Genomic DNA, 57,671 nt, shown 5'->3' with positions numbered 1-57,671 from the left:
TTTAAACGAACCGGAAATTCGGTCTTCTCTTATTTCCGGACATTGTAAGTCTATATTTACATCGTACCACCGTTCCATTTTTTCAATCACATCGCACAGTCGCTCCGAATTAAAGATCAATTTTCCTTCGAGCCAGGCAGTTTCATCTTCATTCGTTGTAGGAATAATCTGTATTTCCCGGGTAGATTTAGAATAAACAGCCTTTTGAGATGGTTTCAAATAATAGCTCTTTTCCAATACGTTATCAGTCAACTTCACACTCCCTTCAATGAGGGAAGATGTTATCTCATTTTCATTATCATATGCACGCACATTAAAAGTCGTACCTAATACCTCTATATCAATATCATTTGCTTTTACAATGAAAGGACGTCTCTCGTCTTTATGTATCTCAAAAAAAGCTTCCCCTTTTAACGTTAAGTTCCTATATCTTTTATTTGTAAAATCATAGGTGATAACACTTTCGGAATTCAATCTTACTTTCGAACCATCAGGCAATATAACCTGGGCCTTATCTCCTCTCGGCGCTTCTACCAAAACTTGTTCCTGTTTCAATTCTTTTCTATCTGTTAAAAACCAAACCGAACTGCCTACAACTAAAAGAAGTATAACCGCAACAGCAATACGGCTCCACATAGAAACAAGCTTTTTTTTCAAATTCCGGTTATCGCTTTCTATACAAAATGAGAGCCTCGTTTTTATCTGGTCTTTTGTTTTTGAATTCATTTTAAGCATGAATACATTGCTATTCCAGGCTTCTTGCATTAAATCGGATAAATCCTCCTCTGATGCTTTGTTTATATAATCTTTCATTTTAATGAACTCCTCGGCAGAAATTCGACTAAATAAAAAACGATTATATAATTCTTGAAATATATTACTCATTACTTTCTGATTTTTCCTTTTGTTAATAAAAAAAGACATTGAACTTTATTAATACACGTAACCATAGAAGTAAAGTACCGGTATATATATGTGTTTTATAACACGAAATATATTATAAGCAAAATTAGGTCTTTGCTATAATGAAAAATACAAACATGTATGTAGGTTTAATCTGCTTATATTCAATATTTTTTCAACTTCAATAAGAGAAGGAGGAACTAAAGGATTATAATAAGAAGATGAACAACGGATGGTATTTTATCAATTCAGATCTCAAGATCTTTAAAGCAGCCGATAATTGATTTTTAACTGTCTGTTCGGATATATTCAATTTTTCTGCTATTTCTTTATTTTTCAGGCCTTCTATTTTGCTTAACTCAAAAACCTCCCGTTGGCGATCACTTAATAAATGCTTTATTTTATTTAATTTTTCCTGAAAGTCGTCATAAAAGATCTTCTCTTCAGCCGAATTATCTGCAAATTTTTCACTATCGCAATATTTTATATACTCTTCAAAATCAGGTTGATTTATTTGTTTCCGTAGAGTATTGATCATTTGCTGTTTAGCTATCAAGAAGAGTAAAGCTTTGAAAGAGCCTTCTATCTTCAATTGTTCTCGATAATTCCATAATTTCAAGAAAGTTTCCTGAACAATATCTTCTGAAAGAGACGGAGATTTAGTATTTGCTAAAACAAAACCATATAATGAGTCTGCATACATATCATACAGTATATTAAATGCTCCGTGGGAACCTTTCCGAAGATCTTGTATGATTTTTTCAATAAGCATATACCAATTTTTCCCAAAAATAGCGATAATTTCTAATTCTTATTATAATATATGTTCTTATTACCGGTATATTTTATATAGGCTAAATGATATTGAAAAGGCATATAATAGTTGTATAAAAAAACACGCGCGAACTTTTCAGTCCGCGCGTGTCGTCAGTTTAGCTGTTTTATGGATTGTGATTAATCTTCCACTTTTAATACGCCTGTGACTTCTTCCAACTCAGCTCCCCAAGCTTGTTTGGCCAAGCGAGTATAGCTGGTGTAGCGCCAACGCGCATTGTCTTCGGCTGCCTGGAACAATTCTTCCGCTTCTTTCGGATATTGTTTCAGGACGGAAGCGTATCGAACTTCGCTCTTCAGGAATGGCTTGAAATCTTCCCATTTGGGCTCTTTGCTATCCAATACGAATGGATTCTTTCCTTGTCTTTCCAGTTCCGGATTGTAACGCCACAGATGCCAGTACCCGCAAGCGACAGCTGCTGCCTCTTCAGCTTGGGATTTGCCCATGCCGGCTTTCAATCCGTGACTGATACAGGGAGAGTAAGCGATGATGATGGAAGGTCCGTCATAAGCTTCCGCTTCACGGATTGCTTTCAGTGTTTGTGCAGGATCTGCACCCATCGCAATCTGTGCACAATAGACATAGCCATAAGTCGAAGCCATCAAACCGAGGTCTTTCTTACGAACGCGTTTACCGGAAGCGGCAAACTTGGCGATTGCACCGATCGGTGTCGACTTGGATGACTGGCCGCCCGTATTGGAATAGATTTCCGTATCCAACACCATAATATTTACATTTTCACCGGATGCCAGGACATGATCCAAACCACCAAAGCCAATATCATAAGAAGCGCCGTCACCGCCGATAATCCATTGGGAGCGTTTCACCAGATATTGTGACAATCCTAGGATATCTTTGCTATATTTATCCGTTTTGTCACGAAGGGCTGCTTTGATTTTAACCGAGAGTTCCTTCGTCTTATCCGCATCATGTCTGTTTTCAATCCATTCGTTGAATAACGCTTTTGTTTCAGCCGGGATTTCCTCTACCTCCAAAGCTTCCGTCATATAACGGTGCAGACGTTCGCGCATCTTCTTATTGGCTATCTCCATACCCAATCCGAATTCGCAGAAGTCCTCGAATAAGGAGTTCGCCCATGCCGGTCCGTGTCCGTCTTCGTTTGTCGTATATGGAGTGGATGGAACAGAACCTGAATAGATGGAAGAACAACCGGTTGCATTCGCAATCATTTCGCGATCTCCGAACAATTGGGAAAGTAACTTCACATAAGGTGTTTCACCGCAACCGGAGCAGGCACCCGAGAATTCAAATAACGGAGTGGCAAACTGCGAATTCTTCACATTGGCTTTTATATCGACCAAGTGCTGTTTGCTCTTTACGGTGCTTGCACAGAAATCCCAATTCGGCTGGTTGTTCAATTGGCTCTCGAGGTGTTTCATTACCAATGCCTTGTTGCCTTTCTTACCCGGGCAAACATCCGCACAGTTGCCACAACCCAAGCAATCTAATACATCGACCTGAATACGGAAAGTCATGCCGTCAAATTGCTTTCCGGTAGCTTTGAGCGTATCGTCTTTGAATGGAGCAGTTTCCTGTTCTACCGTATCCAAAACAAACGGACGGATACATGCGTGAGGACAAACATAAGCGCACCGGTTACATTGGATACAGTTTTCCTTATCCCATTCCGGCACAAACGCTGCCACTCCCCGTTTTTCATATTGTGACGTACCTTGTTGCCAAGTCCCGTCTTCAATTCCCTTGAACGCGGAAACCGGCAGGCGGTCGCCGTCTTGTGCATTGATCGGACGAACCACTTCATTGATGAAGTCCGGATCATTGTTCGGGATTACTTCATCATCCGGCAGGTTAGCCCAAGCTGGATCGACGGTCAATTGTTTGTATTCACCTCCACGGTCAACGGCCGCATAGTTTTTATTTACTACGTCTTCCCCTTTCTTTCCGTAGGATTTGACAATGAATTTCTTCATTTGTTCGATAGCCAGATCGACGGGGATTACTTTTGTGATACGGAAGAATGCAGACTGGAGGATGGTGTTGGTACGGTTACCCAAACCGATTTCCTGCGCAATCTGAGTTGCATTGATATAGTAAACCGTGATATTCTTTTGTGCGAAATAACGTTTTATCTTATTCGGCAAATGCTTTGCCAGTTCTTCATCCGTCCAGATGGTATTCAGCAAGAATGTACCGTTTTTGCGAAGCCCTCGGGTTACGTCATACATCCGGAGATAAGCCTGCACGTGGCAAGCTACGAAGTTCGGGGTATTCACCAGATAAGTGGAGCGAATCGGCGTATCTCCGAAACGCAAGTGGGAACTGGTAAAACCTCCTGACTTTTTGGAGTCGTATGCGAAATACGCCTGGCAATATTTATCCGTGTTGTCACCGATAATCTTTACCGAGTTCTTGTTGGCGCCTACCGTACCGTCGGCTCCCAGACCGTAGAATTTGGCTTCGAATGTACCTGTGCCGCTCAATTCGATTTCTTCTTTCGGAGGAAGTGAAGTGAATGTGATATCATCCACGATTCCAATTGTAAACTGATTTTTCGGCATAGGCAGTTCCAGGTTCTCATAGACTGAAAGTATCTGGGCCGGTGTGGTGTCTTTCGATGCCAAGCCGTAACGTCCGCCTACGATCAATGGAGCATTTTCCTTACCGTAAAATATGTCTTTTATGTCCAGGTATAAAGGTTCGCCGGTTGCTCCCGGTTCTTTTGTCCGGTCTAATACTGCAATCCGTTTTACCGTCTTCGGGACAGCAGCCAGGAAGTGTTTTGCAGAGAATGGGCGATACAGGTGGACGGAAAGGACTCCGACCTTTTTGCCTTGTTCCGCCAGATAGTCCACCGTCTCACGGATAGCTTCCGTTACGGAACCCATTGCGATGATGATGTTTTCGGCATCTTCCGCACCGTAATAATCGAACAGGCCGTAGTTACGCCCGGTCAGTTTGTTGATCTCATTGATGTATTCTTCCACGATCGCGGGGACAGCTTCGTAAAAAGGATTGGAAGCTTCCTTATGCTGGAAGAAATGATCCGGGTTTTCAGCCATACCGCGGGATACGGGAGATTCCGGATTCAAAGCGCGTTTGCGGAAATCGGCCAACGCTTCCTGGTCGACCAGCGGAGCCAGTTCCTCGGCGCTCAACGCTTCTACTTTCTGTATCTCATGGGAGGTACGGAAACCGTCGAAGAAGTTGAGGAAAGGAACGCGGGATTTCAGCGTTGCCAGGTGAGCCACTGCGGACAGATCCATTACTTCCTGTACGGAGCCTTCCGCAAACATGGCAAAGCCGGTCTGGCGGCAAGCCATTACGTCCTGGTGGTCGCCGAAGATACACAAGGCGTGGGAAGCAATGGTACGTGCAGAAACATGGAATACCGTAGGAAGCAATTCTCCTGCGATTTTATACATATTGGGGATCATCAATAACAAACCTTGAGAAGCCGTATAGGTCGTGCTTAATGCGCCGGCCTGCAGGGATCCATGCAAAGCACCGGCTGCACCCGCTTCCGATTGCATTTCTTGTACCAAGACTGTTTCGCCGAAGATGTTTTTACGTCCGGCGGCCGCCCACTCATCAACGTATTCGGCCATTGTGGAAGATGGGGTGATCGGATAAATCGCGGCTACTTCGCTGAACATATAGGATATGTGCGCCGCAGCCTGATTGCCATCACAAGTTAAAAAAGATTTCTTCTTTGTCATAGATTCAAACTATTAGTATTTATTAGATATATTAAACCATTTAGTATAAAAAACCAAAGAGCCATAAAGGTATGCAATTTTCTTCTCCTTTTTCAATCTGATCGACTGCATAACAAAAATCGGGATTATTTTTGAACTTCATGTTCCCTTCGATCCGGAAAGGATACTCTTCGTTTACCATAAAATGGGAATTTTTTATTCCTTCATTGACGGCATTGTCTTTCAATACCTGGTTGTAGAAAAAAGTTTCCCGTACCGATTGGCTATCCGTTTCCATCGGACTGATCGCGTACATCAGATTAGAATTGTACATGTACAGTTTAGACGGTTTTTTCGGATATTCTTCTCCCGACGGATAAAGTAAATTGACTAAGCGTGCATCTTTCAGATATTTCATGTAATTCATCACTGTTGCCCGGGAGGCCTGTATTTCTTTACTCAGTTGGCTGACGTTCGGAGTACAAGGTGCACTTAGGGACAAAAGATAGAGCAATTTACGCAACTTCGGTAGATAGGTTTGTTCAATTTGCTTGATATACAAAACATCTACTTCGAGTATCATATTCATTGTCTTCAACAGATTCTCTGAAAAATTGCGGTTCTCCAAATAAAAAGGGAAGAAACCATGATGAAGATAGTCCTGAAAGTATGCCTTCGGTTTAGTAACGGCGCATATACTTTTCGCTATTTCCTGATGGTTCTTTATGATGTCTTCAAACGAAAAGGCCGGGAAGTTGTTCCCGGATTCCAGATTCAAATATTCCCGGAAAGAAAACCCTCTTAGGTTATAGGACATTACTTTTCCCCATAGGTCCGGATTTTCCTCCTTCAACCGCATGACGGAAGATCCGGTAAATACAATTTTCAAATCGGTAAAGTGATCATAGCAGTATCGTAACTCTCTCGACCATCCGGGATACTTGAATACCTGGTCTATCAAAAGCACTTTGCCTCCCTTGGTGCGGAATTCGTCGGCAAAATCGACGAGCGTACGCTCCGTAAAGAAGAATTGGTTCAGATTGATAAACAAACACTCCCTGTTGTCCGCCCCGAAATATTCCCGGGCATAGTCCAACAGGAATGTCGTTTTTCCCACTCCCCGGGAACCTTTGATGCCTATCAGTCGGTCGTCCCAGTTGACTTCATCCATTAGACCCCGGCGTACGGGAGTGTTAACATGACCTACAAGATACTTATGCGTTCTAAAAAATGATTCCACCTGTCTTGATTGCTAATTCACCTACAAAGATATAAAAAGAGATGATATTGCAATATCGACATAGCAAAATTTAATGTATTTTGTATATTATGACTGTCAATCAATCGATAATCGTTACCCATCCGAACGGATCCGGCTCGTCACCGTATTGGATTGCCCGCAATTTCGTGTACAATTGATTGCATATCGGGCCTACCTGACCATCTTTTGAATAGACAAAGGATTTATTTTCATCCAAATCGTCGATTTGCGAAATCGGGGCGATTACGGCGGCCGTCCCGCATTCGGCGGCCTCGTCCAGGGTTGCCAGTTCTTCGTAAGGTACCGGACGGCGTTCAACAGTCAAACCGATTGTTTCCGCTAATTGGATCAGGCTCTTGTTCGTGATCGAAGGCAGGATGGAGGTGGAAGCCGGCGTAATATACGTCTTTCCGCGTATTCCGAAAAAGTTGGCCGGACCGCATTCATCCACGTATTTTTTCTCTTTCGGGTCCAGATAGAGGACGGCTGCATATCCGTGTTCTTTGGCTTTTTCTCCGGCCACCAGGCTGGCGGCATAGTTGCCTCCGACTTTATATGTCCCCGTTCCGTGAGGTGCGGCGCGGTCGTATGCCCGCATAATGCAGACTTTGGAAGGTTTGAAGCCTGTTTTGAAATAAGGTCCTACCGGAGTAACAAATATCAGAAAGAGGTATTCGTCTGCCGGCTTTACGCCAACCTGCGCGCCTAAACCCAGGACAAGGGGACGGATATATAAAGCAGAACCGCTTTCATAGGGAGGTACGAACCGTTCGTTCAGGCGAATGACTTTGCGAACCGCTTCTTCAAACCGATCGACCGGAAGTTCCGCCATTTTGATTCCTCCACAGGACGATTGCAGCCGTTTGGCATTTTCGTCCATCCTGAATACGCGGATCTTGCCGTCTTTACCTTTGAATGCTTTCAAACCCTCGAACGATTCCTGCCCATAGTGCAAGCATGTTGCAGCCATGTGAATGTTCAGTATCTCGGAAGAACTTACTTCCAATTCTCCCCATTGCCCGTTTCGGTAATAACATCTAACATTGTAATCTGTCTTGATATATCCGAAAGGAAGCGCAGACCAATTCAAATTTTCCATGATGTACTCATAAATTTTATTGAGTTACAAAAGTAACGATTTCAAAAGAATAAAGGGAGAATAATGCAAAATTTTCCACATAGGATTGTTTATTAGAAAAAGAAACGGATGAAATGCTACAATATATCATTTTTGGGGGCTTATTTTACACACTTTTTCTCCGTTAATTTAATTTGGGGATTCAGCTAACCGGATTTCCCGGGATATTTAGGTGGATGAGGCTGCAAAATATCGATTCGTTCCCGTAAAAAGAGCATATCTCTTTTTCAATAAGAAATAAACCGCTACTTTTGTATGTTTTTAAATTTTGGAAGCGTTTTTTGAGAGCATAAAGGACTTGGAGAAATTATGGAAGCCGGGTATTTGTGGATAAAATGGAACGGTGGCTCGGCTAATTGATAAATGAATGAGGACAATTTTAGAAAAGAGCGGTGGATACATCCGTCAATGCCTTGATTTTTTTTATCCGCCTTTCAGTAAATTTTTACCGATACAAATGTTTCGCTACGGCATTACCGGCGTAGCGAACGTTCTTTTTGACTGGGTGCTTTATTTCGCCTTTTATAATTTTATTTTGTCGCGTGAAGATCTTCATCTTGGAATCCTCACCTTCAGTGCGCCTATTGCGGCGCTTGCCTGTTCGTTTCCCATCTCTTTCCTATCCGGTTTTTTATTGCAGAAATATGTGACCTTCAGCGCTTCCTCCCTGAGGGGGCGTGTCCAATTGATCCGTTACCTGATGGTCGTATTGTTGAATTTGGGATTGAATTACGGGGGGCTGAAATTATTTGTGGAGGTCTGGCATTTCTACCCGACCCCCTCAAAAATGATTATTACTGTGATTGCTACCCTGATCAGTTACATAGGGCAGAAAAAATTCACTTTTCAGATTTAGTAATCTGTTTAAATTATTTGTTATAGCTATGTTCATGTACGCCTTTGATCGCACGGCCGCTAGGCTCGTTCTGATCTTTGAAGGAGGCATCCCATGCCAATGCTTCGGGTGTCGAACAGGCGACGCTCGGAACGGAAGGTACCGATAAGGCTGCGCTTTTGCTGGGAAAATGTTCTTCGAAGATCGAACGGTAATGGTATTCTTCCTTATTCTGCGGCGTATGGATCGGGAAACGCTCGGTGGCATGAGCCATCTGTTCGTCGCTGACTTGGGAAGCGGCAACTTCCTTCAACGTATCGATCCAATTATAGCCCACTCCATCGGAGAATTGTTCCTTTTGTCTCCATGCCACGCTTTCGGGCAACAGGTCTTCAAAGGCTTCGCGGAGAATCTTCTTTTCAATGACTTTTCCCGGCGCCATCTTCGCTTCCGGATTCAGGCGCATGGCTACATCCATAAACTCTTTGTCGAGGAAGGGAACGCGTCCTTCTACTCCCCAGGCTGCCAGGCTTTTGTTGGCGCGCAAGCAGTCGTATAAATACAATTTACTGATTTTCCGGAGTGTCTCATCATGAAACGCTCTGGCATTCGGAGCTTTGTGGAAATAGAGGTATCCACCGAATACTTCGTCGGCTCCTTCGCCGCTCAACACCATTTTGATTCCCATGCTCCGGATAACGCGGGCAAGCAAATACATTGGGGTGGAGGCGCGTACAGTTGTTACGTCATAGGTTTCTATATGGTAAATCACGTCCCTGATTGCATCCAAGCCTTCCTGGATGGTGTAATGGATTTCATGATGCACGGTTCCGATATGATCGGCCACTTTCTTGGCCGCTACCAGGTCGGGCGCGCCTTTCAAACCGATAGCAAAAGAATGGAGTTGGGGCCACCAGGCATCCTGCTTGTTCCCGGATTCGATCCGTTTGGCGGCATAGAGTTTGGCGACTGCCGAGATAATCGACGAATCCAATCCTCCGGAAAGCAATACGCCGTAGGGTACGTCGCTCATCAACTGCCGGTGTACGGCCGCTTCCAGAGCCTTACGCAGTTCTTCCTTGTCGGCTTCGTTATCTTTTACGTTTTCGTAATCCATCCAGTCGCGTTCATACCATTTGGTATAGTCTTTGTCTTCACTATAAAAATAATGCCCCGGTTTAAACTGGTCGTATTCCGTTGCAAAGCCTTCCAACGCTTTCAACTCGGAAGAAACGAGCAGGTGGCCGTTGTCATCATGACCTATATATAAAGGTATAACACCAATGGGATCCCTGGCTATCATGAACACATTCTTTTCTTCGTCATAAAGGGCGAATGCGAAGATTCCGTTCAGGTCTTCCAGAAAGTGAATGCCTTTCTTCTGGTAAAGAGCCAGAATCACTTCACAGTCCGAGCCGGTCTGAAATTTATATTCCCCCTTCAGCTCTTCCCTGATGGCCTGATGGTTATATATTTCTCCATTTACGCAGAGAATCAACTTTCCATCCGGGCTGACAAGAGGTTGCCCTCCGGATGCCGGATCGACGATCGACAGGCGTTCATGCGCCAAGATTGCTGTCTTCCCGGTGTATATACCACTCCAATCCGGGCCGCGGTGACGTACCCGTTTGCTCATAGTTAAAGCTTGTTTTCGAAGTTGTTCATGCTGACCTTCGTGTATATTGAATATTGCCGTTATACCACACATAATTGATTTAAATTAAGATTGTAAATAATGATCGATCGCTTTTGCCGTTTTCTTTCCGGAAGCCATGGCACGTACCACAAGGCTGGCGCCTGTTGTCGCGTCTCCGCAGGCAAATACTTTTTCAGAAGAAGTCTGCTGGCTGGAATTGACGGAAATATTCTTCCGGTCGTTGGTTGCCAGTTTTAACTCCTGAAGGAGTCCTTCCTGCTCCGGATGGACAAATCCCATGGAGAGAAAGACCAGATCCGCTTCTATTATCTCCGTTTTGCCTGTAGGCTTCATTATCGGACGGCCTCCGTTTTCTCCCGGTATCCATTCCACTTCTTCTATTTCGACGGCTTTCAACGTATTCTTTTCTCCGATAAAGCGATTGGTTGTCAGGCACCAGCGGCGAACGCAACCTNAGAATTGTTCCTTTTGTCTCCATGCCACGCTTTCGGGCAACAGGTCTTCAAAGGCTTCGCGGAGAATCTTCTTTTCAATGACTTTTCCCGGCGCCATCTTCGCTTCCGGATTCAGGCGCATGGCTACATCCATAAACTCTTTGTCGAGGAAGGGAACGCGTCCTTCTACTCCCCAGGCTGCCAGGCTTTTGTTGGCGCGCAAGCAGTCGTATAAATACAATTTACTGATTTTCCGGAGTGTCTCATCATGAAACGCTCTGGCATTCGGAGCTTTGTGGAAATAGAGGTATCCACCGAATACTTCGTCGGCTCCTTCGCCGCTCAACACCATTTTGATTCCCATGCTCCGGATAACGCGGGCAAGCAAATACATTGGGGTGGAGGCGCGTACAGTTGTTACGTCATAGGTTTCTATATGGTAAATCACGTCCCTGATTGCATCCAAGCCTTCCTGGATGGTGTAATGGATTTCATGATGCACGGTTCCGATATGATCGGCCACTTTCTTGGCCGCTACCAGGTCGGGCGCGCCTTTCAAACCGATAGCAAAAGAATGGAGTTGGGGCCACCAGGCATCCTGCTTGTTCCCGGATTCGATCCGTTTGGCGGCATAGAGTTTGGCGACTGCCGAGATAATCGACGAATCCAATCCTCCGGAAAGCAATACGCCGTAGGGTACGTCGCTCATCAACTGCCGGTGTACGGCCGCTTCCAGAGCCTTACGCAGTTCTTCCTTGTCGGCTTCGTTATCTTTTACGTTTTCGTAATCCATCCAGTCGCGTTCATACCATTTGGTATAGTCTTTGTCTTCACTATAAAAATAATGCCCCGGTTTAAACTGGTCGTATTCCGTTGCAAAGCCTTCCAACGCTTTCAACTCGGAAGAAACGAGCAGGTGGCCGTTGTCATCATGACCTATATATAAAGGTATAACACCAATGGGATCCCTGGCTATCATGAACACATTCTTTTCTTCGTCATAAAGGGCGAATGCGAAGATTCCGTTCAGGTCTTCCAGAAAGTGAATGCCTTTCTTCTGGTAAAGAGCCAGAATCACTTCACAGTCCGAGCCGGTCTGAAATTTATATTCCCCCTTCAGCTCTTCCCTGATGGCCTGATGGTTATATATTTCTCCATTTACGCAGAGAATCAACTTTCCATCCGGGCTGACAAGAGGTTGCCCTCCGGATGCCGGATCGACGATCGACAGGCGTTCATGCGCCAAGATTGCTGTCTTCCCGGTGTATATACCACTCCAATCCGGGCCGCGGTGACGTACCCGTTTGCTCATAGTTAAAGCTTGTTTTCGAAGTTGTTCATGCTGACCTTCGTGTATATTGAATATTGCCGTTATACCACACATAATTGATTTAAATTAAGATTGTAAATAATGATCGATCGCTTTTGCCGTTTTCTTTCCGGAAGCCATGGCACGTACCACAAGGCTGGCGCCTGTTGTCGCGTCTCCGCAGGCAAATACTTTTTCAGAAGAAGTCTGCTGGCTGGAATTGACGGAAATATTCTTCCGGTCGTTGGTTGCCAGTTTTAACTCCTGAAGGAGTCCTTCCTGCTCCGGATGGACAAATCCCATGGAGAGAAAGACCAGATCCGCTTCTATTATCTCCGTTTTGCCTGTAGGCTTCATTATCGGACGGCCTCCGTTTTCTCCCGGTATCCATTCCACTTCTTCTATTTCGACGGCTTTCAACGTATTCTTTTCTCCGATAAAGCGATTGGTTGTCAGGCACCAGCGGCGAACGCAACCTTCCTCATGGCTGCTGCTTGTCCTCAATACCTGAGGCCATGCCGGCCAAGGGGTACCCGGATTGAATCCGACGGGAGGCTTGGGCATGATTTCGATCTGAGTGACACTGGCCGCTCCATGGCGGTTGGCAGTTCCTACGCAGTCGCTTCCGGTATCTCCACCCCCGATTACCAATACCTTTTTTCCCTTGGCATTGATTATATTTTTAGGAGGTACGGAAATACCCTCGAGGATACGGTTTTGCTGTGATAGTAACTCCAACGCGAAATAGACTCCTTTCAGATTACGACCTTCGACTTTCAGGTCACGGGGGATTTCGCTTCCGATCGCTACACAAACGGCATCGAATGAATCGACGATCTCTTTGGTCGAAATGTCGTTGCCTACCATTGCATTTAACCGGAATTCAATTCCTTCTTTTTTCATCAGGTCAATACGGCGGTCGATAATGGTTTTGCTCAGTTTAAAATTGGGAATGCCGTAACGCAATAACCCGCCGGGCAGTTCTTCCTTTTCAAAAACGACGACCGTATACCCTTTGCGGTTTAATCGGTTGGCGACCGTAAGCCCGGCTGGGCCACTGCCGATAACAGCTACGGTTTTCCCGTTACGAACCGGCTGCACCGGCTTTACATAACCTTCGCGGAAAGCAGCTTCAATGATCGAAACTTCGTTCTCGCGAATGGTTACCGGCTCATTGGCGCTTAGCATCAGAACACAGCTCTTTTCACATGGAGCCGGGCAGATGCGTCCGGTAAATTCAGGAAAGTCACAAGTCTCTTCCAATACGTAAAAGGCTTCTTTCCAACGCCCCTTGTAGAGCAAGTCTTGCCATTCGGGTTGTTTGTTCCCTATCGGGCAAGCCCAATGGCAGAAGGGGATGCCGCAGTCCATGCAGCGGGAGGCTTGTAAGCGGCGGTCACCGCTATTCAATGTCTGTTCGACTTCACTGAAGTCATTGATTCTATCGTGTACGGGACGATACCCGGCTTCTTTCCGGGGGACCGTCAAAAATGCTTTTGGATTTCCCATTGTCGGATGTTTTTTTAAAATTAATAATCACGTTGCATTTCTGCAATCTTACGCTGCAACTTCTTCATCTGTTCTTCTTGCAGGACTTTCTTGTATTCGATCGGAACAATCTGGATAAATTCATCCATATATTTATCCCAATTATCCAATATTATTCCGGCTAAATGGCTGCCGGTATAGTGATAATGCTTACGAATCAATTCGTGCAGCTCTTTACGTGTTGTGCTATCTTCTATCAGCGAGAGTTCAACCATTTCCATGTTGCAGTAATAATCGAAATCTCCCTTCCGGTTCCAGACGTAAGCTACTCCACCGCTCATACCGGCGGCAAAATTGCGTCCGGTACTCCCCAGGACTACGACCCGCCCGCCGGTCATATATTCGCAGCAGTGGTCTCCTACGCCTTCGACAACGGCTATCGCACCACTGTTGCGCACGGCAAAACGTTCGCCTACGCGGCCATTGATATAGACTTCACCGCTGGTCGCTCCGTATAATAAGGTATTGCCGGCAATTGTATTTTCTTCCGCAATGAATGTGGAACGTACCGGAGGCATCAGGCTGATTCGTCCGCCGCTTAATCCTTTGCCGAGATAATCGTTGGCTTCGCCTTCCAGGCGGAAATGAATTCCATGGGCTAGGAATGCACCGAAACTTTGTCCGGCGGCTCCCTTAAATTTGATATTCAAAGTATGATCCGGTAATCCTGTATTCCCGTAGCGTTTCGCTATTTCGCCGGACAGCATGGCGCCGACAGAACGGTCGGTATTCGAAATCGTATAGTCCAAAGACACTTCCTGCTGTTTCTCGATGGCTGCTTGGGCGTTCTTGATGATATCCAGATCCTTGATATCCTGAATCTGAAGGATTTGCTTCGTTGTCTGGTGGATGGGGGTATGATGCCCCTGTTCCGGGAAATAAAGCAGCTTGCTTAAATTCAGCAAATCGTGCTTTGGTTGCCCATCGGCCGGCTTTTGTTCGAGCAGTTCCGTGTGACCGATGATATCATCCAGTTTGGTATAGCCTAATTCGGCTAAATGTTCCCTTACTTCCTGTGCAAGGAAGTTGAAGAAATTTACCAGGTGTTCATAACGTCCGTGGAAACGTTCCCGGAGTGCTTCGTCTTGAGTTGCGACGCCGACGGGACATGTGTTGAGGTGGCATTTGCGCATCATTACGCATCCCAATACGATTAGGGCGGAGGTTGCGAATCCGAACTCTTCCGCTCCGAGTATGGCCATGATGACAATGTCACGCCCGGTCTTCAACTGACCGTCGGTTTGAAGTTTTACTTGTCCGCGCAAACTATTTAATACCAATGTTTGCTGGGTTTCTGATAAGCCCAATTCGGGAGAAACACCCGCGTAACGGATGGAACTCATAGGAGAGGCCCCCGTGCCGCCTTCCGCTCCGGAAATAATGATCCGGTCGGCTTTTGCCTTCGCGACTCCTGCAGCAATGGTACCTACACCGCCTTCCGAAACGAGCTTGACGCTAATTTCCGCAGTGGGGTTGACGTTCTTCAGGTCGAAAATCAATTGGGCCAAGTCTTCGATTGAATAGATGTCATGATGCGGAGGAGGGGAAATCAGCGAGATTCCGGGTATCGAATGTCTTGTTTTTGCAATGACTTCGTTTACTTTGAATCCCGGCAACTGTCCGCCTTCCCCGGGTTTTGCCCCTTGGGCTATCTTTATTTGTATTTCATCTGCGTTGACCAGATATTCGGTTGTTACGCCGAAACGTCCTGAAGCGACCTGCTTGATGGCAGAACGCATGGACAATCCGTCCGCCCTTATTTTGAATCGTTCCGGATCTTCGCCTCCTTCGCCGGTATTACTGCGGCCGTGAATCAGATTCATCGCCATTGCCATGGTTTCGTGCGCTTCCCGACTGATGGAACCGAAGCTCATCGCACCCGTGACGAAACGTTTCATGATTGCTTCAGCGGGTTCGACTTTTTCGATTGGGATGGGTGTCCTATTTTTGAAGGTGAGAAAATCCCGAAGGAAAATCGGCGTCTCCCTTTCATCTATCAAATGAGTGTATTCTTTGAATTTCTTATAGCTTCCTAAACGGGTTGCCAGTTGAAGGGTTGAAATCGTTTCCGGATTCCAGGCATGTTTTTCTCCTTCTAGACGGTAACTGTAGATGCCTTTATTCAGAAGCAAATGCCCTAACGGTTGCTCAAAAGCTTCGGAATGTAGCCTTTGGACATCGTAGACGATTTCTTCCAGGCGGATGCCGCCGATATTACTGGCCGTTCCGCCGAAATAACGATCCGAGAGTTCCTTGCTCAATCCTATCGCTTCAAACAGTTTGGCTCCCCGGTAGCTGCGAATCGTACTGATTCCCATTTTACTAATGACTTTAAGCAATCCTTTGCAAAGCGCCTTTATATAATTCTTTTCTGCCGTTTCATAATTGGACTGTATCTCTTTTTTCTTTGTCAGATCATCCAGTATGGCAAATGCCATATAAGGATTCAGTGCGCTGGCCCCGTAGCCCAATAAGAGGGCGGCATGCATCACTTCGCGCATTTCACCGGTTTCTACGATGAGTGCGGTCTGTACCCGTTTCTGTACGGAGATCAAATGATGATGAACGGCACTGACTGCCAGCAGCGATGGGATGGGCGCCAGTTTCTCATTGACATTTTTATCGCTCAGGATGATATAATTTACTCCTTCTTTTACCGATTGCTCGGCTTGTTTGCAGAGTTGATCCAACGCTTTTTCCAAGCCGGTACGCCCTTTCTCGGGTTCGAATAACATGGAAAGTTTGACGGATTTGAACCCTTTATAACGGATGTTGCAGAGGATATCCAGTTGTGTGTTACTTAAAATCGGATGGTTTAAGCGAACCATTTTGCAATGGGATTCATTCGGCACCAGGATGTTGTTGCCGACCGCACCGATGTATTCGGTCAGGCTCATCACCAATTCTTCCCGGATCGGATCAATCGGCGGATTAGTTACTTGCGCGAATTGCTGTCGGAAATAATTGAAAAGCAATTGCGGTTCGGAGGACAGGACGGCCAACGGCGTGTCGTTTCCCATAGAACCGACAGGCTCTGCTCCGGTTGTACACATCGGAATGATGATGCGTTCGATATCTTCCTTCCCATAGTTGAAAAGGCGTAACAGGTTTTCGAACTTTTCCGCGGAGGAAGGTACCTTGCGTCCGGATTTCAACTCGTCTAATTCCACTTTGTTTTTTGTCAGCCAGTTTCGATAAGGCTTGGCGTCCGCCAGTTGTTTCTTAAGCTCCTCATCGTAAAAAATATGGCCGGTTTCCGTATCGATCAAAATGATTTTCCCTGGCTGAAGGCGGCCTTTTTCCTTGATTTCATTGGCTTCAAAATCGATAACGCCGACTTCGGATGCCACGACCATGATATCTCCGGTCGTAATCAGATAACGCGCCGGACGTAACCCGTTCCGATCCAGCATACCTCCGGCATATCTCCCGTCGCTGAACAGAAGTGCAGCCGGCCCGTCCCACGGTTCCATTAAGATGGAATGGTATTCGTAGAAGGCTTTCAAATCTTCCGATATAGGGTTCTTGTCATTGAAACTTTCCGGGATCAGCATGGCCATGGCATGAGGTAGGCTCAAGCCGGAAGCTACGAGAAATTCCAAGACATTGTCCAAGGATGCGCTATCGCTCATGCCCGGTTGCACGATCGGGCAAACCGCCTCTATGTTGGGTATGGCCGGAGAGGAGAGTACGCTTTCACGCGCTTCCATCCATCCGCGGTTCCCCCGGATCGTATTGATTTCCCCGTTGTGCGCCAGCAAACGGAAAGGCTGGGCAAGGCTCCAACGCGGAAAAGTATTCGTACTGAACCGTGAATGCACCAATGCGAGTCCGGATGTAAAGTAATGATTTGTCAAATCCGGAAAATAATAGCGAAGTTGCATTGTCTCCAGCATACCTTTATATACAATGTTGCGGGTAGATAGGGAGCAGACGTAAAACTCGTTTTTGGATTCGAGATTGGATGCTGCTACTTTCCGTTCGATCGCTCTCCGGATTAAATATAATTTGAGTTCCAGTGCTTTTTGGTCATTGCAACCGGTAATGAATATCTGCCTGATATCCGGCTCGCAGGCTCGCGCCTCTTCTCCAAGGATATCCGAGTTTACCGGAACCTTCCTCAGATGCATCAGGCTTAATCCTTCCTTTTCGATCTCTTCGATCAGAATGCTTAGGATCGCTGCCTGTTGTTTTTCTTCTTTCGGTAAAAAGAGAAGGCCTGTACCGTATTTTCCTTTTTCAGGAACCGGAATCCCTTGCAAAAGGATGAATTCATGAGGAATTTGTAATAGAATACCTGCGCCATCACCGGTTTTGTTGTCTGCACCTTCCGCTCCGCGGTGTCGCATGTTTTCCAAAACTTTTAATGCTGACTCAACTATTTCATGTGATTTTTCCCCATGTATGTTTACTAACATACCTACACCGCATGCATCGTGTTCGTAGGATTGATCATACAACCCCCCTGTGTTGTGAATTTGGCTATTTGGTTTCATTGTTTATTGACTTTATGTTTGCTTCTTATTGGTTGTGACGTCAATTTGTTTACAAATGTACGAAAAATAATCCTAATTGATATTGATCTCTTTCTTTGGATAGGATATTCATTAGTGTCAATATGCTTATTTGTTTCGATCTGTAATATATATTGCCAAAAATGTATCTATTTATTATATTTTTACCTTGTATTGTTTTATATTGTTTGATTGGTATATTTTTAATTACTGTTAATGTTTTTTGTTGCTTTTGTCTGTGGATAAAGTCTGCCAATCAAAGCGGTCTTCTTTTTTGAGTAAAAAAAATAATCCGTTCTACTGACATTTTTAATGTTTGAATATGTTTTTTTCTTCCATTTTGTATAAAACTCTATTTCCCGATAAAAAATCTTCAAAAAATGCATCCAAGACGCTGTTTATATGCGTAAAAGAACCTATCTTTGACAGGAATTTTAAAAAATGAAATTATGAAAAATTTATTGGACAACTTAAATCAGCTGATTGCTGAATTTTCAAAAGATGCTGCTGCACAAGCAGAAAATGGAAACAAAGCGGCAGGTACTCGCGCCAGAAAAGCTTCTTTAGGCATTGAAAAACTACTGAAGGAATTCCGTAAGGTATCTATCGAAGAATCAAAAAAGTAAGGAAATGCTTTATTTGATCAGGAGAGATTAATTGATCGGGTCAATTAATCTCTTTTTTTGCGGAAATGTTATTTCTCCTTTTTTCAATTATAGTTATTTTTGTTATTCAGATATTCCAGGATTAGTTGATCCGACGGAATCTTTTTACTGAAAGCATATTCGGACAGCTTGATCCGGTTGAAGGTCACATCATATTTCTGCTGGTTCAGGAAAGAAATGATCTCTTCTTCACTAGTGGATTTATAGTGTTTGTGAAACTGTTCCATATCACCTAAAAACAGGTAGGCCAATGCAATGTTCAGGTGCAGGTATGGCATATTCGGCTCTGCCTTCAATATCTGAAGATAGTATTTCAGCGCCTTTTCGGCTTCTCCGTTCAGGTAGAGGGTTTGCGCCGTATCATACAGCGTCTGGCTGCTTTCCTTATCCAGCCCGATCCGGTCGTTCAGTAAATCCAGTACTTTCCCGGTTGTATTTACCGCCAATTCGTCTTCTCCGTTTTTCATATATTGGAAGGCTTGTAAAGACAAAATCTGCGTATTGTCGGGGAAAAGCTTGTTTGCCTTTTTAAGTAGGATCTCTGCTTCATTTTTCCGGTCCGTTTCAAGACAGCAACGAATCATATTGATGAATACTGAGGGATCATCGTCGTAACTCTTTTTTCCGATGATTTTTTTCAACATGACATAGGCATCCTCGTATTTTTCTATTTTGATGTAGCAATCCCCTAAAAACGGAAAGATACGTTCATTGACTTCTCCCTCCTTCAGTAATTCGGAATAGACTTCGATCGCTTTCTCGTAGTTTTCGTTCATATAAAGGCAATACCCCTTCAGAAGGCGGACCTCCGGGGAAGAAGATGGATTGCAGGCCAGAGCGAAGTCGAACGCTTCGATCGCCTTCTCGTATTGCAGGGAGACGGAATATAGCCTTCCCAACATGAACCAGTAGTCATACTCGTATGGATCCAGGTCGATCAGCTTGTTGCAGATTTTTATCGCCCGTTCCGTATCCTGCCCTTTATTTTCCAGGTTGTAGCAAAAATCCTCGTTTATGAACTGGTTATCGGGGAAAAGTTCCAGTCCTATCTCCATATAAGAAAAGGCTCTTTTATCCCAATTGCCCAACATGGGTGATATGCTCTCAAAAATACGTTCCAGATAGTCGACCTTCTTTTCAATCAGTAAGTCGAGATAGCCGAACAGGTCATCGTACCGTTTCAAGTAAGCATAACATTCCATCCGTAGCATGTCCAGCTCTTCATGGTCGGTTTCGGACAGGCTGTCAATCAATTCCAACGCTTGGTCGTAAGTCTGATTCCATACCAGGATATGGCATTTCCTTACCTGTAAATCCAGATTGTCGGGATGTAGTTTCAGTCCGAGTTCCAGAATATCTTCATAGTAGGTAAAGTTGCTGGCCTCTTCCAGTTCGCTCATCAGTTCATCTACTTCATCGGCGTCAAAATAGGCTTCCTTCCCATCTGCCAAAGCATCCAGGAAACGTTGATACAATACTGAATTGATTTCTTTCTTCATGAAACGCACAGCATTCCTGCTGTTTTTATTTATACTTTGTCTTTTATCTTATTCCATGTATCCTTCAGCGACACGGTACGGTTAAATATCAACCGGCCGTCTTTACTGTCCGGATCCAGATTGAAATAGCCGATGCGTTGAAATTGGAAATGATCGTAAGGCTTTGCCTCGGCCAGTTCCGCTTCCACCCGGCAGTTCGCCAAAACCTTGAGCGAATCGGGATTCAGTAAATCCTTTAGCTCCTTGTCCTTTTCTTCCGCCGGATTCTCCGCGAGGAACAGGCGGTCGTAAAGACGGATTTCTGCCGGCAGGCTATGCGCAACCGATACCCAGTGGATTGTGCTTTTCACCTTCCGGCTGCTGTCCGGCAGGCCGCTTTTGGTTTCCGGCAGGTATTCGGCGTATACCTCTTCGATCGTCCCGTCTGCCGCTTTCTTGCAGCCGGTACATTTTATAATATAGGCGCTTTTCAGGCGGACCTCCTGGCCGGGCGTCAGCCGGTAATATTTTTTCGGAGCGTCTTCCATGAAATCTTCCTGTTCGATATACAATTCCCGGGAAAAAGTAATTTCATGCACGCCGTCTTCCGGTCTTTCGGGGTTGTTGACGGCTTCCAGTTGCTCGGTCTTTCCTTCGGGATAATTAGTGATGAGGAGCTTCACCGGATTCAGCACAGCCGACACCCGTTTGGCGGTTTCGTTCAGATCCTCGCGCACGCTGTGTTCCAGGAGGGCGACATCGATGATTCCATCGTATTTGGTATAGCCGATCCTATCGATGAAGTTCCGGATCGATTGGGGAGTGAAACCGCGGCGGCGGTAACCGCAAAGGGTCGGCATTCGCGGATCGTCCCAGCCGGCAACCAGCCGTTCTTTTACCAGTTGAAGTAATTTCCGCTTGCTCATCATCGTATAGGTCAGATTCAGGCGGTTGAACTCCGTTTGTCGCGGGCGGTAGCCGTCATCCGTCATCAGCAGGTCGATGAAATAATCGTATAGCGGGCGGTGCACTTCAAATTCCAAGGTGCAGAGGGAATGGGTGACTCCTTCGAAATAATCGCTTTGTCCGTGGGCGAAGTCATACATGGGATATACCTTCCAAGTCGTACCCGTCCGATGGTGCGGATGTTTGATGATCCGGTAGATAATCGGATCGCGGAAATGCATGTTGGAAGATGCCATGTCTATCTTGGCGCGAAGCGTCATGCTTCCTTCTTCAAACTCTCCCTGGTTCATCCGCAGAAATAAATCCAGGCTTTCTTCCGCCGGGCGGTTCCGGTAAGGGCTTTCTACTCCCGGTTGTGTCGGCGTGCCTTTCTGCTGGGCAATGACTTCCGAGCTCTGTTCGTCTACATACGCATGGCCTTGCTTGATGAGACGAATGGCAAAGTCGAAAAGTTGCTGGAAATAGTCGGAGGCGTAGTAGATGTCTTTCCATTGGAAGCCCAACCATTGTATATCCTCCTTGATGGAGTCTACATATTCCACATCCTCCTTCACCGGGTTCGTGTCGTCGAAACGCAAATTACAGATGCCATTATAGCGTTTGGCAATTCCGAAGTCCAGGCAAATGGCCTTTGCATGCCCGATATGCAGGTAGCCGTTTGGTTCCGGGGGGAAGCGGGTTTGTATCCGTCCTCCGTTTTTTCCTTCGGCTAAATCATTCTCGACTATTTGCTCTATGAAATTCAGACTTTTCTTTGCCTCTTCCGCATTTGTTTGTTCGGCCATAGCTGTATCGTTTATTGTATCGTATTCAACGTGCAAAGTTACTTTATTTCTTTCTGATTGCCTATATCCTGTTTATAAATTTAAGAGGCAATCATTTGCCAGCTGTCTTTTGTTCAAAACGAGTTAACGTGATTTATAACTAAGTAATAAACAAATCAACCTAACTTACAAGTTAGAGAAGATGTAGTCAACTAAAATCATTAAACTACACGCAATTGAGTGTTTGACGGTTGTCAAACAGGTGTTTTACAGCCGTCAAACAGGTGTTTCATAGCTGTCAAACAGGTGTTTCATAGCCGTCAAACACCTGTTTTATTGCCGTCAAACACCTGATTGGATTTACCCGGGACAGGCCGGCTCAGGCATCATCCGGCAATTTCCTGCGTGTCTTGACAGGTAGAGAATTAATAATTAATAATTAACAATTAATAATTAATTGGACTTTTGTGCTTACTATTTCTTTTATCTTTGCGGCGGATAAAAAAATAATGGAATGGAATTTATTAATTTTCTGATTGATTTCGTACTGCATATCGATGTACATCTGGCTGAATTGATTTCCCTTTATGGAGTCTGGGTTTATGCAATCCTTTTTATTATCATCTTTTGTGAAACGGGGCTGGTTGTCACGCCTTTCCTGCCGGGAGACTCACTACTGTTTGTCGCCGGCGCACTGGCTTCCTTGCCGGGCAATGACATTAATGTGCACCTGATCGTTCTCTTCCTGATGATCGCCGCTATTCTTGGGGATGCATCCAACTATATGATAGGGAGGTTCTTCGGGGAGAAGCTGTTCAGTAACCCCAATTCAAAAATATTCAAGCAAAGTTATCTGGAGAAAACGCATCACTTTTATGAAAAGCATGGAGGAAAGACAATTATACTGGCCCGCTTTATTCCGGTCATCCGTACATTTGCGCCCTTTGTCGCAGGAATGGGGCACATGACTTACCATCATTTCGCTGCGTTCAATATTGTCGGCGGAATGGTTTGGGTGCTGTTATTTACCTATGCCGGTTATTTCTTCGGTGGGATGGAATTTGTGCAAAAGCACCTTGAAATACTTATATTCGCCATCATTTTTATCTCTATTTTACCGGGAATATTCGAAATCATGCGGAATAAATACAAATCTTCACATTCGAAAGACAGGATTAAATAACTGTAATTAATCTTATTCGTTGAAAAAAATATAACTTTGCATGTGGCAGAGAGAAAAAAGAAAAAAACTTTTTTTCGAACCAATGCAGCGTTTTGAAAAATAAAAACATCTTAAGAATAAAGGGCAATAGGGCAGAGGTCCTTATCGCCCGATTGATCTGGACTGAATGAATGAACAGCAACTGATAGCAGGTTGTCGGAAGGGGAATCGGTTGGCTCAGAAAGAGCTCTATGAAACATACTCCCGTAAGATGCTCGGTGTTTGCCTGCGTTACGTGAACGACAGGGAAACAGCAAAGGATATTTTACAAGAGGGTTTCATAAAGATCTTTATCCATCTGGACTCCTATTCGGGAGAAGGTTCATTTGAAGGTTGGATGCGTAAGATTATGGTAAATACGGCGCTGGAATATCTACGTAAGTCGGATGTCCTGCGCGAAGCGGATGATCTGGATCATTCCTGGGAACTGGTCGAACCGGATGCTTCTACCATTTCGAAGCTTTCGGCTGCCGACCTGATAAAGTTGATAGAAGCGCTTCCCCCCGGTTTCCGGGTCGTGTTTAATTTATATGCGATCGAAGGTTATTCGCATAAGGAGATCAGTGAAATATTGCATATTACGGAAAGTACCTCGCGGTCGCAGTATGCGAGAGCGAGACAACTATTACAGATGAAGGTAAATGCCTTACAATAGAAGATGAAAAAAGAGAGAGACGAATTTGATGATATATTTCGTTCGAAATTACACAATTTCGAAGCTGAAACGGATCCTGGGGATTGGGAGGCTATTGCCGAGCGGTTGCCGCAAGGTGGAAGAACCGTTCCGATACATCGCTTCCGTCGCTATTGGGTTGCAGCCGCTGTTATTCTCTTGCTGATTGCTTCGGGAGAGATTTATTATTATATGATGAAGACTTCCGAGCCTGTCACCGTTGCCGAAATGGAGCTGTTAAAGCAACCGCCTGCAACGCCGCAGCCGGAAACGGCTACAGGAGCTGTTTCTTCCGGCGCTAAAGAATTGTTGGCCGAGTCCGGACAGCCGGACAAAGTGGAGAAACAACTTTCGAACGTTCAAACCTATTCTGTAGTAAAGCGGTCGTTGGCGCCGGCGGACCGAAAGGCGGAACCGGCTGTGAAGGCAATCGATGCGGTTGAAAGAGTTGCGGAATCGTCCGGAAGGATGAAGGAGAAAGAGGAGGAGGTTACCAAAGAAAAGGAAGATAAGCCTGCAACTCCTGTTATTTCTTCTACGGAAAGCCGGCCGTTGATTGCGGACGCCTTGGACGCCGGGCAGAAAGCCGGTAAACGTAAAAGATGGGGCTTTGGCATGGGAGCCGGAAGCTATTCAACCGGAACGGATCAGTTGGTGAGTGGTTTCGTATTGAAAAGCAGCAATATACCGCAGATGGATAAACAACTGGAGTTTCTGAATTCCCCGAATTTTTATACGGATCAGGAAGCTCCGAAGACGAATATAGAACATAAGAGATCTCTTTCGTTCGGTTTAGGGGTCAGTTATTCCTTAACGGACCGTTGGGCTTTGCAAAGCGGATTGACTTATACTATGTTGTCTTCCGAATGGGAAACCAATAAGGAGTATCATGCCGAATTGAAACAGAAGATACACTATCTGGGCATTCCGTTGGGCATCACTTATAAGATAGCGGAATGGCAACGTTTCCAACTTTATGGGACGGCCGGTTTCCTTTCGGAATATAAACTGACCGGAACATTGAAGACTAAAATCTATTCGGGGGAAGAGATAATCGGGATGGACAGTGAAAAAATACATATGAAGCCATGGCAGTTTTCCATCAATACAAGGGTTGGAATCAGCTATCCCATCCTGCGTTTTGTCAGTGCATATGTCGAAGGCGGAGCGATCTATTATTTCGATAACGGAAGTTCCATCGAAACGATTCGTACCGAGAAACCTTTTGATGTAAACATGCAGGTCGGCTTACGGCTGGGCTTTTAAATAATAACAATAATAACAGAATAGAAATCACAAATTAAAAATCAGACAATGAAAAAGAAAGTATTGTATGGAGCAACCTTCCTTGTTGCTATTATGATGATGTTTACCTCGTGCCTGGGAGATGGGGACAATCAAATTTCATTAAACAACCAGCCCGGGGTAATCCGATTCGATATGAAGACATTTAAAAATGTTATGGATACAGGATACGGACCGATCTATAATCCGATTTTCGATAACTCCTCGAATTTTCAAGAAGGCGGTTGCTATCTGGTTAGTTTTACGCTAAATCAAGACCGGGTGGAAAACAGTAACGGACAGGCAGCGGCAAACGGTTATTATACGGTTGATTTATTGGCTAGTCCTACTCTTATAGAAAAGGGCATGACTTTTTCTTCCATAAGAGATACAACGGAAGTCTATCCGGACGAACAAGCCTTGACAAGTGCCATCGTCAGCTCCGGAGAGGGTCAGTACATGTTTTTCTATGTAAACGGTTATGCCTTTATTCAATCCTACTTCACGGGTTTGAATAAACAGGAAACGGCTTGGGAGTTATCTTATAACGGATCAGTATCATCATCGATGGTCGAAGTGGATGGAAAGCACGTCTATGATCTTTATCTTCGGGCAACGATTACAAAAGAGGGCTCTACTCCTTCGGAAGATTTTGCTCCTATCAATGCTTATTACATAAAAGGTTATGTTGATCAGATCAATCAAGCTGAGCAAAACAATTCGGCTGGAGCCTTTTATTTTCGCATAAATTATATTAAAAGTATAAAGGATGGCGTCGCCACCTGGGGGCAATCCGGCTTGATGGGCTTTGGCGTAACCAAAGAGGAATAAGAGCTTATTCGGAGATTAGTAGAATTTGGAAAGGGACGGCTGTTGGGTTGTCCCTTTTTTTGTTTTACCTTTGTTCCTGGTTAAAGGGTCCGGAATGAAAAGAAAAAAATATAGTTTGGTCCTATTTGCATGCCTTGGTTTGCTCTTGATTAATTCTTGCGGGAATGGGGAATACGAAGGTAAGATGGTCGCAAATCAAATCGGCGTGGTGGTTGATGACCTTGCATCTGGAAAGCAGTTGATGGAGCTCTACGGCTACGGAACGATTTATGACCCCCGCTTTGATACGGAGTTGCGAAAGGATAGTTGTTACCTGATCAATTTCAATATCGACACCTTAAGTTCGGAGAATTCCCCGGCTTCGGTGGATGCGAACGGGTATAAGACTGTCAGAATGCTGGATGTCATTCCGATAGACCGGGGAGTGATCCGGGAGCTGCCGGCTTCCGATACGGCATTGGTTTATGAGAACGAGCAGCTTATCGCGAATCCGATAGGGGCCTCTTATGCTTATCATGACAGAGGGCGTTTGATACTCTTTACCTCTTACCGAAAATACCCCGAACAGGCTTCCAACTGGATTCTTTCCTACGATCCGGAGAACCGGATGAGCGACACGAACGGGAAAAGCCTTTATACGCTTTATCTTCGTTCGACGATCGAATGGTTACAGAAAGATCCTAATGATTCCACGCGTACCCTGACGGCTGTTTCCCCCAATGCATTTGATATAAAGTCGTTTATGGATCAGATTGAGACGGATGAGGCGGCAAAGGGACGCTCCGAATTTTATTTCAATATCCGCTATTTGTCTGCAGCAAAAGTGGAAAATGATACCCTGCGCCTGACATGGAGCACGACCGATTCTCTTTTATTTCGGGTGAAATAAAGATTATAGCTGCTTATTTTATACTTTTGTAGCCTATAGTCAAGATAAATATGTATAAAGAGATATTAAAGTGGGTTATTGAACTGACTTCCCGTCCGGCAAAAGCTTGGGAGGCGTTAAGTCTGCGGAAGGATAAGGACGGTGATTTTCTGCGCCGTTTTATTTATCCGATCATAGCTCTTATTACGATAGCCGCTTTTCTCGGCGTATTATTTACGCGGAAGGAGTTTGATTTTCAATTGGCGTTGAAATCTGCCATCAAGGCGTTTGTGACGACTGCCGGAGGATTTTATCTGGGCGCCTATTTCCTGAATGAAGCCTGGCGTAGCTTTTTCAACCAAGAAAAAGACATGAAACTTTGCCAGCGTTTTGTCGGATATTCTTCTTCCCTGATGTTTGCATTAAATATTGTGCTGACGTTGCTTCCCGAATTCTTTTTTCTTCAGATATTTGTGTTGTATACCGTCATGATTGTCTGGGAGGGAGCAGAGCCGTATATGGGAGTGAGCGAAAAGGATCGGATGAAATTTGTGGCTATCGCAACCGCCATTATCTTGTTGACGCCGTTATTGATCGGCTCGCTTTTATTCCTGCTGATGCCGGGCTTGCGTTTTTGATAACTAATAATCATGAAAGAGAAAATCAGTAATAATATACAAATCAAGAATAAGAAAGCGACTTTTGATTACGAGTTGCTGGATACCTTCGTTGCGGGGATTGTCCTGACCGGTACGGAGATCAAATCCGTCCGCCTCGGGAAGGCGAGCCTTGTGGATACTTTCTGCATCGTGGAGCGGGGCGAAGTATGGGTAAAGAATATGTATATTGCGGAATATTTTTATGGGACGTATAATAACCATTCTGCCCGCCGCGACCGGAAATTGTTATTGAATAAGAAGGAGATAAAGAAAATAGAGGGCGAATCGAAAAACGCCGGCTTTACCATTGTGCCGACGAAATTGTTTATTAATGAAAAAGGATTGGCTAAGGTTATCGTTGCCATTGCCAAAGGTAAAAAAGAATATGACAAGCGGGAGTCCATCAGGGAACGTGATGACAAACGGGAGATGGACCGCGCTTTTAAACATTAAAAGGGAAGAGTGATTTTTATACTCATTGGTGAGTAGTTATCAACATCCATCGCTATGACAAAAAGAGAAGCATTTATTAAGCTCCTTCAGGAGCGTATATTGATACTGGATGGTGGGATGGGAACCATGATCCAAGGATTTAAACTAAGCGAAGCGGACTATCGCGGGGAGCGGTTTGCCGACTTTCCCGGTTCCCTCAAGGGAAACAATGACCTGCTTTGCATCACCCAACCGGAGATCATTGCCTCCATTCACCGGCAATACCTGGACGCCGGGGCGGATATCTTTTCCACCAATACGTTCAATGCGAACGCCATTTCCATGGAAGATTACGGGATGCAGAGCTATGTCCGTGAGATGAATCTGGCAGCCGGAAAATTATCCCGCGCCCTCGTCGATGATTATACGAAGGAACATCCGGAGCGGACAGTCTTCATCGCCGGCTCGATCGGGCCGACTAACAAGACGGCTTCGATGAGCCCGGACGTGAGCGATCCGGCTTACCGGGCGGTAACCTATATGGATCTATACCGCGCCTATAAAGAGCAGGTCGAAGGCCTGGTGGACGGAGGCGTGGATATCATCCTTTTCGAGACAACATTTGATACCCTGAATGTCAAGGCAGGGCTGGAAGCGGCCGATACGGTAATGAAAGAGAAGAACCTGGACCTTCCGATCATGCTTTCCCTCACGCTGACCGGCTTGGGAGGGCGCACCTTTTCCGGCCAGACACTGGCGGCATTCCTTGCTTCCGTACAGAATACGAATATCGTATCCGTCGGTTTGAACTGTTCCTTCGGAGCGGCTGAGATACGGCCGTACCTGGAAGAGTTGGCCGCGATTGCGCCTTATTATATCAGTACCCACCCGAATGCGGGACTGCCGAATAGCTTCGGAGCCTATGACGAGACGCCGGAAAAGATGGCCGGGCATGTCCGGCCCTTTATTGAAGAACAGTTAGTCAACATTATCGGAGGGTGCTGCGGTACGACCCCGGCGCATATCGCTTATTATCCCGGCTTGCTGAAAGGTTCCAAGCCTCATGTCCCCGTCGCCCGCCCGAAATCCTTATGGCTGTCCGGGCTCGAGTTACTGGAAATCAAAGAGGGAACTCCTTTCGTTAAAATCGGCGAACGGTGCAATGTGGCCGGTTCCCGTAAGTTTCTCCGGCTGATCAAAGAAGGTAATTACGAAGAAGCGCTGACCATTGCCCGCAAGCAGATTGACGACGGTGCAGACATCATTGATATCAATATGGACGACGGCCTGCTGGACGCACAAAAGGAAATGACGACCTTCCTGAACCTGATAGCCGCCGAGCCCGATATCTCCCGCGTACCTGTGATGATCGATTCCTCCAAATGGGAGGTGATCGAAAACGCATTGATGTGCGTACAAGGGAAAAGCATCGTGAATTCCATCAGCCTGAAGGAAGGGGAGGAAGTCTTCCTGCAACATGCGGCGCGCGTTCGCCAGTTGGGAGCTGCCGCGGTTGTCATGGCCTTCGACGAAACCGGTCAGGCCGATGTCTTCGAACGGAAGATCGCTGTCTGCGAGCGAGCGTACCGTTTGTTGGTCGACAAAGTGGGCTTCAATCCGGAAGATATTATCTTCGATCCTAACGTACTGGCCATTTCGACCGGTATGGAAGAACATAACGGCTACGGACTGGATTTTATCCGCGCCGTCGAATGGATCAAGAAGAACCTTCCGGGAGCGAAGGTGAGCGGAGGAGTCAGCAACCTGTCTTTTTCCTTCCGAGGCAACAACTTCCTGCGTGAAGCAATGCACACGGTTTTCCTGCATTATGCGATTGAACAGGGAATGGATATGGGGATCGTCAATCCGGCAACTTCGGTCCGGTTTGGGGATATCGAACCGGGTTTCCGTACGTTGCTGGAAGATTTGATACTCGCCCGTCGTCCGGAAGCCGCTGAAGAACTGACCGCTTATGCGCAGGAACTGCAGGAAAAGGAAGGCTCCGCCGGCAACGGGATCTCTCCGGAAAGAGATGCCTGGCGCAAGCTTCCGGTAGATGAACGCCTGGAACATGCCCTGATAAAAGGAATCGGGGATTTTCTGGAAACCGACCTCCAGGAGGCTTTACAAAAATATAGCCGCGCGATTGAAATCATAGACGGCCCATTGATGAAGGGAATGAACAAGGTGGGCGACCTGTTCGGCGATGGAAAAATGTTCCTTCCCCAGGTTGTCAAGACAGCTCGTACGATGAAAAAGGCAGTCGCCATCCTGCAGCCAGCCATCGAGGCGGAAAAGTCGGCCGCCGCTTCGGCCAAAGCCGGTAAGATGGTTTTCGCCACGGTGAAAGGAGACGTGCATGATATCGGGAAAAATATCGTATCGATCGTTTTGGCGTGCAACAACTATGAGGTGATAGACCTCGGCGTGATGGTTCCGGCCGAGAAAATCGTTCAGACGGCGATCAAGGAAAAACCGGACTTTGTCTGCCTTTCCGGCCTGATTACTCCTTCGCTTGACGAGATGGTACATGTCACTGACCTGATGCAGGAGGCCGGCTTGAAAATACCGATTATGGTCGGCGGGGCAACGACTTCCCGCCTTCATACGGCCTTGAAGATCGCCCCACATTATAAATCCCCGGTCTTTCACGCCCTGGATGCTTCCCAGAATCCGCTCATTGCGGCGAAAATGCTGAATCCGGCGACAAAAGAGCGTTATATTGCCGAAACTAATGCGGAATACGAAAGGTTGCGGCTTTCTTTTGAGAAGAAAGAGGTAAAACTGGTCTCCCTGGCCGAAGCGCGGCAGCATCCGCAGCCGGTTGACTGGCAGTCTTATGCACCGCTTATCCCTTCGCAATCGGGAGTGCAGTTGATTCCTTCCATTCCCTTGGAAGTGATCATTCCCTATATCCATTGGCCTTTCTTTTTTACTACCTGGAAAATGAACGGCAAGTACAGTGACCTGACAAACGTGGAACCCAGCGAAAGCGGACGCCAAGCCTGGCTGGACGAATTCCCGAAGAAGGATCGCGAAAAAGCGGAGCAGGCAATGAGCCTGTATTTCGATGCGCAGGACTTGCTGAAGCAGTTGGTGGAGGAGAAGGTCGACTTCTGCAAGGCGGTCTATGGATTCTTTCCGTCCGTAAGCGACGGCGATACGATCCTGATCGGCGACGAAACCTTACCGGTCCTGAGACAACAGTCACGGACGAAGGATAACTTCTATAAATCACTGGCGGATTTCATCCTTCCGAAATCTGACGGACGTACGGACTATCTCGGAGCTTTCTGTGTGACGGCAGGCTATGGCGCCGACCAGTGGGAGGAGAAATTCGAGGGGGAAGGCGACCCGTACCGTTCGATGCTGCTTCAGACCGTAACCGACCGTTTGGCCGAGGCTGCGGCGGAATACCTGCACATGAAGGTGCGCCGTGAGTATTGGGGATATTCCAGGGACGAAAACCTTTCTATTCCCGACCTTTTCCGTTGCAAATACCAGGGCATCCGTCCGGCGATCGGATATCCTTCTCTGCCGGACCAGTTGGAGATCTTCACCTTGGACAAGCTGCTGAATCTTTCGCAGATCGGAGTTCAGTTGACGGAGAACGGGGCGATGGTTCCTACCGCTACCGTGAGCGGCCTCTATTTCGCTCACCCGGATGCCAATTATTTCATGATCGGCCCGATCGACGAGGAGCAGTTGAAGGATTATTGTGCGCGGCGGAACCTGCCTGAAGAAGATGCACGGCGAATGCTCAATAAAAATATTTAACGGCGTGATAAATCTGTCGGGAAAGCGGCGCATCCGCCTTATCCTCTTGGCCTCCCTACTTATCCTCCTATGGGTGGTGATGGGGATTTCCGGGGGAGGGGAAGTATATGCGCGCCGCATCTATCCGCTATTTTACGCCCTTCTCACCCCTTTTTCCTCTTTTTTCCCCTTTTCAATCGGCGATTGTTTTATCTACGGTAGTATAACCGGGCTGCTCATTTATCTGGTTTGCTCGTTATTCCGGCGAAAACCTTTTGGGAAGGTATTGCTGAATATGGTTGAATATCTGGCATGGGTTTACGTCTGGTTCTATTTGGCCTGGGGATTAAATTATTTCCGACAGGATTTTTACCGGCGTACACAGACACCCTATGCTTCTTATACAGTCGACTCGTTCCGGAGTTTCCTAACGGATTATACTGAGAAACTGAACCGCTCCTATGTCTCGGTTCCTACGTTAGACCGGGAACAGGTGCGAGAGGAGATCGGCGCGCTTTATCCGACATTGGCGAAATCTTTCCATCTCTTAGAACCGGACGCTTACCTCCGTTCCAAACCGATGCTGTTTACCTCCCTGATGAGTGGAGTGGGAGTCCTGGGCTATATAGGCCCTTTCTTTCTCGAATATCACATAAACAGTGAACTGCTTCCCGAGCAATATCCTTTTACCTGCGCCCATGAAATGGCGCACGTGTTGGGAGTCAGCAGCGAGGCGGAAGCCAACCTCTGCGCCTACCTGATTTGTACGGGCGCCGACGATCCGGCGATCCGTTTCAGCGGATATTTTTCGCTGTTGCCTTACGTCCTCGACAACGCTTGCCGATTGCTGGGGGAAAAGGAGTTCGGCGAATGGACGGATTGCATCCGCTCCGAAGTCAAAGTCGCCTACCGGGATAAGGCCGCCTATTGGCAGGCGCGTTATAATCCGGTGATCGGAAAGATGCAGGACGTCGCCTATAATCTGTTTCTGAAAGGGAATAACATCCCCTCCGGTCAGAAAAACTATTCGGAAGTCATCGGCTTGTTGATATCCTTTTCCCGCTATCGACCGAATGGTTTGATGCAAGGGGTGAGCCGGTAAACCGGGGATACGGATATGAATTCCGCCGATGAAAATCCGGAGCGCCGATTTTGCGGTTGGAATACTTATTTGTCATATTCGGTTAAAAGCGTTAACTTTGCGGCGTCTTTAAGAAGCGATAATAAATAATCCTATGAATAACAAGTTTGCCGAGTATTCGAAGTTCGACTTGTCTGACGTGAATAAGCAGGTGTTGGAACGATGGGAGAAAGAAGATATCTTCCATAAAAGTCTGGAAATCCGTGAGGGACATCCCTCTTTTGTGTTTTATGAAGGCCCTCCTTCAGCGAACGGTATGCCGGGTATCCATCATGTGATTGCACGTTCGATCAAAGATATTTTCTGCCGTTACAAGACCATGAAGGGGTTTCATGTCAAACGGAAAGCCGGTTGGGATACCCACGGCCTGCCGGTTGAACTGGGCGTGGAAAAGTCTTTGGGGATCACGAAAGAAGATATAGGCAAGAAGATATCGGTAGCCGACTACAACGCTGCCTGCCGGAAAGATGTCATGAAGTACACCCGCGAATGGGAAGACCTGACCAAGAAAATGGGTTATTGGGTGGATATGGATGATCCGTACATCACCTATGACAACCGCTATATCGAAACTCTCTGGTGGCTCTTGAAAGAACTGTATAAGAAAGGATTGCTCTATAAAGGTTATACCATCCAGCCCTACTCTCCGGCGGCGGGAACCGGTTTGAGCACGCACGAGCTGAACCAACCGGGGTGCTATCGGGATGTAAAAGATACGACGTGTACGGCACAGTTCCATATTCTCGATCCTAAGCCGGAGATGGCACAGTTCGGGGAGGCTTTCTTTCTGGCCTGGACGACAACGCCTTGGACACTTCCTTCGAACACTGCTCTTTGCGTAGGACCGAATATTACATATGTGGCTGTTCAGTCCTATAATCCCTATACCGGCTTGCCGATAACCGCCGTGTTGGCGAAAGATCTGCTGGCTTCCTATTTTAATCCGAAGGCCGTAGCATTGCAGTTGTCCGACTATAAACACGGGGATAAACTGATCCCTTATCGGGTTGTCGGCGAATGGAAAGGCTCCGAATTGAAGGGGATGAAATACGAGCAATTAATCCCTTGGGTAAATCCGGGAGAAGGCGCCTTCCGTGTCATTACCGGTGATTTTGTAACGACGGAAGACGGTACCGGCATCGTGCATATCGCTCCGACGTTCGGTGCGGATGATGACCGTGTGGCGAAAGCGAACGGCGTTCCGCCTTTGATGTTGAAAGACAAGGACGGCGTAATGCGTCCGATGGTGGACCTGAAGGGAAAGTTCTTCTTGCTGGCTGATCTGGATCCTGTGTTCGTAAATAAAAGAATGGATAAGGAGCTTTACGATATCTACGCCGGGCGGTATGTGAAAAATGCATACGACGATACGCTGACCGATCAGGATGAGACACTGGATATCAGTATCTGTATGATGCTGAAAACCCAGAACCGCACTTTCCGTATCGAGAAGCATGTGCACAGTTATCCGCACTGCTGGAGGACGGACAAGCCGGTCTTGTATTATCCCTTGGACAGTTGGTTTATCCGTACGACTGCTTGCCGCGAGCGGATGATCGAACTGAATAATACGATCAACTGGAAGCCGCAGAGCACCGGTACGGGGCGTTTCGGCAAATGGCTGGAAAACCTGCAGGATTGGAACCTGAGCCGGAGCCGTTACTGGGGGACGCCGCTGCCGATTTGGCGTACGGAGGACGGAAAGGAAGAAAAATGCATCGGTTCGGTAGCTGAACTTTATGATGAGATCGAGAAGTCGGTGGAAGCTGGTTTCATGGAATCGAATCCCTATAAGGGAAAAGGCTTTCAACCGGGCGAGTATACAAAGGAAAATTACAATACGATCGATTTGCATCGTCCTTATGTGGACGATGTGATCCTGGTTTCGGCCAGCGGAGCTCCGATGAAACGGGAAAGCGACTTGGTCGATGTATGGTTCGATTCCGGTTCGATGCCGTATGCACAGATCCATTATCCGTTTGAGAACAAGGAAATCTTCGACCGGAGAGAGGTCTATCCGGCTGATTTTATTGCGGAGGGAGTCGACCAGACGCGCGGCTGGTTCTTTACCTTGCATGCCATCGCGGCTATGATCTTTGATAGTGTCGCCTTCAAGGCGGTTGTGTCCAACGGGTTAGTGCTGGATAAGAACGGAAATAAAATGTCCAAGCGGTTGGGTAATGCCGTCGATCCGTTCGAAACGATCGAACATTACGGTTCCGATCCATTGCGTTGGTACATGATAACCAACGCTTCGCCGTGGGATAACATAAAATTCGATGTGGAGGGTATCGAGGAGGTACGCCGCAAGTTCTTCGGGACACTGTACAATACCTATTCCTTCTTTGCCCTCTACGCCAATGTGGACGGTTTCGACTATCAAGACGGGGAGGTTGCTTGGGAAGAACGGCCGGAGATTGACCGTTGGATCCTTTCTTTACTCAATACATTGGTGAAAGAAGTGGACGGCTTTTACGATACATACGAACCGACCCGTGCCGGACGGGCCATCTCCGACTTTGTCAATGACAACCTGAGCAATTGGTATGTGCGTCTGAACCGCCGCCGTTTTTGGGGAGGCGGCATGACGACCGACAAGCGTTCCGCTTACCAGACTTTATATACTTGCCTGGAAACCGTGGCGAAGCTCATGGCGCCGATCGCACCGTTCTATGCCGACCGGTTATTCCTGGATTTGATCTCAGCCACCGGACGGGAAAAGATCGCTTCCGTCCACTTGTCGGATTTCCCGATATGCCGGGAAACTTACATCGACAAGAAACTGGAGGAACGGATGCAACTTGCACAGGATATTTCGTCCATGATCCTGGCGTTGCGCCGGAAAGTGAACATCAAAGTGCGCCAGCCGCTGCAAACGATCCTGATTCCGGCGTTGGACGAAGATCATAAGGAAAGTATTGCAGCCGTGAAGGATCTGATCCTGAACGAGGTGAATGTAAAGGAACTGAAGTTCGTAGATAATGCCAAAGGAATATTAGTCAAGAAAATCAAGCCGGACTTCAAGAAGTTGGGCCCCCGCTACGGGAAGATCATGAAATCCTTGGCCGCAAAGGTTCAGGAAATGACGCAAGATGAGATTGCATCGCTCGAATCGAACGGAGCGTTTACCTTTCAGGTGGACGGACAGGAAGCTGTGGTCGAGCTGACGGATGTCGATATCGTATCGGAAGATATTCCGGGCTGGCTGGTTGCCAACGAAGGACGCCTGACGGTGGCCCTGGATATTACGGTCACACCGGAATTGAAGAAGGAAGGGCTGGCCCGCGAGTTGGTCAACCGTATCCAGAACCTGCGTAAAAGTAGCGGATTGGAAATAACAGACAAGATCAAGGTAATCCTTCTGTCTAATGAGGAAATCGACGGAGCGGTAGAGGCCTACAGAGATTACATTGCCAATCAGGTGCTTGCCGTCTCCATCAAGATCGAAGACATCGTTTCCGAACCGACGGTTCTTGATTTCGAAGATTTTCAGGTGATGCTGAAAATCAAAAAAATAGAGTAGGTCGGATCTCCCGAACAAAAGAAGGAATACTTTGTTATATGTGAATAAATAATATTGCTTATCTTTGGATAGCGATGCGATGACAGTTAAAAATTATAATTAGAAAAACTTGAATTATGGCTGAGAAGACAAGATATTCGGATGCTGAACTGGAAGAGTTCCGTTCCATTATACTGGAGAAATTGGAGGTTGCGAAAAGAGATTATGAACTGTTGAGATCCGGTGTAACCAATTCGGATGGAAACGATGTATCGGATACTTCGCCTACATTTAAGGTATTGGAAGAGGGGGCGGCTACCTTGTCGAAAGAAGAGGCCGGTCGTCTGGCGCAACGCCAGATGAAGTTCATTCAGAACTTGCAAGCAGCTCTGATCCGGATAGAAAACAAAACTTACGGTATCTGCCGCGAAACGGGCAAACTGATACCCAAAGAGAGATTACGCGCCGTTCCTCATGCTACATTGAGTATTGAGGCTAAACAAGGAGGTGCTAAGTAATATGGGCGGCTCCAAAGGAAAAGGAGCAGTGTTAGTCATAATACTGCTCCTTCTTCTTGACCAGTCGCTGAAAATCTGGATCAAGACGCACATGCAACTCCACGATAGCATCGAGGTGACTCCTTGGTTCTATCTTTATTTTACCGAAAATCCGGGAATGGCTTTCGGAATCGAACTTATCGACAAATTGTTCCTTTCCATCTTCCGGATTATAGCGGTCGGATTTATCGGCTATTATCTTTATATACTGGTGAAAAAGAATTATTCTTTCGGTTATATCACCTGTATTTCCCTGATATTTGCCGGAGCGTTGGGAAATATCCTTGATTCGGTCTTTTACGGTGTGATTTTTGATCATAGTTACGGGCAGATAGCGACGCTTTTCCCCGAAGGAGGCGGATATGCGGGCTGGTTGCACGGTAAAGTGGTCGATATGTTTTATTTCCCATTGATTCAGACTGTCTTGCCGGATTGGCTTCCCATCTGGGGAGGGAAAGAGTTCGTTTTTTTCCGTCCTATCTTTAACTTGGCGGATTCATCTATTTGCGTGGGTGTTTTTCTGCTTCTGATATTTTATCGCCGTACTTTGTCGGTCAGCCTTTCGAAAGAGAATAAATAATGCATGTGGAATAGGTTTCACAAATATGGGCTTGCCTTACTTGTCTTGATGACGTCTTTCTCCTGCGGAAGGACGCCCGACGGCATTTTGTCCCAAAAGAAAATGAAGGAGGTAACCCTGGATATCAAACTGGCTGAGGCAATGATCGAAGCGGACTATAACGCATATACGGATTATTCCAGAAGAGAAGCATTGTACCGGTCGGTTTTTGAAAAGCATAAGATTACGGAGGCCGTTTACGACAGTTCCCTGATATGGTATGGAGAGAACCTTGAGGTTTATATGGAAATCTATAACCAACTCGGAAACGAACTCGACGGGAAAATAAAGGAGATGGGAGATATCAAACCGGAAAAGGAAATGCCGGTTTCTCCGAATGATTCCATCGATATCTGGCCGCTGCGACGGCTTTATACGTTTACCCCGGATCATCCGAGATTGATTGCGTTTGACATGAAACCAGAGATCCCTTATACGGCCGGTTCCGTCTTTGTCCTGGGCGTAAATATCTGGGGAATGACTCCGCAAACAGGGCCTGCTCCCGAACTAAGGCTTACGGTAGAGCAGTCGGATACGACGATGACGGTGCTGAAGAATCTTGACCGGGATGGTTATTTCGAGACGGAAGTGCAGACGCTTCCCTCGCAGCAGGTACGCCGTGTATTCGGATATATCCGCATGATGTCCAACCGGACGGAGGACTTGAAGATATATATAGACAGCCTGAGCCTCTTCAAATATCATTACGGCTTCCACCGGATAGCGCCTCCTGCAGAAGTTATGCCTTGAGCCTTTGCCGGCGGCGAAATTCCGCACATACAATAGCCGTGGCGACAGCCACATTCAAGGATTCGGAAGTTTCCCTATTTGCGGGGAAGCTAGGAATGTAAATTCTTTCGTTGACGAGTGTTTCTATCGAAGGGCGAATACCGTTGCCCTCATTTCCCATGACAATGACGCCGTAAGGCGCCAGTTCTTTTGAGTAGAGGTCTTCCCCTTCCAGGAGGGTTCCATATACAGGAATATTTTGGGGCTTCAGGTACGTTTCCAATTCCGTGTAATGCACCTTCACGCGGGATAAGGCTCCCATTGTAGCCTGTACCGCTTTCGGGCCGAATGCATCGGCCGTATCTTTACTGCATAGGATATGCTCGATGCCATACCAGTCGGCCAGACGGATTATTGTGCCTAAATTACCGGGGTCTTGTATGCCATCCAAGGCTAGAACTAGTTCGTTCGCCGGGTCGATCTCCGCCAAAGCATAGGAGGGAAGCCGGAAGACGGCCAGTACGTCTTGCGGATTTTTCAGGAAGCTGACTTTGCGGATATCTCCTTCTTCGGCCAGAAGCAATTCTTTTGCCGGGATATCTCCCTGTGTTGCCATCCAAGAGGATTTGGCAAGTAGTAATTCACATTCGAAGGCTCCTAACATGTCGGAAACCATCTTATTCCCTTCCGCAACAAACACCTGATGTTCGGCGCGCAGCTTTTTCATCTCCAATGAACGGATAAACTTTATTTTACTTTTAGAGAGCATCTTTACTTTTTTTGCAAACTCAAAAGTACTGGAAATAATTTAATTTGAACTACATTTGCGCCTGTAAAAGGCGATGTGATGAAGGAGGTTACCCGTTTATTATTGTTTATTTCATTTCTGATCGTGCTGGTTTCATGTAGCACGACCAAGTTTGTAAAGGAGGGAGAGTATCTTTTGGACAAAGTTGAAATAAAGGTCGACAGCGCCGATATAAAGGGAGCCGACTTAACTTCCTACCTTCGGCAAAGGCCGAATAACCGGATTTTCGGAATTCTGAACTGGCCCCTGCACCTTTACAGTTTATCTGGCAGGAGTGATCATAATTGGCTGAACAAGCAATTGCGCCGCGCCGGAGAGCCTCCGGTCATTATGGATACGACATTGATCGAGCAGTCAAGCAGGGAATTGCAGCGCTACTTTGTCAATAAAGGCTATACGGATGCGGAAGCCCGTTTTGTCGTCGATACATCCAAGCGGAAAAAAGCCGTTGTCACCTATCAAGTCCAGGCAAATGCCCCCTACCGGATTGGAGAATATACGATGAACATCCCGGATCCCAGAATCGATAGCATCGCCCGCCTCACGGCACCCAGACGTTCCCGGTTTGCCTCCATGTTTCGTTCCACTCCGGAATGGTATACGCCGGTCATGGGTGAAGGTGACTTGTTCGACCGGGATAATCTGGATAAAGAGCGGGAACGTATATCCACCCTCTTGCGAAGGAGAGGCTATTATGCCTTTAACCGGGATTATATCGGCTATCTGGCAGATAGTACGGCCGGAAGCCATCTGGTAGATCTGGAACTGATCGTGAAGCCTTTCCGTTATGTTTCTCCTGACGGTGCTATCAGTGAGAAGCCGCACAGGCAATATTATATTAATAAGGTTTCGATTGTGACCGATTACGATCCGTTGAATCCGGAAGAGAATTCGCTTGGATATAGCATTACGGATTCCATTAGGAAGGGAGTGGTTTCCATCCTGTATGGAAAGAACGGTCGGAGCATTCGCCCGGGCGTACTGGAACGGAGTAATTTTATACAGACGGGCAGCCTGTTCAATGAACGGGAGGTGGAGCAGACCTATGCTTCTTTAGGATCTTTGCGGGCCTTACACAATATCAATATCCGGTTTAATGAATTTGAGGAAAATGATTCCTTGAAATTGGACGCGACGATCCTTACTTCTCCTGCCAAAAGGCAAACTTTCGGCGTCGATTTGGAAGGGACGAATTCGGCCGGTGATTTAGGGTTTGCTTCCAGTTTGAATTACCAACATCGGAATCTGTTCCGGGGGGCGGAGGTCTTTTCCGCCCGTATCCGTGGAGCTTATGAAACAATAACGGGAGCGAGCAGCGCGGAGGAAGGATATAATGACTATTGGGAGCTGGGTGGCGATCTGTCGATGGTTTTTCCCCAATTTCTATTTCCTTTTATTTCTTCCGAATTTAGCCGGAAAATCCGGGCGACGACGGAAGTGAAAGTCAGTTACAGCCAGCAGCGGCGTCCGGAATACCGGAGGGCGATTCTTTCGGGAAGCTGGAGCTATAATTGGCAAGATCGTTCGAACGTTTTGGCAAGGCATACTTTCAACTTGTTGGATATCGATTATGTCTATTTGCCCTATATCAATCAATCTTTTAAAGATTCATTGCCGGAATCAACCCAGTTGTATAACTATACCGACCAGTTTATTTTCAGCACCGGTTATACTTACTCCTTTAATAATTATAATCCTTTGCAGCGTCAGCGGAATACGCATTCCTTACGTGTTTCGTTCGAATTGGCCGGTAATTTTCTCTATGCGATGTCTAAGTTGACAGGCGCTTCCAAAGATGAAAACGGCCGGTACAAGTTATTTGATATCAATTATTCGCAATATGTAAAAGGAGATATCGATTTCGGAAAGAGCATTGTGCTGGACGATCGCAACTCTGTTGCTTTCCATATAGGCGGAGGCATCGGCATACCCTACGGAAATGCGAAAGAGATGCCGTTTGAACGCCGTTATTTTGCGGGCGGAGCCAACAGCAACCGCGGATGGTCCGTCCGGTCGTTAGGCCCTGGACGGATGCCGAGGAGTCAAAATCGGGAAACTTCATTTGCACTTCAAACCGGAGATATCCGTTTGGACATGAGTGCGGAATATCGTTCCAAGCTTTTCTGGAAATTCGAGATGGCCGCTTTCGTTGATGCCGGAAATATATGGACTATTCGTAAATACGAACATCAGCCGGAAGGCAACTTCGATTTTTCCCGTTTCTATCAAGAAATTGCCGTTTCATACGGTTTAGGCCTGCGCCTTAATTTCGATTATTTCCTAATCCGCCTGGATGGCGGCTTGAAAGTTTTTGATCCCCAAGAGTCGGGTGGGCGTAAATGGGCAATACTTCGTCCGAATTTAGGCGATAATTTCGCCCTTCATTTTGCCGTCGGCTATCCGTTCTAAGCTAAGTTCCCTGAAACAGCACGACTTTCGCTTAAAAAGTATTCATTCCTATTGTTCGTTAAAGAATAAAGGCATACCTTTGCAGCGCAGAAAAAAGCAGGGTCGGGTAGCTCAGCTGGATAGAGCAACAGCCTTCTAAGCTGTGGGTCCTGGGTTCGAATCCCAGCCTGATCACTTATAGAACCGCTCAAAAGGCGGTTCTTTTTATTTTGATTTATATAAGTTTTCTATTTTGGAAAATATTCCGATTTTATTTTATCCTTTAAGGGCTTTGTTTTGTGAAGAAAAACAAATATTTGTTCGGATTACTATTATGTAATATTGTGTCTATTAGATATATTATGGATTAATCGGCTCAGCTTCCGCCGAACATAACAGGAGTTTGCCCTGGTGGCGCCAATAAAATAATTAAGTGGCAATTGTGGAATAATTGGGGCGACAGTATATATAGTTGATGGCCCTACGATTCAATAATCATTGCTTTTTGTAGATACCTGCATCTTGAGGAAAATAAAAAAGGTCGTCTACCTCGCGATAGACGACCCGTGAAACCAACAAAACCATCATAGAGAATGTTGTTGTTTTCTCTGGAATATCAATATTCCGTATTCTGCGGATCAAAATTTGTCCAATCGGTAGCCCAAGAGTCATCTGCACCTGAAAATGCACCGGCATAGGTTACTTTATCAAATCCTGTAGACAATTTAGTGTCGTCGAAGTTAGCGCCGTTTAACAGCGGGCTGCCTGATACAGGACCGTAATTCGGATTGGATTTTAAACTGTTCGGTTGCGAGAGTTTTAGATCGGCAATGTTGTCATATGCTATGTTCCCTTGAGCCGTAAAGAAGGTATGGGAGAAAGATTGCTGGGTAGCATCTACCGTACCACCTCCGTTTGTCGACAATTGGTCTTTGAATGATTTATCTACATCCGAACCAACAATTCCCATACCTGCAAAATACAAATTCTTTAGTTTCAGATCTCCGTTGGTTGCCCAGGTTTGTGTCGTTCCTAATTTATTATCTAAAATTAAACCGACCGGACATCCGATTGCTACGGAATTGAAGACACTTATTTTTGAGTTACGACGAATGTGCATGGATGCCTGGAATTGTCCTAACTTGGATCCGTTGTTCGGATATAGGTCTCCACCGGTAATGTAACTTGTCGTGTTTTGAAAATCATCAGCCTGGCCGATAGGTCCTACGAATGTCACATTACTGAAAGTTGCCGTAGTAAAGGGTGTCAATGTTGAACCCTCGGCGTCGTTGTCCGATTCAAATCCGTTAGACATGGAAGTATCTGCGATTTTGGGGTATTTTACCGATAATAAGAACTGGAGTTTTCCGGAAAATCCGTTATCCGTATCGAATTCATCGTCCCAACCATGATAGGCTATAAGGTATTTGGCATTGACCGTACCTCCGAACCATTCAAACGAATCGTCATTCGAATAAGAAACCTGTACATGGTCGATTTGCGTACCGCTACCGACACCTCCGAAGGTAAGACCATTAATTTCTTTGTCCGTATCAAAAACAGATCCGGCAAATTCAATACGGACATAGCTTATCGTTCCTGAATTATCCGCATCGTCTGTTCCTCCGTAGTAACTACGCGGGCCACCCTCTATGATTTTTTGCCCGTCTGCTGCATTTACACGCGCTTTACCGCAAAGGATAATACCTCCCCAGTCTCCTGGTCTGCGGGACCCTTTGGCTTGCGCGGAAGTAAATACGATCGGAGCTTCTTTTGTACCCTTGGCGATGAGTTTTCCACCCCGCTCAGCAATGAGAGCCGCTTTGGTTGCTTTATCTCCTTTGATCACCGTACCGGGCTCGATTGTCAGTGTAACGCCGTCAGGTATATAGCCCCAACCTTTTAATACATAAGTCCCTTGGGGTAACGTATATTCTGCCTTATCCTTTGGAATTTCATAATCTTGTTGTCCGTTTCCGATTTCATTTGTGTTAAAAATGAAAGGCAAGGATTCTGTTGGATCCGGGGTAGGATCAGGATCGTCGTCACTACATCCGGTGAAAGATATGGCAAGGGCCATAGACATTAGTAAATTAATAAATTTAATCTTTTTCATCTTGTTCATTTTAAATTAGTAATAATTAAATATTAGATCGTATAACTTAAACTAAAAATGAAGCTTCTGCCTGGGCTATACTGCTTGGTTGTTTGCTCTCTTTTATGTATCTCCTTATTATCGTCTTCAAACCTGGGGAATTGTTTGAAAGTAATTTTTTCTCCGAGTATATCTCTTGCCGATGCTTTGACTTCCCATCTTTGGGCAATTTTCTTACTGAAAGTCAAATCGATCGCATTACGCGGCATCTCGTATGAATCCGGAATATCATTGTTGATAGAGGTTCCCGGCGAAGTGACCACACGACCAACTCCGATAATCCGCTTACCAATCCGGTTATACAGTATGCCTGCATTCACCCCGTGCTTGGCATGCTGGTAAAACAGACCCGTGTTGATCAAATAGGGAGATTGTCCTTGCATTTGCCGGTCCGGCTTTCTCGTATCTTCCTCAAATTGCACTTTACTTTTGATTAACGCTCCATTAAAATTCAAACTGAAGTTCGGCAATCCGATAAAATCGAGCGTCTTTTTAATATCCACTTCAATTCCGTAATTGTCTGCCCCTTTGGCATTGGTAAATGTGAAGGTATAATCTCCTGAATTAGCTTCAATATAGGTCCATTCGATCGGATTTTTGAAGTGCTTATAGAAAAGGGCCACGGAAATGGCTTCTCCCTGATTCGGATAAAACTCGTAACGGAGATCCATGTTTTGAATGTGCGCTATTTTCAGGTCCTTATTGCCTTTGATCGGACTGAAGAGATCGAAGTCGTAATAAACGGAAGTGGATACTTCACGGAATTCCGGCCGGTTGATGGAAGCTCCATAAGCCAAACGCAACTGATGCTGGTCATTCATTTTATAGGTCATATTCAGTGAAGGGAAAAAATCGCTGCTCTTGTATTTCCGTTCTTCCGTCCGAAAATCCAAATACGATGTATAACTGGTTAAGCGCATATCGTTGTTCTCGTATCTGACACCTGCGTAGATATCGAATTTATTTACGGGGACATTTATCCCGAGGTATCCGGCATAATGATAGTTTTTACCTTTATAGTTGTTCGTATTATTGGTATTTTCGTTTATATAGATTTTGTCCGATCCCCAATTAGCAGGTATCAATATCTCATTGACGACATCCTGGTACCTGAAATCTGTCGGTAAGTTCGCATTATTACTCCATTGATAGGTAAAAGCACGGTTTTTATAATCCCGGTTCTTCATTTCACTATAAGCTCCTGCTTTCAGTATAGGTTGCAAGGAACCTACATCGAATGTTTTTTGATAGTTGATGCCGGCCGAACCGATGTGTTCGTTTAATCTGTAAAAGATACGCTCAATCTCGTTTTGATCGATAAACATTTCCCCTTCATGCGCATCTCCGGTGAATGTGTTTTCCTCACGATTGATTATGCGCCGGTCCGGTTGGTTTTTATCGGCATAAGCATAACCTATATTCCAATCGAATTTGGAAGCCTCCCGGTTGTACGTTCCGGAGACCTGCCCACTGTAAGTCGAACGGCTGGAATAAAAATATTCCTGTTTCTCTTGTATGTATTTTTGACTAAGAAATTGATATCCCGAACGATTGGTATATTTATCCTGTCCTAATTGATTGAATATATTTTTAAATTCATATTTATCCTGTTCGTTCGGAAGATAAGTTAAGTTGAGCATGGCACCCAGGCGGACATTGTTTGCATAAACATTATCGGTATAGTTATATACATATTCCGGAGCATCCTCTCTTGTATTCCAGATTCCGTAGCGTGAATTTACCATATCCAACGCATTGGTATAGGAGTTCGTATAATTGAGAGTCGAAATGACGGCGAACCGTTTGCCGTTCTCCAAATCATAACGATGGTTCCAGGAAGTGCTTAAGCGAAGGTCGGCAAAAGGTGATTTCTTTTTTACACTCCAATCGTTATTAAACCCATTTTTTGTAAAAGCGTCTACATCCGATGAATTTTCTACATCCAAACGATCCAGGTAGGAACCTTCGAAAGAGCGTTTGCCATCATCGAAACCGAGAAAATCAGTTCCGCTCCCCGGATTATAATAAAAATCCCGGAAATGAGTTTTGTCATTCACACTTCCCCCGACAGATACGGAAAAAGAATTCTGATCCGGTACGTCTTTGGTACTCATCTTGATAAATCCGCCGGAGAAATCCGCCGGGAGTTCCGGGGCTTGGCTCTTGATTACGACAAGGTTGTCCATCTGGGAACTGGGGATCAGGTCGAAGGAGAAGGCGCGTGTGTCGGCTTCCGAACTGGGTACCGCTGCATTATTGATCCATACATTATTATATCGTTGCGCCAAACCGCGTACCGTGACGAATTTGTTTTCGGTCAGCGAGATCCCCGGTACCCGGCGAATGACTTCCGCCGCATCCCGGTCCTGCGTCCGCGTTATCTGTTGGGAGGAGATCCCGGACTGTACCAGTAAACTTGTTTTTGTTGCCTGCAACATGGCGAGGTCGGTGTTTTGCTTTCTCTGTCCAACGATTACGACCGATTGGAGTTCCAGTCCTTCGGTAACCATATCGATATTCAGGACTGCGCTTTGTCCTTTTGTCACAACTACGTTTTCCTGTCTGATAGGAGCATAACCGACATATTTAATAAGAACGGTGTAGCTTCCAGGGCGGAGGTCTACGATTGCAAAATTACCGTCCAAATCGGTCGATGTACCCAATGTACTACCTTCGATCAGGACAGCGGCGCCGATCAGCGGTTCACGCGTTTCCTTGTCAAGTACTACACCGATGACAGAGCCGGTGTTTTGTGCTATACTGTAGCACGTAGAAATAAATAAAAGTAAAAATGAAAAGAAATACTTTTTTTGATGACGATTCATAAATTTGTTTCTCTATATGGTTTCGATGCAAAGATCTTGCATGGATGTTACATAGATGAAACGAGATTGATATGTTACGGTTAACGTACTGTTAAGAGATTGTTTCGGAGGTTACGTTTTAGAACGTAAAGCGTAACGCGATCCGGATTCCGCTTTTCTTGATGTTGGGGTGGTCCAAGTAGGTCAACCGGCGGTAGTAGTCTATTCGTAAGATTTTTAAGATGTTTTCCAGTCCGATGCTGGCTTCCATATAAGGCGTGTTGCCCAAAGTGCCGGTCTCCTCGGGGAAAATGAAGAGGTTGCTGTTGTAGGCCGGGTTATTTTTCCGGGATAAGTCGCCATAGATTCCGTTGAATGAAACGACTTCGCGCAGGCGAAGGACGCGGATGCCCGGAATACGGTTCAGTATCCATCCTTTCAGGTAGTAGGTCGCATTGAAGGACACATATTGGTCGGTCACAAACTCCAGGGCCCTCATCATGTGGAAGGCTTCGGGTTGTATGGTGACGGACTGGTTGGTGTTCGGGATAATCAAAAGAGGGAAGGGGACTTCATTCCATACCTTACCCGCTTTTAATTGTGCATCGATATGTCCGAACGAAGAGAGCCAGATGCGTTTCTCCGCGCTTAATTCGGTGTGATGGTAATTCACTTCCCCTCCCAAAACATTATCCAATCCCATCTGATGGGACAATTTGAATACCGGTGCGTCTTTGGATAGGTTGAACGGCGAATCTTTTCCCCTGCGGCTGGAGTAGGCGCGTTCACCGGGAGCAAAACGGAATTGCATTCCCAGTTCGGAGGTTGTCAAATCGTTCTTCCGGATCAGTTCGCCTTCCGGATCCTGGTAAGTATACCGCAAGGTTCCGGTCGGTTCGTCTGTCTGGTTTTGCATCCATGTTTTGACCGACAGCCCGTTGGCCCACTCCTTTTCATATTGGAGCATGGTCTTCCTGATATAGGACATCTTGGTCAGCGGTTCCCCGACTTTCCAGGCGACAAAGAGATTATCCTTGCTGGTATACAGGAAATTTTCGCCCAAGGAGTATAGGTCGTATTCCTGAATGAAGGAAAGATTGTTAGCCGGAGGTTCTTTGGTATGGTAAGCCTTTTTATTGAAAGCATAGGTTAATGTCGCATTGTATTTCCATTTGCGATCATTGAGGCCATAAGCTGCATAGCCGTTGGCAAAAAGGTGGGGGTTCAGGTTGGCAGTCGTCATGCCGCCTACCCGGAAGCGGAATCCTTCGATTTTATTACCGCTGATGGTTGTATTCATCGGTCCGAAGTCGAATTTGCTAACGTTCCGTTTTCCACTCTTGATATAACTGGAGATCAGTATTTCAGCCGTACCGATCATCACATTGAAAGCCGGTACCTTACGAAGCTCCTTCAACAAATCGTTCAAGGCATCTTCTTTCTCCTTGATCGGGATATGGCGATGGCTTACCCAAAAGGAATCCGGACGCGAAGTAGCTTCGGCCAGTTGATGCACGTTTCCCAATTGTTGAAAGATCGAATCCGGATTTTCGATGGAGAACCGATAATTGTTGTAACTCCGGAAGTGGCTGGCATACAACTGCTGTCCTTTTTTGGTAATCCCGAAATTGATATACGTTTTTTCGGTATGAAGCATCCAGGTGCTGTCCGGCGCCCGTTCGAATTCCTGCTCGATGCGCAGTTTGCTGACAAAATTCAGGTTAATGTCATATGGGACATTCAAAACCACTTTTTTGACGGAATAGTGTCCGTCCAGCGTAACGTAAAGCCTCCCTGTGAAGCCATAGCTTTGGCTGTTAACCGGAACGAACGCCAGATCGACGCAGCGGTCGCCGGCTACGTCCAGCGTATCCATGATATAATATTGGTAATAAGTGGTAGCCAAGAGGGAGGAGAGGGGACTGACAAAGCGGTTGAGCAGGATATTGATATTGTTGTCGAAGATGTCGACTCCCCGGAATATTTCCTCCAGATTACTGGTGATACCCCCTTCGTCTAGTGTGTTGTCGATTCCGCTATGCCTCCGGGCTTTGATGAAAGTCTTTTGGGTACGGGGTGATTTCCTGTAATAGACGTCCGCCAACGTTTCACGTACGGAAACGATCAGGATCGGTTTGCCGTTGAATTCGGATGTATCTATATAATTCTTGATGAATTGTAGTTTATTCAGCAGCTTGTTTTTCTTGGGATCCGGATTGAAGTCGTCGAACGCGAACGACAGTTTATCATAGGTTTCCGCTTGGTATTCGTCTTTCGCTTCGATGCGGTTATCCGTTTTGTGCTCGATTACCTTTTTGATCAATTCGACCGCCGGGTTGTTCCTTCGCGAATACTTTTGGCGGGTAGGTTTGACATACACTTCTTGAATCTGGAACGAAGTCGGGGCAAGCAAGATCTCCAGTCCGTCATTCCTTTCCCCTGCCTTAAGGACAACCGTCTTTGTATGATAGCCGAGCGAACTGAATACCAACTGGGTGTTTCCCTGGCTGTTTCGTAAGGAAAAAGTGCCTTGGTCATCAGTCATAACCCCGGTTGTCGAATTCAGGAACAGTACCGATACGAAAGAAAGGACTTCGCCGGTAATCGAATCCTTTACAATGCCGGATGCCGAAGTTTGGGTCTGTGCTTTCAACTCCGGCAATCCTGCTAGAACCGGCAAAAAAAGGAGAATAAATATGTAATGGCGAACCTTTCCTGTCATTATTTGGTAAAATTCATCATATAGAGGATGAACAAGGGGCAAAGTTACATATTCTTCCACAAAGGAAATTAATGTCAGGCCGTTAATAGATGCGTTTTTTTCCCATTTTTTCTTGAGCCGTCGTTGCTTTATTGTCCCATGAGGGATTATATTTGATAAAATTTGTTCCGCTTTGATTGTATCCTATGTAAATAGCATCCCTCAGAATAAACATGAACAAAGGCTTCGAGTAGGGAGGAGCCGACTTTTTCGTCCATGATTTTGCATGGATATCATACATCCACAACTGGTTGGATTGGTCGATTACATAAATGAATTCCCCTATAGCGCCACCCCCTGCGATCTTATCTCCCGGGTAAGCCGCGGATTCTTCCTGCCAGTTTTCGGTAAGCTCGGTGGAAGAAGACCAGAGGGTCTTATTGCATTGGTTCGCACTGTTTATGCCCAATCCGGCGTAGATTTTTCCATTGATGATGACATTGATTCCTTCGCATTGCGGTTCCGGAAAGTCATTCATCATCCTTGCCCAGGAACCGGAGGCGTTATACTTCCAGACTTCCCTGGTCAGGTTGTCACTTGAATCCCGCCCGCCGATAATGTAATGCAGGGATTCGCTGATGCTGCCTCCTGTTGCCGAATAAGTCGGCTTGGGCGGGTTCGTCGAAGGCAGTAAATACCACTGGTTGCTCGAATAGCTATATAAATATAGATCATTCCTAGCCTTGTTCTCGTCGTCTAAGCCTCCGAACGCCAACAAAGATTGGTTGGAGGATTTGATTATCGTTTGCCATTTGCGCGCTCCTCCGGAAAAGGCGAGGCGTTGTTGCCATTCATTGTTGTCCGCGTCATAGGTCCAATGTTGATCCGTTTTGTTTGCGCCCAAATCTCCTCCGATCAGATATCCGATGCCTTCTATCGATAACATGGCTACCGAACCCAATAAAGGTCTGTTTCCAGGGAAAGAAGTTATGTCCATAGCAAAGATCTCCGGTGTTTTCACCTGCACTTCTTTCCCATAGGAAGTTCCGGCGGCATTTGTCGCATAGGCGCGGATATAATAGGTTGCAGCGCCCGATAATCCGGCAATTGTTCCGTTAAAGACGCCTTCCTGCCCAAGAGTCATCTTTATGTGGGATGCCGTTTCCAATGTCACATCAGGAATTGTCGACCAACAAATACCGACTTCCGTAACCGGGCTCTCTCCTTCGTTGATCAGTGTTCCCCCCACTTTTGCCGTCCCTGCGGAGAAGGTGATGAGGGAATCGGTCGATACCGTCGGCTTGTCATTTACGGTATAAAAGGTGAGGGAATCCGAATAAGAGAAGCCGAATTCATTCCGGGCAAACGCGCGGACATAATATGGCGTATTCGGTTGCAATCCTTTGATCGTACCCGTGAAAACGCCTTCCCCTTTTCCGGCATGGATCGTATCCCCTTTCAGTTCTCCATTCTCTCCGCCGGGCTTGACGGGCGGTTGTTTTTCCGTTCCCCAAAGGAATCCCCGTATGTTTACTTCAGCATCGTTTTCTTTCAATACTTCCGCCGATAGGGTTACTTCCGAAGACAGGACGTTCCCGACAATTTTCAGGTTCCCGACCACAGGCGTTCCCTCGGTCGTTTGGAAGGATTGTATTTCTCCTAATGATATTCCGTATTCGTTTTTATAATAGGCGCGGACATAATAGGTCTTTTGGGGAGTCAACTCTGTCAGTACGACTCTGAATGTCGAATCTGCTGCAATCGGTTTCTTTAAGGCTATCGAATCCTTTTCCGTCAGTTCCGGATGGGAAGAAAAATAGACGCCCCATTCTTTGGGTTCTCCCTCGCCGGCTATTATTATTTTCCCGCCGCAGCGTGCCCATTTCGCATGTACGCTATCGGGAGTAAGTGTCTGGATGCTTGCCTTACCGACAGTCGTCTCTATTCTCTGTACTTCGCTATAGGTCGTGGCCACTCCGTTGGCCGCGTAGGCCCGGACCTGATAGGCCGTATCGACCTGGATGTTTTCTACGTTCAACGTATAAGAGCCTTTGCCGGTATTGGCATCCTTGACTTTCGTATACTCCCCCGACGGGCTCGGCGTTGCCAGACGCCATTCGATCCCTCTCTCTACAATCGGCGCGCCGTTTTCCGACTTTACATCGACGTTGACGGTAATGGTTCTTGCGACTCTATTGACAGAAAGAATCTCTACTGCAGGCGGGTCTGCATTTTGCAATCCGCCGTTTATTTCCGGGTCTTCCACACAACCGGTTGCAAGGAAAAGGGCCTGGAAGAAAAGTATAAATATCGATGCGTTGTTTTTCATATCAAATCAATTAAAAGAAAATACCTACTCCCGCATTTAAATCGGAATATTCGAAACCAAGGGAGTTAACCCCTCCGCTAATGTAAAAACTATTGAACTTTATCATCAAGTCGATTTCGAGAGCAACCCCCTTATGGGAGGCTTCTTCATTCTTTGCCCACGCTGTTTTCGTATTATCGTAGTCGTTTTTATCATGCGTTACGTATTTCCAAAGCAAATCCCTCTTTCCATATCCTCCTCCGAAGGAAGTGTAGAGCCAGGGCGTGAATTTCACGACTAATCCGGCAGTTGCCGAATATGTATTGGTCTTCTTTTCTCCGGGAACGAATTCATAGGATGCGTTTTCATGAAAATCGATAAGTTCTTCCGATTCTCCTGCTTTACGGCATTGGTAGAGCGTATTTTCAAAAGAGAGATTGGTTTTAAAACGTCCGTACCATCCCAACCTTTGCCCTACGCCTCCGAAGGTAATACCGAAGGGAGCTTCAATGGAGTAGGAGTAGCCGACAAAAAATTTCATCCTTTCCTGTTGCACCGCCTTCTCTGTAGCCGGCGATTGCAGGATTTCGTTTTGCTTTCGTATATTCTCCAACTGTTCGGACCAATAGTTGGAGAGATTTTTATTGGAAGGAATGCCTATTCCTTCGCCATAACATGTAATCAGTTTGGACATGGAAACCGTATCCCCCTTCATTGCTTTTTCCGTCAGGCAGTCCATACACTTATTCATGACGCTTCGCATCGAGGGGCGCATCTCTTCATTGGATAGCCAAATGGTAACTAACTTATCGATGCTATAGGAATCGCAGGTCAGAACACCCTCTTCAAACCACAGCCGGGCATCCCGGTAGTCGAGGCGTTTCATCGCTTCATCCCCGTTTTTATTATATTCCGTTTGCTGTGCAAATGCGCAGAAAGGCGTTAAGACAAAAAGCAGCATCCATAATTTTTTCATATATATATCTTTTAATAATACGACGTTTGGGCCTCGCTGACCAACTTTCCATCCGTATTGTAAATATCAAACAAATTATCCTCCCGTTCAAAGGCCCGGCCGTTTTTTACAATACCGACGTTCCTATATTTACAAGGGATCACCTCATTTCCTTTGTTATCAATCGCTCCGTATTTTAGATTCTCTTTTTTCCGTACAATCATATACGGGCCAAAAGAACGTTTTAGTTCATACCCGGCTTTTCGGTCCGCAATCCGGCTTTCTTCGATTTTGGCATCCGTATCGATCAGCAAACGGACTATCTCTTCCGTCAGCAGGGCATCTTTAGCGGCGAGAAAGTCTTTTTTGGCGCCGGCATAGTCTTTTTCCTCCATCTTCTCTTTGCCTGAAGAGAGAAACTTATTGTAATTATTTTGAATTTCTTCCGCCGTCGGGGTGGCAGCTTCTTTATTCACCTCTTTCCCCGGATTTACTTCCATCTCCACGAGAGGAACGGAAGGCTTCTCCGATGTTACCTTTTTCAGCAGGGATGCCGTTTCTGTCTCTGTTTTCTTCGATTTATCTTCCTGTTTTTCTTCTGCGGGCGCTTCGGCTGTTTGCTCCTTCAGGGCCGGGGAAGATATTCCGGCCTCTTCGTTCGGCGCGGGTTTCGGCAGATCCGTTTTTCTCGTTTCCGCCAGAATCGTATTTTGTTTCGGGACGGAATGGTAATTATGAAGGACAATGATACTGGAAGCGCCTACTGCGATTAAGAGTAGAGAGAATAAAAGCGCTTCCTTTGCCTTTTTCTTGCTTTTCTTTCTGGAGCGGATATCCGTTTCCGTCTTTTCCGGAATGTACAGGATTGTCGATTCGTCGCTATCCTGTTTCCCTTTGCTTTCTTTACTCTTCTTGGAAGGATGGGAGGAAGGCTCGAACCGGGACGGCGGTTGGAGAGCGACTTGCTTTTCCGGAGGCAGTCCCAGGTCGGCAATCATCTCTTCTACCGATTTGTACCGGTCGGTTGCTTTGAGTTCCATTGCCTTGAGTATCACCCTTGCCGTTCTTTCTGATATCCCGGGATTCAACTCCATCGGATTTTGCAGAGGCTTTGTTACGCGCAGAATAGATTCCACTGGAATCTTTCCGGTCAGCAAATTATACATGGTTGCCCCCAACGAGTAAATATCCGGGCAGGGAGAAAAGGATTGTGTTCCTTCCCCGTCATATTGTTCGATAGAAGCAAAACCTTTCGACAGGGTCAACAGGGTCGTACTGGTTTCCTGTTGGTCCAGGTCATAGCGTTTGCTGACACCGAAGTCGATGAGACGCGCCGCCCCTTTCTTATCGATCAGGATATTGCTCGGCTTGATATCCAGATGTAGGATATGGTTCCGGTGTACAAAATCCAGCGCGGAGCCGATCTGTGCGATATACCGTAAGACGTCTTTCTCCGGCAAAACGCCCTCCTTATCCAAAAGCTGTTTAAGGGAGCTGCCGGAAATATATTCCATGGCGATATAAGCCGTATTGTTTTCTTCGAAGACCTCCAGCACGTTAACAATGTGCGGATGGTGTACTTCGGAAAGGATGGTGGCTTCTTTGATTTGTTTTTCCTTGAATTTGTCGAAGAATTGTTTGCCTGTTTCGGAATATACGATGATTGCCTGGTTTTCCGGATTCCGGTCGCAATAGGCCTTGAAAAAATATTCCTTGATGCATACCGGGACTTCGGTAGGAACGGTTCCCAAATTTCCTTTCACCTCCGTAAACCATACTCCTTTATAGGTAATACCAAACCCGCCCTGCCCAATAACTTGAGTGAGTTGGTATTTTCCATTCTGAAGTTTGTATCCGCTAGGCAAATTCATAGTTTCGTTGATGAACTCTATTTTTTGCCAAAAATACGTCTTTTAAATAAAAGAATAAAAGAAAGAGAGGATAAATTGCTTGTATTTTAGAATCTCATCAACCCCTTGGATTGGAATTATATAAAAGGAGAAATTATCGCGGACGTTCCCGTTGCATAATTCCGCAATCCGGTCTTTGATCATACTGGCGGGTGTTCCTTCCTCGAACAGAAAGGCCAGGCGCTCACCCTGAAGGCGTTCCAGAATACCGTCCGTACACATAAATAAGTAATCTCCGGCTTCAATCTCCGTCAGCAGGGTTACGTCCGCTTCCGTCGGGCGTTCAGTCCCCTGGATGGCGCGGAGGATCACGTTACGTTGCGGGTGGCGGAGCGCTTCCTGGGGAGAGATCTTTCCCAGTTTGACCAGGGAATTGACGAGGGAATGGTCTTCCGTCTGGAAAAGAGCCTGCTTGTTACGGAAATGGTAAATGCGGCTGTCCCCGATATGGGCGACCGTGATGCCGGAAGTGCCTATATAGACTAATGTCAGGGTGGTGGCCATTCCCTTGGCTTCAGGGTGGGTCGCGATATATTCGTCGAAACGGGTTTCGGTATAATGGATGGCTTTATTGATAAATTCCCGGGTTGGATCGCCCGTCAGGAAAGTCGAAAAGAAGATTTGTATGGACTCGCAGGCCAAAGCGCTGGCTATTTCTCCTTTTTCGGAGCCGCCTACACCGTCACATACCAAAAACAGTCTCTGAGAGGGCTTTGCTAATTCCGACAGCGGATAAATGGAGTCCTCATTATTACTGCGGCCACCTTTTTCACAGATAGCATATGGTCTTTCAAGCGTTATATGCATGTCAAAATCTGAAATATAATTTTAAAGTCCATCCTCCTATTCATTAAAACGGAGTGCCGTGCAACCTATAATGATCTCGTCCTTATCTTTTAGGACAACCACTTCTCCGGGCCCGATGTAATTATTGTTGTATAACGTTTGATTTTTACTATTATTGTCGGTAAGATAGTGTTTATACCCGCTTTTTTCTGTTTTTTTTACTTCTATCTGCAAATGGTTCCGGCTCATGGAACGGTCACCGGTCGTGATGCGGATATCCGCGGTAGATGTTTGGGCTTTCCGCCCGATGGTTTGCACGCCTTCGTGCAAGGGGAAGGTCTGTTCCGGCGTATTTTCATTTGCCAAAACGGTTAGTTTTCCGATGCCGGACAAGGCCGTCGGATAGACCAGGATGGTATCGGTTGACGGCTCTGCGTTTTCCCGTTGTTCCTGCAGTATGGTAAGAGGAATTTCATGCCTGCATTTAGGGCAGTGGAAGGAGGTAATTCCTTCCGGAATCTTTTCCTCATCTATTTTTAATCCTACCCGGCAATGTGGACATTTGATAGAAATCATAGGATAAATGAAATATCTCCTTCGTCTATATTCGAAATAAAGGAATCGAGATCTATTCCATGATCGGACGGATCGTCAAACAGTATAAAGTCCCCCGCATCATTGTTATGTACGTCGTCCAACATGACGAAATCGGAAACCACGTCATGGTCGTCCATGTCGATTACGATAGCATCATTCATCATAGCTTCCTCGCCGTCCAATGAAACGAATGTATATTCTTCGTCATTCATAATTTTGTATTTTTCTTATGCTGCAAATTTATAAAAAAGAGGAATAGGTTGGTGATAATGAAGTGCCTTCTAATCAAAAGGCAGGGATTATTGTACGAAAGCGTTACTTTTGGAGACGAATGCTTACGGATTCACCCACTTGGCTTTGCAGGCGCTGCACTGTTTTTTGTTTTTGAGTGATTCCCATGGGATTTCTCCCAGAAAAGTTCCACACTTGGGGCAAACGTAGTCTATTTTAAACCGATTGGCCAGTTCCTGCAGTTTGCCCGGCGTTTTGGCTGCTTGGCGGGCTCCCAGGTAAATGCCGATGGCCGGAGCGCAGATGGTGATGCCCAGGCTGATCAAAAAGAGGGAATGGCTTCCTTTCCCCAGAAAACCGAACACAATCCCGAGAATGCCGACCAGGGCAAAAGGGAACGACTGCAGTATCCTTGTCTTGAATTGGTTCCGGGATTGTATCCTTATCTTTTCCTTAATGTACTTGTCATAGACTTGTTTGAGCCGGGCAAATTCGATGCTGTAATCATTCTCCGCTTTCAGCGCCTCGCATAGGTCCAACAGGTAGTGGTCGCCGAGGCGGATCCGGTCGCTTTCGGAAATTTTTTTCCGGACTACCTGGATCTCATTCACGAACGTACCGTTGGTCGAACCGGTGTCCTCGATATAAAATTGCCCTTCCCTGTCTTTCGAAAGTATTGCATGATGCCGGCTGACGTGCGAGTCGTCAACGACAAAGTCATTGTCATTCGCTTTTCCTATCCGTATTTCCATACTTTATTCCAATGCCTCCGCGGTTTTTGTCATTTCTTTTTCCAGCTGATCCTTCAGTACTTTTAGCGGATCTTTGGAAATGACCAGTTCCCGGGGTTTCCCTTCATTTCCCAATAATACGAGCTTCTGTTTCGGCAAGTTAATCTGAAGAATATGGTTTTTATTGATTATATGGCTTTTCCCGACGCGTATTAAGAAGGAATTGATGTCGGCTACCTGCTTTCCCAGGATTTCTTCGATTTTACCGATATTGATGGCAAAAGTGAACTGAATGCCTTCGGCCAGAACTAATTTCGTATAATTGCGATCTGCTTCAAAATATAATATTTGTCTGATCCTGATTCGTAATAATTCATCTCTTGTCTTTATTACCAAATAGTGGTCCATGCGCAAGTCCTGTCCTTTATTTTCCATCGTTTTTTCATTGCTATGCAAATATACATGAAAAAGTTGATTTTAGAAACCGAGTGATCGGTCTTTATTCAACCAAGGCTTTTTCGTCGGTAACCGGCAGATTGAGCATGCGTCTTCCCCGATCCTTTGTGTATAAGGCTACATAGATTATACGATAGGATATGCCGAATTATTCCCTTGGCAGTACTTTTTTTCAAAAGAGAATTGCATACCTTTGCACATCTAATAACAGCAAAAGCAAAATGTCAGTAGCAAAAACAGATGATAATAGAAAGGTAACCACCCGGCGGTTGATGGAGATGAAACAACGGGGCGAGAAGATTTCGATGCTTACGGCCTATGATTTCTCCATGGCTAAGTTGATCGATCATGCCGGGATCGATGTGATACTGGTCGGCGACTCCGCCTCGAATGTCATGGCGGGAAATATAACTACGCTTCCCATCACCCTGGATCAGATGATCTATCATGGCAAATCGGTGATGAAGGCCGTAAACCGTGCCCTGGTGGTGGTTGACCTGCCGTTCGGAAGTTACCAGGGAAATTCGAAGGAAGCCTTGGCTTCGGCCATCCGGGTTATGAAGGAGACGCATGCCGACTGTGTG

At 46.1% G+C, this 57,671-nt stretch carries 39 protein-coding genes, 1 tRNA gene and 2 pseudogenes (1 of these 42 only partly in view); 18 read left to right on the top strand and 24 right to left on the bottom strand.

Features of this window, described 5'->3' with window-relative positions:
- From BQ8014_RS13740 to BQ8014_RS13720, 5 genes are all read right to left on the bottom strand, one after another.
- Positions 1-924: the 5' portion of a FecR family protein gene (locus BQ8014_RS13740; protein ID WP_080904843.1), read on the bottom strand. Its footprint begins 96 nt before the window's first position; only the first 924 of its 1,020 coding nucleotides appear in the window; its start codon is at positions 922-924; its stop codon lies off the left edge, out of view.
- Between the two features lie 187 nt (positions 925-1,111).
- Positions 1,112-1,675: an RNA polymerase sigma factor gene (locus tag BQ8014_RS13735; RefSeq protein WP_080904842.1), complete on the bottom strand. Its 564-nt coding sequence runs from the start codon at positions 1,673-1,675 to the stop codon at positions 1,112-1,114.
- A 182-nt stretch (positions 1,676-1,857) separates the two neighbouring features.
- Positions 1,858-5,436 carry a pyruvate:ferredoxin (flavodoxin) oxidoreductase gene (nifJ, locus tag BQ8014_RS13730; RefSeq protein ID WP_080904841.1) on the bottom strand — a complete coding sequence of 1,193 codons (3,579 nt, stop codon included), beginning with the start codon at positions 5,434-5,436 and terminating at the stop codon, positions 1,858-1,860.
- A 40-nt stretch (positions 5,437-5,476) separates the two neighbouring features.
- Complete coding sequence (locus BQ8014_RS13725; protein WP_080904840.1) at positions 5,477-6,655, bottom strand: ATP-binding protein; 1,179 nt, start codon at positions 6,653-6,655, stop codon at positions 5,477-5,479.
- Positions 6,656-6,755: 100 nt separating this feature from the next.
- Positions 6,756-7,775 carry a branched-chain amino acid aminotransferase gene (locus tag BQ8014_RS13720; RefSeq protein WP_080904839.1) on the bottom strand — a complete coding sequence of 340 codons (1,020 nt, stop codon included), beginning with the start codon at positions 7,773-7,775 and terminating at the stop codon, positions 6,756-6,758.
- Between the two features lie 406 nt (positions 7,776-8,181).
- Between BQ8014_RS13720 and BQ8014_RS13715 the strand changes: the two genes are divergently transcribed.
- Positions 8,182-8,670: a GtrA family protein gene (locus BQ8014_RS13715; protein ID WP_080904838.1), complete on the top strand. Its 489-nt coding sequence runs from the start codon at positions 8,182-8,184 to the stop codon at positions 8,668-8,670.
- A gap of 13 nt (positions 8,671-8,683) precedes the next feature.
- Here the strand turns inward: BQ8014_RS13715 and asnB (BQ8014_RS13710) are convergent, their stop codons facing one another.
- The 5 genes and pseudogenes from asnB (BQ8014_RS13710) to gltB form a co-directional block, all read right to left on the bottom strand.
- A complete protein-coding gene (gene asnB, locus BQ8014_RS13710; protein WP_080904837.1) occupies positions 8,684-10,357 on the bottom strand; it encodes an asparagine synthase B in 1,674 nt (557 codons plus the stop codon).
- Positions 10,358-10,369: 12 nt separating this feature from the next.
- Entirely contained in the window at positions 10,370-10,639 is a 270-nt protein-coding gene (locus tag BQ8014_RS20080) for an FAD-dependent oxidoreductase (RefSeq protein WP_369808831.1), read from the bottom strand.
- Positions 10,616-12,124 (bottom strand): annotated as a pseudogene (gene asnB / locus BQ8014_RS13705) (asparagine synthase B); the annotation flags it as partial. The pseudogene asnB (BQ8014_RS13705) and the gene BQ8014_RS20080, both read right to left, overlap by 24 nt.
- 12 nt (positions 12,125-12,136) lie before the next feature.
- The gene (locus tag BQ8014_RS13700; RefSeq protein WP_080904835.1) at positions 12,137-13,558 is read right to left on the bottom strand and encodes a glutamate synthase subunit beta; all 1,422 of its coding nucleotides are present in this window, start codon (positions 13,556-13,558) and stop codon (positions 12,137-12,139) included.
- Positions 13,559-13,578: 20 nt separating this feature from the next.
- Positions 13,579-18,060, bottom strand: a pseudogene (gene gltB, locus BQ8014_RS13695) (glutamate synthase large subunit); the annotation flags it as partial.
- Between the two features lie 500 nt (positions 18,061-18,560).
- Here gltB and BQ8014_RS13685 point away from each other — a divergent pair.
- Complete coding sequence (locus tag BQ8014_RS13685; protein ID WP_080904832.1) at positions 18,561-18,737, top strand: histone H1; 177 nt, start codon at positions 18,561-18,563, stop codon at positions 18,735-18,737.
- An 83-nt stretch (positions 18,738-18,820) separates the two neighbouring features.
- Here the strand turns inward: BQ8014_RS13685 and BQ8014_RS13680 are convergent, their stop codons facing one another.
- Positions 18,821-20,275: a tetratricopeptide repeat protein gene (locus BQ8014_RS13680; RefSeq protein ID WP_080904831.1), complete on the bottom strand. Its 1,455-nt coding sequence runs from the start codon at positions 20,273-20,275 to the stop codon at positions 18,821-18,823.
- 29 nt (positions 20,276-20,304) lie between these two features.
- A complete protein-coding gene (locus BQ8014_RS13675; protein WP_080904830.1) occupies positions 20,305-22,005 on the bottom strand; it encodes a glutamine--tRNA ligase/YqeY domain fusion protein in 1,701 nt (566 codons plus the stop codon).
- 502 nt (positions 22,006-22,507) lie between these two features.
- On the opposite strand from BQ8014_RS13675, the gene BQ8014_RS13670 reads away from it, so the two are divergent.
- The 13 genes from BQ8014_RS13670 to BQ8014_RS13610 all read left to right on the top strand — a co-directional run bounded on the left by BQ8014_RS13670 (position 22,508) and on the right by BQ8014_RS13610 (position 38,278).
- Positions 22,508-23,167, top strand: coding sequence for a DedA family protein (locus tag BQ8014_RS13670; RefSeq protein ID WP_200814466.1), 660 nt, complete (start codon positions 22,508-22,510; stop codon positions 23,165-23,167).
- Positions 23,168-23,333: 166 nt separating this feature from the next.
- The gene (locus BQ8014_RS13665) at positions 23,334-23,861 is read left to right on the top strand and encodes an RNA polymerase sigma factor (RefSeq protein WP_080904828.1); all 528 of its coding nucleotides are present in this window, start codon (positions 23,334-23,336) and stop codon (positions 23,859-23,861) included.
- Positions 23,862-23,864: 3 nt separating this feature from the next.
- Positions 23,865-25,145: a porin family protein gene (locus BQ8014_RS13660; protein WP_080904827.1), complete on the top strand. Its 1,281-nt coding sequence runs from the start codon at positions 23,865-23,867 to the stop codon at positions 25,143-25,145.
- 48 nt (positions 25,146-25,193) lie between these two features.
- Entirely contained in the window at positions 25,194-25,994 is an 801-nt protein-coding gene (locus BQ8014_RS13655; protein WP_139785131.1) for a BFO_2992 family lipoprotein, read from the top strand.
- A gap of 94 nt (positions 25,995-26,088) precedes the next feature.
- Positions 26,089-26,883, top strand: a complete 795-nt coding sequence (locus BQ8014_RS13650; RefSeq protein ID WP_080904825.1) for a BFO_2992 family lipoprotein — start codon at positions 26,089-26,091, stop codon at positions 26,881-26,883.
- Positions 26,884-26,933: 50 nt separating this feature from the next.
- On the top strand, positions 26,934-27,500 hold the full coding sequence (locus BQ8014_RS13645) for a Yip1 family protein (protein ID WP_080904824.1): 567 nt from the start codon (positions 26,934-26,936) through the stop codon (positions 27,498-27,500).
- Positions 27,501-27,512: 12 nt separating this feature from the next.
- Positions 27,513-27,974: an SsrA-binding protein SmpB gene (smpB, locus tag BQ8014_RS13640; RefSeq protein WP_080904823.1), complete on the top strand. Its 462-nt coding sequence runs from the start codon at positions 27,513-27,515 to the stop codon at positions 27,972-27,974.
- A 54-nt stretch (positions 27,975-28,028) separates the two neighbouring features.
- Positions 28,029-31,730, top strand: a complete 3,702-nt coding sequence (gene metH / locus BQ8014_RS13635) for a methionine synthase (RefSeq protein WP_080904822.1) — start codon at positions 28,029-28,031, stop codon at positions 31,728-31,730.
- A 79-nt stretch (positions 31,731-31,809) separates the two neighbouring features.
- A complete protein-coding gene (locus BQ8014_RS13630; RefSeq protein WP_087880557.1) occupies positions 31,810-32,811 on the top strand; it encodes a DUF3810 domain-containing protein in 1,002 nt (333 codons plus the stop codon).
- Between the two features lie 133 nt (positions 32,812-32,944).
- On the top strand, positions 32,945-36,373 hold the full coding sequence (gene ileS, locus BQ8014_RS13625) for an isoleucine--tRNA ligase (RefSeq protein ID WP_080904820.1): 3,429 nt from the start codon (positions 32,945-32,947) through the stop codon (positions 36,371-36,373).
- Positions 36,374-36,489: 116 nt separating this feature from the next.
- The gene (locus tag BQ8014_RS13620) at positions 36,490-36,870 is read left to right on the top strand and encodes a TraR/DksA family transcriptional regulator (protein WP_080904819.1); all 381 of its coding nucleotides are present in this window, start codon (positions 36,490-36,492) and stop codon (positions 36,868-36,870) included.
- Between the two features lies 1 nt (position 36,871).
- The gene (locus BQ8014_RS13615) at positions 36,872-37,489 is read left to right on the top strand and encodes a lipoprotein signal peptidase (protein WP_080904818.1); all 618 of its coding nucleotides are present in this window, start codon (positions 36,872-36,874) and stop codon (positions 37,487-37,489) included.
- 3 nt (positions 37,490-37,492) lie between these two features.
- Positions 37,493-38,278 (top strand): DUF4296 domain-containing protein, encoded by a 786-nt coding sequence (locus tag BQ8014_RS13610; protein ID WP_080904817.1) that lies wholly within the window; start codon positions 37,493-37,495, stop codon positions 38,276-38,278.
- Here the strand turns inward: BQ8014_RS13610 and BQ8014_RS13605 are convergent.
- Positions 38,268-39,026, bottom strand: a complete 759-nt coding sequence (locus BQ8014_RS13605; RefSeq protein ID WP_080904816.1) for an RNA methyltransferase — start codon at positions 39,024-39,026, stop codon at positions 38,268-38,270. The genes BQ8014_RS13610 and BQ8014_RS13605 overlap by 11 nt on opposite strands.
- A 78-nt stretch (positions 39,027-39,104) precedes the next feature.
- Here BQ8014_RS13605 and BQ8014_RS13600 point away from each other — a divergent pair, with 78 nt between their 5' ends.
- Together BQ8014_RS13600 and BQ8014_RS13595 are read left to right on the top strand one after the other, a co-directional pair.
- The gene (locus BQ8014_RS13600; RefSeq protein ID WP_080904815.1) at positions 39,105-41,474 is read left to right on the top strand and encodes a translocation and assembly module lipoprotein TamL; all 2,370 of its coding nucleotides are present in this window, start codon (positions 39,105-39,107) and stop codon (positions 41,472-41,474) included.
- A gap of 100 nt (positions 41,475-41,574) precedes the next feature.
- Positions 41,575-41,648, top strand: a tRNA-Arg gene (locus BQ8014_RS13595).
- A 421-nt stretch (positions 41,649-42,069) separates the two neighbouring features.
- On the opposite strand, the gene BQ8014_RS13590 is transcribed toward BQ8014_RS13595, so the two are convergent.
- From BQ8014_RS13590 to BQ8014_RS13540, 11 genes are all read right to left on the bottom strand, one after another.
- On the bottom strand, positions 42,070-43,569 hold the full coding sequence (locus tag BQ8014_RS13590; RefSeq protein ID WP_080905973.1) for a hypothetical protein: 1,500 nt from the start codon (positions 43,567-43,569) through the stop codon (positions 42,070-42,072).
- 32 nt (positions 43,570-43,601) lie between these two features.
- Positions 43,602-46,433: a TonB-dependent receptor gene (locus BQ8014_RS13585; RefSeq protein ID WP_080904814.1), complete on the bottom strand. Its 2,832-nt coding sequence runs from the start codon at positions 46,431-46,433 to the stop codon at positions 43,602-43,604.
- Between the two features lie 118 nt (positions 46,434-46,551).
- Positions 46,552-49,134, bottom strand: coding sequence for a DUF5686 and carboxypeptidase-like regulatory domain-containing protein (locus BQ8014_RS13580; protein ID WP_080904813.1), 2,583 nt, complete (start codon positions 49,132-49,134; stop codon positions 46,552-46,554).
- Between the two features lie 82 nt (positions 49,135-49,216).
- Positions 49,217-51,442 carry a Kelch repeat-containing protein gene (locus BQ8014_RS13575; protein WP_080904812.1) on the bottom strand — a complete coding sequence of 742 codons (2,226 nt, stop codon included), beginning with the start codon at positions 51,440-51,442 and terminating at the stop codon, positions 49,217-49,219.
- A gap of 10 nt (positions 51,443-51,452) precedes the next feature.
- Positions 51,453-52,397, bottom strand: coding sequence for a hypothetical protein (locus tag BQ8014_RS13570; RefSeq protein WP_080904811.1), 945 nt, complete (start codon positions 52,395-52,397; stop codon positions 51,453-51,455).
- An 11-nt stretch (positions 52,398-52,408) separates the two neighbouring features.
- Positions 52,409-54,247: a protein kinase domain-containing protein gene (locus tag BQ8014_RS13565; protein WP_080904810.1), complete on the bottom strand. Its 1,839-nt coding sequence runs from the start codon at positions 54,245-54,247 to the stop codon at positions 52,409-52,411.
- A 42-nt stretch (positions 54,248-54,289) separates the two neighbouring features.
- Positions 54,290-55,093, bottom strand: coding sequence for a PP2C family protein-serine/threonine phosphatase (locus BQ8014_RS13560; protein ID WP_080904809.1), 804 nt, complete (start codon positions 55,091-55,093; stop codon positions 54,290-54,292).
- A 36-nt stretch (positions 55,094-55,129) separates the two neighbouring features.
- Positions 55,130-55,648, bottom strand: coding sequence for an FHA domain-containing protein (locus BQ8014_RS13555; RefSeq protein WP_080904808.1), 519 nt, complete (start codon positions 55,646-55,648; stop codon positions 55,130-55,132).
- Positions 55,645-55,881 carry a hypothetical protein gene (locus tag BQ8014_RS13550; RefSeq protein ID WP_080904807.1) on the bottom strand — a complete coding sequence of 79 codons (237 nt, stop codon included), beginning with the start codon at positions 55,879-55,881 and terminating at the stop codon, positions 55,645-55,647. The genes BQ8014_RS13555 and BQ8014_RS13550 overlap by 4 nt, the downstream gene beginning before the upstream one ends.
- A 123-nt stretch (positions 55,882-56,004) precedes the next feature.
- Positions 56,005-56,652, bottom strand: coding sequence for an FHA domain-containing protein (locus BQ8014_RS13545; protein WP_080904806.1), 648 nt, complete (start codon positions 56,650-56,652; stop codon positions 56,005-56,007).
- A 3-nt stretch (positions 56,653-56,655) separates the two neighbouring features.
- The gene (locus tag BQ8014_RS13540) at positions 56,656-57,039 is read right to left on the bottom strand and encodes a LytTR family transcriptional regulator DNA-binding domain-containing protein (RefSeq protein ID WP_080905972.1); all 384 of its coding nucleotides are present in this window, start codon (positions 57,037-57,039) and stop codon (positions 56,656-56,658) included.
- A 269-nt stretch (positions 57,040-57,308) separates the two neighbouring features.
- On the opposite strand from BQ8014_RS13540, the gene BQ8014_RS13535 reads away from it, so the two are divergent.
- Positions 57,309-57,671 (top strand): 3-methyl-2-oxobutanoate hydroxymethyltransferase (locus BQ8014_RS13535; protein ID WP_200814399.1); only part of this gene is annotated, 363 nt, incomplete at its 3' end.

The organism is Parabacteroides sp. Marseille-P3160 (genome assembly GCF_900162725.1).
Classification (GTDB): Bacteria; Bacteroidota; Bacteroidia; order Bacteroidales; family Tannerellaceae; genus Marseille-P3160.
Note: the sequence above shows the minus strand (reverse complement) of the source record. Positions and strands in the feature narration are given on the sequence as shown.

What these genes read in the sequence shown, in the direction of transcription:
- BQ8014_RS13735 (WP_080904842.1), bottom strand. Translation starts at nt 1,675, where the DNA reads ATGCTTATTGAAAAAATCATACAAGATCTTCGGAAAGGTTCCCACGGA.
- nifJ (WP_080904841.1), bottom strand. Translation starts at nt 5,436, where the DNA reads ATGACAAAGAAGAAATCTTTTTTAACTTGTGATGGCAATCAGGCTGCG.
- BQ8014_RS13720 (WP_080904839.1), bottom strand. Translation starts at nt 7,775, where the DNA reads ATGGAAAATTTGAATTGGTCTGCGCTTCCTTTCGGATATATCAAGACA.
- BQ8014_RS13715 (WP_080904838.1), top strand. Translation starts at nt 8,182, where the DNA reads ATGAGGACAATTTTAGAAAAGAGCGGTGGATACATCCGTCAATGCCTT.
- asnB (WP_080904837.1), bottom strand. Translation starts at nt 10,357, where the DNA reads ATGTGTGGTATAACGGCAATATTCAATATACACGAAGGTCAGCATGAA.
- BQ8014_RS20080 (WP_369808831.1), bottom strand. Translation starts at nt 10,639, where the DNA reads ATGAAGCCTACAGGCAAAACGGAGATAATAGAAGCGGATCTGGTCTTT.
- BQ8014_RS13700 (WP_080904835.1), bottom strand. Translation starts at nt 13,558, where the DNA reads ATGGGAAATCCAAAAGCATTTTTGACGGTCCCCCGGAAAGAAGCCGGG.
- BQ8014_RS13685 (WP_080904832.1), top strand. Translation starts at nt 18,561, where the DNA reads ATGAAAAATTTATTGGACAACTTAAATCAGCTGATTGCTGAATTTTCA.
- BQ8014_RS13680 (WP_080904831.1), bottom strand. Translation starts at nt 20,275, where the DNA reads ATGAAGAAAGAAATCAATTCAGTATTGTATCAACGTTTCCTGGATGCT.
- BQ8014_RS13675 (WP_080904830.1), bottom strand. Translation starts at nt 22,005, where the DNA reads ATGGCCGAACAAACAAATGCGGAAGAGGCAAAGAAAAGTCTGAATTTC.
- BQ8014_RS13665 (WP_080904828.1), top strand. Translation starts at nt 23,334, where the DNA reads ATGAATGAACAGCAACTGATAGCAGGTTGTCGGAAGGGGAATCGGTTG.
- BQ8014_RS13660 (WP_080904827.1), top strand. Translation starts at nt 23,865, where the DNA reads ATGAAAAAAGAGAGAGACGAATTTGATGATATATTTCGTTCGAAATTA.
- BQ8014_RS13655 (WP_139785131.1), top strand. Translation starts at nt 25,194, where the DNA reads ATGAAAAAGAAAGTATTGTATGGAGCAACCTTCCTTGTTGCTATTATG.
- BQ8014_RS13650 (WP_080904825.1), top strand. Translation starts at nt 26,089, where the DNA reads ATGAAAAGAAAAAAATATAGTTTGGTCCTATTTGCATGCCTTGGTTTG.
- BQ8014_RS13645 (WP_080904824.1), top strand. Translation starts at nt 26,934, where the DNA reads ATGTATAAAGAGATATTAAAGTGGGTTATTGAACTGACTTCCCGTCCG.
- smpB (WP_080904823.1), top strand. Translation starts at nt 27,513, where the DNA reads ATGAAAGAGAAAATCAGTAATAATATACAAATCAAGAATAAGAAAGCG.
- metH (WP_080904822.1), top strand. Translation starts at nt 28,029, where the DNA reads ATGACAAAAAGAGAAGCATTTATTAAGCTCCTTCAGGAGCGTATATTG.
- BQ8014_RS13630 (WP_087880557.1), top strand. Translation starts at nt 31,810, where the DNA reads ATGGGGATTTCCGGGGGAGGGGAAGTATATGCGCGCCGCATCTATCCG.
- ileS (WP_080904820.1), top strand. Translation starts at nt 32,945, where the DNA reads ATGAATAACAAGTTTGCCGAGTATTCGAAGTTCGACTTGTCTGACGTG.
- BQ8014_RS13620 (WP_080904819.1), top strand. Translation starts at nt 36,490, where the DNA reads ATGGCTGAGAAGACAAGATATTCGGATGCTGAACTGGAAGAGTTCCGT.
- BQ8014_RS13615 (WP_080904818.1), top strand. Translation starts at nt 36,872, where the DNA reads ATGGGCGGCTCCAAAGGAAAAGGAGCAGTGTTAGTCATAATACTGCTC.
- BQ8014_RS13610 (WP_080904817.1), top strand. Translation starts at nt 37,493, where the DNA reads ATGTGGAATAGGTTTCACAAATATGGGCTTGCCTTACTTGTCTTGATG.
- BQ8014_RS13605 (WP_080904816.1), bottom strand. Translation starts at nt 39,026, where the DNA reads ATGCTCTCTAAAAGTAAAATAAAGTTTATCCGTTCATTGGAGATGAAA.
- BQ8014_RS13600 (WP_080904815.1), top strand. Translation starts at nt 39,105, where the DNA reads ATGAAGGAGGTTACCCGTTTATTATTGTTTATTTCATTTCTGATCGTG.
- BQ8014_RS13590 (WP_080905973.1), bottom strand. Translation starts at nt 43,569, where the DNA reads ATGAAAAAGATTAAATTTATTAATTTACTAATGTCTATGGCCCTTGCC.
- BQ8014_RS13585 (WP_080904814.1), bottom strand. Translation starts at nt 46,433, where the DNA reads ATGAATCGTCATCAAAAAAAGTATTTCTTTTCATTTTTACTTTTATTT.
- BQ8014_RS13580 (WP_080904813.1), bottom strand. Translation starts at nt 49,134, where the DNA reads ATGACAGGAAAGGTTCGCCATTACATATTTATTCTCCTTTTTTTGCCG.
- BQ8014_RS13575 (WP_080904812.1), bottom strand. Translation starts at nt 51,442, where the DNA reads ATGAAAAACAACGCATCGATATTTATACTTTTCTTCCAGGCCCTTTTC.
- BQ8014_RS13570 (WP_080904811.1), bottom strand. Translation starts at nt 52,397, where the DNA reads ATGAAAAAATTATGGATGCTGCTTTTTGTCTTAACGCCTTTCTGCGCA.
- BQ8014_RS13565 (WP_080904810.1), bottom strand. Translation starts at nt 54,247, where the DNA reads ATGAATTTGCCTAGCGGATACAAACTTCAGAATGGAAAATACCAACTC.
- BQ8014_RS13560 (WP_080904809.1), bottom strand. Translation starts at nt 55,093, where the DNA reads ATGCATATAACGCTTGAAAGACCATATGCTATCTGTGAAAAAGGTGGC.
- BQ8014_RS13555 (WP_080904808.1), bottom strand. Translation starts at nt 55,648, where the DNA reads ATGATTTCTATCAAATGTCCACATTGCCGGGTAGGATTAAAAATAGAT.
- BQ8014_RS13550 (WP_080904807.1), bottom strand. Translation starts at nt 55,881, where the DNA reads ATGAATGACGAAGAATATACATTCGTTTCATTGGACGGCGAGGAAGCT.
- BQ8014_RS13545 (WP_080904806.1), bottom strand. Translation starts at nt 56,652, where the DNA reads ATGGAAATACGGATAGGAAAAGCGAATGACAATGACTTTGTCGTTGAC.
- BQ8014_RS13540 (WP_080905972.1), bottom strand. Translation starts at nt 57,039, where the DNA reads ATGGACCACTATTTGGTAATAAAGACAAGAGATGAATTATTACGAATC.